Origin of the sequence: Isoptericola sp. b408, from assembly GCF_030588085.1 — a bacterium.
Lineage (GTDB): Bacteria > Actinomycetota > Actinomycetes > Actinomycetales > Cellulomonadaceae > Isoptericola > Isoptericola sediminis.
On record NZ_JAUQYQ010000004.1, the window covers coordinates 183,455 to 240,229 of the forward strand.

The window sequence follows — 56,775 nt, forward strand, 5'->3', positions numbered from 1 at the left end:
CCGGGCGTCACCGGTGACTCCGCCTCCCTCGCCGGTCAGGCGATGGGGCAGACCTACCTGCACTGGGCAACGACGGGGGTCAGGGCAGGACGACGATCTTGCCGGTCTGCTCGCCGGCGGACATCCGGGCCAGGCCGGTCCCGACGTCGGACAGGGCGATCTCCGAGTCGACGACCGGCCGCACCCCGGTCCGTGCGCAGAACCGCAGCAGCGCGGCGAGGTCCTCGCGCGAACCCATCGTCACGCCCTGCACTCGGAGCTCGTTGAAGAAGACGCGGGTCAGCTCGGCCGGCGGGGCGTCCCCGCTGGTCGCGCCGCACACGACGATCGTCCCCCCGGGGCGCAGGGACCGCACCGAGTGCGCCCAGGTGGCCTTGCCGACCGACTCCATGACGGCGTCGACCCGGGCCGGCAGCCGCTCACCCGGCTCGAGAGCGGCGGTCGCCCCGAGCTCGAGGGCGCGGTCGCGCTTCGCGGCGTCCCGCGAGGTGGCGACGACCTCGAGGCCGGCCGCGGCGCCGAGGACGATGGCGGCGGTGGCGACCCCGCCACCGACGCCCTGGACCAGCACGCGGTCGCCGGGGTGCAGGTCCGCCGCGCGGAACAGCATCCGGTAGGCGGTCAGCCACGCGGTCGGCAGGCACGCCGCCTCGGCGAAGGACAGCTCGGCCGGCTTCGGCACCAGGTTCGCCGTGGGGACGGACACCTTCTCGGCCAGGGTCCCGGGGTACTTCTCGCTGAGCAGCGTGCGCCGCTCCCGCGGCCCGACACCGTGGCCGTCGGCGCCGACGACCCCGTGCACGACCACCTCGGTCCCGTCGGGTGCGACACCGGCCGCGTCCGTGCCGAGGATCATCGGCAGCTGCTCCTCGCGCAGCCCGACCCCGCGCAGCGACCACAGGTCGTGGTGGTTCAGGCTCGCGGCGCGGACCTCGACGGTGGTCCAGTGCTCACGGGGTTCGGGGTCCGGACGGTCGGTGACCTCCAGACCGTCGAGCGGGGAGTCCGGGGCGAAGCGGGCGACGGTGGCAGCAAGCATGCCCCCCAACCTACCCACGGGTGTCCAGCGGAGCGCCGGCACGGCCGTCGGCCGGGTCGGGCCCGATCCCCGCGAGTCAGGCCGTGCCGCGACGGGTCAGGGCCGTCCGCCGCGAGTCAGGCCGTGCCGCGACGAGTCAGGGAGCCGGCTGCGGTTCCTCCGCACCGACGTCGAACAACCAGGCGATGCCGTACCGGTCCGTGAGCTGACCGTAGTAGTCGCCCCACGGCGCCATCTCGAACGGCATGACGTCGGTAGCGCCGTCGGAGAGGCCCGACACGACGCCCCGGACGTACGCCAGGTCCTCCGGGCCTCCGGTCAGCGAGACGGTGATGCCGCGGTTCGGTGCGACGTAGGGGGTCGAGGAGGGGGTGTCGGACGCCATGAGCACCAGTCCGCCGGTGGTGGTCACCGAGCCGTGCATGACGAGGTGTCCCTCGGACGGGTCGTCGATCATGCCGGGGATGGAGTCGAAGGTGTTGATCTCGACCTCGCCGCCGAGCACCGCCCCGTAGAACTCGAGGGCGTCGCGCGCCTCGGTGCGAAAGCTGAGGTAAGGGGTGAGCCGTGCCATCGTGACCTCCACGGTCGGGTGCTCCGCCGGCGGCGGCACGTCCACGGTAGGTCGCTGCCGGGACGCTCGCGCGGCCGACCGGGGTCGAGGTGTGCCGGTCCACCCTGACTCGCGGCGTGCGGCCCTGACTCGCGGCGTGCGGCCCTGACTCGCGGCGTGCGGCCCTGACTCGCGGAGCCGCGTCAGGCGGGGGAGTGCCGGTCGACGTCGGCCAGGAAGCCGCGGACCAGCGGTCCCATCTGGTCGAACTCCAGCAGGAAGCCGTCGTGGCCGAAGTCCGACCTGATGAGGTGGGTGCCGGTCGCGTGCCGCAGCCCCGCGGCGATCCGGTCGGACAGCACGGGCGGGAACAGCCGGTCGGAGTCGACGGCGACGACGAGCGCCCGGGCCTCGACCTGGGCCAGCGCGGCGTCGACGCCGCCGCGGTCGCGTCCGACGTCGTGGGTCATCATCGACTCGGTGAGGCGCAGGTAGGAGTTGGCGTCGAAGCGACGGGCGAGCTTGTCGCCGTGGTGGTCCAGGTAGGACTGCACCGCGAAGCGGCCGTCGGTCTGGGGGTCCTCCCCGCCCTGGGGGATGCGGCCGAACCGTTCGTCGAGCTCCCGCGCGGTGCGGTAGGTGGTGTGCGCGATCTGGCGCGCGATGCCGAGCCCGGCGTGCGGACCCTCGCCGTCGGGGGCGTCGTAGTAGTCGCCGCCGTTCCACCGGGGGTCGGAGCGGATGGCCCCGAGCTGCGGGTGCGCCCACGCGATCTGGTCGCCGGTCGACTGGGCGCCCGTGGCGATCGAGACGATCGAGCGCACCTCGATGCCCGCCTCGGGGCCGAGCAGAGCCCACTCCAGCACCCGCATCCCGCCCATCGATCCGCCGATGACGGTCGCCCACGACCGGATGCCGAGCAGCCGGGCGAGCTCGATCTCGACGGCGACCTGGTCGCGGGTCGTGATGCGCGGGAAGCGGCCTCCCCACGGGAGCCCGTCCGGGGCGGTCGAGGCCGGTCCGGTGGTGCCCTGACAGCCACCGAGCACGTTCGGGACCACGACGAAGTACTCGTCGGTGTCGATCGGCGCCCCCGGCCCGATCATCGGCTCCCACCAGCCGGCAGTCGCCTGCCCCGGACCGGCGGGGCCCCGCACGTGCGCGTCCCCCGTCAGAGCGTGCAGCACGAGGACGGCGTTGGAGCCGTCGGGGGCGAGCCGTCCGTGGGTCTCGTAGGCGACCCGGACGTCAGGGAGCCGGGTCCCGCTCTCCAGGTCGAACGTGCCGACGTCGCGGAAGTGCCGGTCACCCGCCGGATGGCCCTCGCGCCAGGCACCCGACGCCGGGGCCGGACCGGCGGGTCCACGTCGGGCGCCGCGCGGTGACCTCCAGACCGTCTCGGTACCGGTGAGGTGGGTGGTCGTGGGGGTCATCGTCTCTCCAGGCGGCGGTGCCGGTGCGGGCGGCGGGGTGCGGGCGGACGAGCAGCGCACGCGGCGGGTGGGGCTGCACGGCGTGGAGACGCAGGCAGGCGAACGTGCGCGGGGTCTACGGGCACATTCGACGTGTCATGCCGTCGACGGTAACCAACGGATCTGCGCGTGCCCAGCCCGATCTCACGATGCGGGACCACATGTCGAGACGGTCGGGGACGGGTGGCGAGACGTGGCGCACCTCACGCGACGTACGCTGGGCAGATGGGGGAGACGCGCCGTCGCGTCGTCGAGATCGTCGGCATCTACCACGCCGAGGGCAGCCTGCTCGGCGAGGTCCGGTACGCACTGGGCAGGATGCGCGGCACGGCGCACTGCGCGCTCTGCGACATCACGCACGGGGCCCTCCGGCGCAAGCGGTCCTGGGACGCGTACGTCGCCGGCCTGGGCGTGCCCGTCCGGCTCCTCCACCTCGACGAGATGCCCGACGACGTCGCGTCGTCCGTCGCCCGCACGGGCAGTCCCGTCGTCCTCGGGCGCACCCCGGACGACGACCTCGTCACCCTGCTGGACGCCGATGCCCTCGAGGTCCTGCAGGGTGACGTGGACGCCTTCGCCGGGGCGCTCGCACGGGCCCTGGAAGCGGTGGCCCGCTGACCGTCGTCAGGGCCGGAGCAGGACCTTGGTGGCCCGTCGCTCGTCCATGGCGGCATAGGCCTCGGCGACGTCGGCCAGGCGCATCTCGGCGTCGAAGACCCGACCGGGTCGGATCGCCCCGGACAGGACGTCGTCGAGCAGCTCGGCCATGTGCGTGCGGGCCGGGGCCATGCCGCCGCCCACGGTGATGTTCCGCCGGAACAGGGTCCCGATCGGCACCTGGGAGCCGCCGTGCGGCACCCCGACGAACCCGACCCGGCCGCCGCCGCGCACCGACCCGAGCGCCTGGTCCATCGACTGCTCCGTGCCGACGCACTCCAGGGCCGCGTCGGCGAGCTCGCCGCCCAGCAGGTCGCGCAGCGCCGCGACACCCTCGTCGCCCCGCTCGGCGACGACGTCGTCCGCACCGAGCTCGCGCGCGAGCGCGGCCCGGTCCTCGTGGCGCGAGAACGCCACGACGCGGGCGGCGCCGAGCCGCTTGGCCGCGATGACGCCGCACAGTCCCACGGCGCCGTCGCCCACGACCGCCACGGTGTCCCCGGGGCCGACCCCCGCCGAGACGGCGGCGTGGTGGCCCGTCGACATGACGTCGGCCAGCGCCAGCAGGTCCGGCACGAGCCCGGCGGCCTCGAGCTCCTCCTCGCTGCGACCGACCGGGAACAGGGAGTGCTGCGCGAGCGGGATGCGCACGCGCTCGCTCTGCGCGCCGTCGACCGGGTGGCCGTCGCGGTCCGTGGACCCGAAGCCGGTGACGTGGTCGCAGGCGGAGGGGAAGCCGGCGCGGCAGGACTGGCACTCCCCGCAGCTCAGCGAGAACGGCACGACGACGAAGTCCCCGGGGGCCGCGGACGTCACCGCGGCGCCCACCTTCTCGACGACCCCGACCAGCTCGTGGCCGATGGGGTGCGGCTCCCGGGTCCGGGTGACGCCGCGGTAGGGCCACAGGTCGGAACCGCACACGCACGCCGCCACCACGCGCAGCACGGCGTCGTGGTCGGTGTGCAGGACGGGGTCGGGGCGGTTCTCGGCGCGGATGTCGCGCGGGGCGTGGATCATGGTGGCGAGCATGGACCCACCGTAGGCCGACGACGGCGGTGGCACCCGCCGTCGTCGGCCGCGGCCGGAGGTGGCTCCGGTCACCGTCGGTCAGCCGGCGAGCGCCGCCTTGGCGGCCGTGAAGCCGAGCTCGAGGTCCGCGAGGATGTCCTCGACGTCCTCGATGCCCACCGCGAGGCGCACCAGGCCGGGGGTGACCCCGGACAGCGCCTGCTCGGCCTCGGTGAGCTGGCTGTGCGTGGTCGAGGCGGGGTGGATCACCAGCGACCGCACGTCGCCGATGTTGGCCACGTGCGAGTGCAGGCGCAGGGCCGAGACGAACGCCTGCCCGGCGTCCGCGCCGCCGTCGAGCTCGAACGCGAGCACGGCGCCCGACCCGCGCGGGGCGTAGCGCTGCTGGACGGCGTGCCACGGGCTGGACTCGAGGCCGGCGTAGTGGACCGTCCGCACGTCGGCGCGGGCCTCCAACCACTCCGCGACCCGCTGGGCGTTGTCCACGTGCCGCTCCATCCGCAGCGACAGCGTCTCGACGCCCTGGGCGATCTGGAAGGCGTTGAAGGGAGAGACGGCCGCGCCGAGGTCGCGCAGGAGCTGGACCCGGGCCTTGAGGATGTAGGCCAGGTTGGCGCCGAGCGCCCCGCCGACGCCGAGGTCGCGGGCGTAGACGAGCCCGTTGTACGAGGGGTCGGGCGTGTTGAACCCGGGGAACCGCTCGGGGTGGCGGGCGTAGTCGAAGTTCCCCGAGTCCACGACGACGCCGGCCACCGTCGTGCCGTGCCCGCCGAGGTACTTGGTCGCCGAGTGCACGACGACGTCGGCCCCGTGCTCGATCGGGCGCACCAGGTACGGCGTCGCCACGGTGTTGTCGACGATGAGCGGCACCTGCGCCGCGTGCGCGACGTCCGCGACGAGGGCGATGTCGAGGACGTCGTTCTTGGGGTTGGGGATGGTCTCGGCGAAGAACGCCTTCGTGTTGTCCTGCACCGCCGCGCGCCAGGCGTCGGCGTCGTGGGCGTCCTCGACGAACGTCGTGGTGATGCCGAACCGCGGCAGCGTGTGCTTGAACAGGTTGTAGGTGCCGCCGTACAGGCTGGCGCTGGCGACGACGTGGTCGCCGGCCTCGGCGACGTTGAGGATCGCGAAGGTCTCCGCGGCCTGACCGGAGGCGAGCAGCAGCGCGCCGACACCGCCCTCGAGGTCGGCGATGCGGTTCTCGACCGTCTCCTGGGTCGGGTTGGTGATGCGCGTGTAGATCGGGCCGAGCTCGGCCAGCGCGAAGCGGTTCGCCGCGGTCTTCGCGTCGTCGAAGACGTACGACGTGGTCTGGTAGATCGGCAGGGCGCGCGCCCCCGTGGCGGGGTCGGGCGTCTGGCCGGCGTGGATCTGGCGGGTCGCGAACGACCAGCGGGGCGTGTCGGTCATGGGTGGCTCCTGGGTTCCGGCGGGTCGGGAGGACGGGTGGCGCGCACGTGCTCCCACGGCCGGGCCGACACGTTCCGGGCCGAGGGCCGGACGTGGGCAGGCGAACGTGCGCTGGGTCAGCGGCACATTCGACGCGTGGTCATGTGACGACGGTAGGCCGGATATCTCGCTGAGCGGAAGGGGGTGTCCATCCAGCGAGACGCCTGGGCGGAATGGGGTCTTTACGGCCTTCTGGCGTTTCGCTAGGTTCGTCGGACGTGGGTCGACAACCGAGGGAGTGGCCGGCGATGGGGCATGGCGACCGGGGTGTGCGGGGCAGGTTCGCGCGGGTGGCGACGGCGGGGGCGGTGACGATGGGCCTGGCGCTGACCTCGGGCGCGGCCGTGGTCCCGGCAGCCGTCGCGGTGGACGGCGTGACGACGATCGAGCTGGACACCGACCATGCGTGGTTCGGACAGATCGCCGACGTGCCGGTCACCGTGACCGAGGGCGGTGCGCCGGCGGAAGGTCACGTCCAGCTCTTCGTGGATGGATCGCGCCAGGTGCCGCTGATCGAGCTCAGCGGGGGCAGGGCCACGCTGCCGCTGTTCACGGATCTCCAGACCGTCGGCGTGCACGAGCTCGAGGTCCGGCACCTCGACCCGGACGCGACGTCGGAGTGCCGCTGCGCCTCCTCCGCGACGACGTCGGTGGAGATCCTCGAGCCGTCGGCACCGCTCCTCACGCCCGCGTCGTGGATCCATGGCGCCCCGACCACGCTCCGGTTCGACGTCACGGGGACGGACCTGCCCACCCTCGGGTCCGTCGAGCTGCAGCTGCACGACTCGGTCGCTGCGCAGCTCGTGGACGGCGTGGCCGATCTCGAGATCGCCGGCGACGAGGTCACCGGCTCGATGATCGTGCTGGTGCAGCGCCGGGCCGACGGGGAGGTCCTGACGCGCTGGCGGCTGCCGGTCGACGTCCTGCCGGCTCCGGTCACCGTGGAGGCCGAGATCCCCGGGACCTGGCGCCGGGGCGAGATCGTGCGGATCCCGGTCGAGGTGACGTCCGCTTACGGGACGCCCACCGGGGCCGTCTCGGTGGCCCTGATGGACGACGGCGCGGGAGTCCCGTTGACGCGGGAGAGCCTCGTCGACGGGCGGGCGGAGCTCGCGGTCGACGTCGCGGACCTCCCGGGCGGGGAGCAGCAGATCGAGGTGAGCGTCGCGACGGGAGACGGGTTCGAGAGCACCCGGAAGCAGTACACGGTCGACGTCCTGCCCGCAGCGACGCGCACCGTGGTCTCCACCGCCTCTCGCTGGACGTATGGCACGGGTCGAACCGTCACCGTCGACGTCACGTCCCCGGCCGGGACGCCCGAGGGGCGGGTCGTGCTCTACCAGGCGGGGACCAGGATCGCCGGGGCGGACCTGGTGCAGGGCCACGCGTCCGCGGACGTCCGCGGCAAGAAGGTCGAGCCGGGCCGGCGCACGATCGTCGCGAAGTTCGTCCCGGCCACGCCCGACCATGCAGCGTCGCGCACCTCGTGGACGCAGCGGGTCCGCAAGGCGCAGCCGACCGTGCGGCTGCGCATGAAGCGCACCGCCTACCTGGCGTACGCCGACCTCACGGGCGGCAAGCCGGGCCGGATCGTCGTCCGGACGACGGGGGTGCCCGAGGTGGGCAAGCTGGTGCTGCAGACCCGTGACCCCGCCGCGAAGAACGACGGCTGGCGCTCACGGAAGTCGTGGTGGCTCAGCCGGAGCGAGGACGGGGTCCAGCGGATCAAGGTCCCCGGGCGCTACCTCGACAAGGTCGGCGGGCGGACGGGACGGGTCTATCTCCGCATCCGCTACATCCCCGCCGACAGCGAGCACGTCGCGAAGCGCCGGTCGCCGCGGGTGACGATCTACCACCTCTGACCCGGGCCGCGACCCGCCCGGGACGACGAAGGCCCCCACCCGCCGCAGCGGGTGGGGGCCTTCGTCAGGGCGCCGCGTGGCAGCGGACGCCGGGGTCAGTGGTGGTAGCCGGAGTCCTTCGCGCGCTGGATCGAGCGGTTGATCTCGTGCTCGGCGTCCTCGCGGCCGACCCAGTGGGCGCCCTCGACGGACTTGCCCGGCTCGAGGTCCTTGTAGACCTCGAAGAAGTGCTGGATCTCCAGGCGGTGGAAGTCGGAGACGTCGTCGATGTCCTGGCGCCAGGCGGCGCGCTGGTCGCCCGTCGGGACGCACAGCACCTTGTCGTCACCGCCCGCCTCGTCGCGCATGCGGAACATCCCCAGCGCGCGGCACTTGATCAGGCAGCCGGGGAAGGTCGGCTCCTCGAGCAGGACCATGGCGTCCAGCGGGTCACCGTCCTCGCCGAGGGTGCCCTCGATGAACCCGTAGTCGTCCGGGTATCGCGTCGAGGTGAAGAGCATGCGGTCCAGACGGATGCGACCGGTCTCGTGATCCACCTCGTACTTGTTCCGCTGACCCTTGGGGATCTCGATGGTGACGTCGAACTCCACAGTTCCTCCGCTCTGAAATGCCTGTGCGCCTCCCCAAGTGTGCCATGCAGGGGCGCGCGACGAGCGCGTGAGCGGCGGCTCGGCGCGCTCGCGGTGCGACCCGGGCGTGCGACAATGCGGGCTGACCGAGCCTGCGTGTGACCAGGTTCACGACACCGGGGGAGGATCGCATGGGGTGGCGCCTGAGGGTCGGTGCCGCCGTGACGTCGGTCCTCACGCTGTTCGGCGGGTACCTCGTGGCCGACGCCTACGACGTCGTGCCCGGGATGGTCACGTTCGACCCGCCCCACGAGTCGCCCGCCCCGTTCCCCTCCGCGCCGGGTGCCACCACCGGACCCAGCCCCCGGGTCGCCGTGCCGCCGCTGTCGTCCGAGGCGCCCGTCCCGGACGCCGACGCCGTCGGCCGGCTCGTGACCGACCTCGCCGACGACGAGCGGCTCGGGAGACGGGTGGGCGTGCTGGTCACCGACGCCGACTCCGGCGAGACGCTCGGCGCCCACCGGGCGGACCGCTTCATGGTGCCCGCCTCCACGCAGAAGATCCTCACCGCCGTGGCCGCCTACGAGGGGCCCGGCGGTGACGTCACCCTCCCCACCCGCGCCGTGCTGCAGGGGACCTCCCACGTCGTGCTCGTCGGCGGCGGGGACATGATGCTCGCCCCCGACGCCGGGGACCCCGACGCCGTCAACGGGCGGGCGGGCCTCGGCGACCTGGCCGACCAGGTCGTGGCGGAGCTCGGGCTGACCGGCCCGGACGCCGTCACCGTGTCGGTCGACGACACGCTGTTCCGCGGGCCGGCCGTCGCCCCCTCGGTCCGGGAGAGCGACGCCGACGCCGGGTACGTGGCCCCCGTCGCGGCGCTCGCCGTCGACGTCGCACGGCTGGACGACGACAAGTACGCCCCGCGACAGTCCGACCCGGCGATGGCCGCCGCCGAGACGTTCGCGGACGCACTCTCGGAGCGGGGGCTCCGGGTGGACGGCCGCGTCGACCGGCAGAAGGCGCCCTCCTCGGCCCGGGAGATCGGGCGGGTCGAGTCCGCGCCGCTGGGGGAGGTCGTCGACTACTTCCTCGTCGAGTCGGACAACACCCTCACCGAGGTGGTCGGCCGGATCGTGGCCGTCGACGCCGGACTGCCCGGCACGGGCTCGGCCGCGGTCAGCGAGGTGATGGCGGTCGTCGAGCGTCTCGGGGTCGACCTGTCGGGTGCCGAGCTGGCGGACCTGTCCGGCCTCGGCACCGGGTCCCGGATGACGTCCCGCCAGCTCGTCGACACCCTGGACCTCGCCGCCCGGGACCCCGCGCTGCGCGAGACCCTCGTCGGGCTGCCGATCGCGGGGATGCAGGGAACGCTCGCGGACCGGTTCGGGACGGGCAACCCCGGGCGCGGGTACACGCAGGCGAAGACCGGCAGCCTGCCCGACACCCGGGCGCTGTCCGGCACCGTGGTCACCTCCGACGACCGGCTGCTGCTGTTCACCGTGATGGCCGACCGGATCCCGGACGGGCAGTCCTGGGGCGCCAACCTCATCATCGACCGCTTCGTCGGCGAGCTCGCCGCCTGCGGGTGCCGTCCCGGGCGCTGACGGGCCCACGTCCGGCGCACGCCCGGCGGCCCGCCGTTACGGTGGTCCCGTGACCTCCACCAGCACCCTCGTCGACTGGCAGACCGCGGCCCAGATCGCACGGCGCGTCGGGCGCCCCGGCCCGGTGGCGTCCCGCGCGGAGCTGGACGACCTCGTCGAGGGGCTGCGCACCGCCGCGCAGGACGCCGTGCCGCACGTGCTGCGGGTGACGCGCATGCGGCCCGCCGACGCCGACGTGGAGCGCGAGCGGGACTCCTCCGGGCGGTTCACCCGGCGCGTCCGGGTCGAGCACGCCGACCTCGGCGACGTCCGCGTCGTCGACCGCGCCACCTGGGCCCGGGCGAACACGACGTCGATGGCCGCGCTCACCGACCCGGTGCTCGCCGGGCTGGACCTGGCCGCCCGTCCCGTCGAGTCCTCCACCGCCCGCCTGGCCGCCGCCGCCGAGGTCGGCGGGCTGCTCGCCCTGCTGTCCTCCAAGGTGCTCGGTCAGTTCGACCCGTACGGTCCCGGGCGACCGACCCTGCTGCTCGTGGCGCCCAACGTGCTGGCCGCGGAACGGGCCATGCAGCTCGACCCGCAGGACTTCCGCCTCTGGGTCTGCCTGCACGAGCAGACCCACGCCCTGCAGTTCGCCGCCGCGCCCTGGCTCGCCGGGCACCTCGCCGACCGCATGGGTGCGCTGCTGCGGGACGTCACCGCCTCGTCGGTCGCGCTCAGCCACGCGCCGCTGCGCGACAAGGTCGCCCTCGTGGGGCGCACGCTGCTCGACGCGGTCCGGGGCGACCTCACCACGCCCGTCGACCAGGTGCTGGGACCGGACCAGAAGGAGCAGCTCGCCGAGATCACCGCCGTCATGGCCCTGCTCGAGGGGCACGCCGACGTCATGATGGACGCCGTCGGACGGCGTGTGGTGCCGAGCGTGCGCACCATCCGGTCGCGGTTCGAGAAGCGTCGTGACGGCGAGGGTGCGCCGCGGGTCGACGTCGTGCTGCGCCGGGTGCTCGGCATGGACGCCAAGATCGCCCAGTACCGCGACGGGGCCGCGTTCGTGCGGGCCGTCGAGGAGAAGGTCGGCCGGGACGGGTTGAACGCCGTCTGGGCCGAGCCCGGGAACCTCCCGAGCGCGCGCGAGATCTCCGACCCCCGCGCCTGGGTGCGTCGCGTGCACTCCTGAGAGTCCCGTGCCCCGCATCGACCCGGCGCTCGCCGCCGCCCGCACCGCCGTCCGCGCCGACCTCGCCGACCTGGGCCCGGACGACCTGCTGCTGGTCGCCTGCTCGGGCGGCCCCGACTCCCTGGCGCTCGCCGCCGCCGTCGCGCACGAGGCGCGCCGCGTGGGCCGGTCGGTGCGCTCGCGCGGGTACGCCGTGCGAGCGGGCGCCGTCGTCGTCGACCACGGTCTGCAGCCCGGGTCGGACGCCGTCGCCGAACGCGCCGCGCAGCAGTGCCGCGCCCTGGGGCTGGACCCGGTCGTGGTGCGGGAGGCCGCGGTCGTCGGGACGCGCGACGGCGCCGAGGGTGCGGCCCGCGCGGCGCGGTACGCCGCGCTGGAGGCCGTTGCGCAGGAGACGGGCGCGACCGCGGTGCTCCTCGGGCACACCCTCGACGACCAGGCGGAGCAGGTCCTGCTCGGGCTCGCGCGCGGCAGCGGCGCGCGGTCGCTCGGCGGCATGCCGGCGCGCCGGGGACGGTACCGCCGTCCGCTGCTCGGGCTGCGGCGCGCGCAGACCGCCGCGGCGTGCGTCGCGAGCGGTCTCGAGCCGTGGCACGACCCGACGAACGACCCGGACGCCGTCCACGGCGGACCCGTGCCGCTGCGGTCGGCGGTGCGCGGACGGCTGCTGCCGGTCCTGACCGACGTGCTCGGCCCCGGCGCGGTGGAGGCGCTCGCCCGCAGCGCCGACCAGCTCCGGGACGACGCGGCCGTGCTCGACGCCCAGGCCGCCGATCTCCTCACCCGTGCCCTGCCCGACCCCGGCACGGCCGTGGCCGACGAAGGGCCCGACGGTGACGGGGCCGCCCTCGTGCTCGACGTCGCACCGCTGGCCGCCGCACCGGCCGCCCTGCGGCGGCGGGCGCTGCGGGAGGCGGCGCTCCGGGTCGGGTGCCCGCCCGGGACGACGACGGCCCGGCACGTGGACGCGCTCGACGCGTTGGTGGTGCGCTGGCGCGGCCAGGGGGAGGTGCACCTGCCCGCGGACGTCCGGGCCACGCGGGACTGTGGCAGGCTGTTCCTGCGGCCGTCGGTGACGGGACCGCGTCACCATGCCCCGCACCCCGAGGAGTAGCCCCGTGGACAAGTCGGACGTCGCCGGCGACCTCGCCGACATCCTGATCACCGAGGAGCAGATCGGCACCCGCCTGGACGAGATGGCGGCGCAGATCGACGCCGACTACGCCGGCAAGGACGTGCTCCTCGTCGGCGTGCTCAAGGGCGCGGTCATGGTCATGGCCGACCTGTCCCGCCGGCTCCACCACCCGCTGGAGATGGACTGGATGGCGGTGTCGTCCTACGGCTCGGGCACCAAGTCCTCCGGCGTGGTCCGCATCCTCAAGGACCTCGACACGGACCTGACCGGCCGTGACGTCCTCATCGCCGAGGACATCATCGACTCCGGTCTGACCCTGTCGTGGCTCGTGCAGAACCTGCGGTCCCGCGGTCCGGCGTCCGTGGAGATCGCGACGCTGCTGCGCAAGCCCGACGCGGCCAAGGTCGACGTCGACGTCCGCTACGTGGGCTTCGACATCCCCAACGAGTTCGTCGTCGGCTACGGCCTCGACTACGCCGAGAAGTACCGGAACCTGCCGTTCATCGGGACCCTGGCGCCGCACGTCTACTCGTGACGCCTGACGCCCTGGGCGAACAGGCGCGGGAACTTTCCGCGGTCCCGTGTAGTTTCGTAGGTCGAACCATCGCCCGACCGAAGGGAAGCGGGGCACGCCCCCGTCACGGATGAACTTCAAGAAGATCTTCAGCGGACCGCTCATCTGGATCGCGCTCGGCCTCATCCTGGTCGCGCTCGCGTTCTCGGCCTTCTCCGGTGAGCGGATCGAGCGTGTCGAGACGTCGCAGGGCCTGGAGCTGCTGTCCGGCGACACGGTCGACCACGCGCTCATCGTGGACGGCGACCAGCGCGTCGAGCTCGAGCTCAGCGAGCCCTACGTCGTCGACGAGGGGACCGAGGACGAGCGGGACCTGGGCGAGAAGGTCGACTTCTTCTGGGTGGCGCCGCAGGGCGAGGACGTCGTCGCCGCCGTCGAGTCCGCGGATCTGTCCGAGGGCTACGACACCTACGTGCCGCAGCCGTCGTTCCTCGGCTCGATGCTCTCCTTCCTCGTGCCGTTCCTCATCATCCTCGTCGTCTTCTGGTTCGTCCTGTCGCGCATGCAGGGCGGCGGGCGCAACGGTGTCATGGGCTTCGGCAAGTCCCGGGCGAAGATGATCACCAAGGACACCCCGCAGGTGACGTTCGCCGACGTCGCGGGCGTGGACGAGGCCGTCGAGGAGCTGCACGAGATCAAGGAGTTCCTCTCCGAGCCGGAGAAGTTCCAGGCCGTCGGGGCGAAGATCCCCAAGGGTGTGCTGCTGTACGGCCCGCCCGGCACGGGCAAGACGCTCATCGCCCGCGCCGTCGCGGGAGAGGCCGGGGTGCCGTTCTACTCGATCTCCGGCTCGGACTTCGTCGAGATGTTCGTCGGCGTGGGCGCATCGCGCGTGCGGGACCTGTTCGAGCAGGCGAAGAACAACTCGCCCGCGATCATCTTCGTCGACGAGATCGACGCCGTCGGCCGGCACCGCGGCGCCGGCATGGGCGGCGGGCACGACGAGCGCGAGCAGACGCTGAACCAGATGCTCGTCGAGATGGACGGGTTCGACGTCAAGACGAACGTCATCCTCATCGCCGCGACGAACCGCCCCGACATCCTCGACCCCGCGCTGCTGCGCCCGGGCCGCTTCGACCGGCAGGTCGCCGTCGAGGCGCCGGACCTCAAGGGGCGCGAGCACATCCTGCAGGTGCACGCCAAGGGCAAGCCGATGGTCGAGTCCGTCGACCTGGCGGCCGTGGCGCGCCGCACGCCCGGCTTCACCGGCGCCGACCTGGCCAACGTGCTCAACGAGGCCGCGCTGCTCACCGCCCGCTCCGGGGCGCAGCTCATCGACGACCGGGCGCTCGACGAGGCGATCGACCGTGTGCTCGCCGGCCCCCAGAAGCGCACCCGGGTCATGAAGATCAAGGAGCAGAAGATCACGGCGTACCACGAGGGCGGCCACGCCCTGGTGGCGGCCGCGATGCGGTACACCGACCCGGTGACGAAGGTGACGATCCTGCCCCGTGGACGTGCTCTCGGGTACACGATGGTCATGCCCACCGAGGACAAGTACTCGACCACCCGCAACGAGCTCCTGGACCAGCTCGCCTACGCCATGGGTGGGCGCGTGGCCGAGGAGATCGTGTTCCACGACCCCACCACGGGTGCGAGCAACGACATCGAGAAGGCCACCGCCATCGCCCGCAAGATGGTGATGGAGTACGGCATGAGCGAGAAGGTCGGCGCGCTCAAGCTCGGCTCCGCCTCGTCCGAGCCCTTCCTGGGCAAGGACATGGGCCACCAGCGCGACTACTCGGAGGCCGTCGCGGGGACCGTGGACCACGAGGTCCGCAAGCTCGTCGAGGCGGCGCACGACGAGGCGTGGGAGGTGCTGACCCAGTACCGCGACGTCCTGGACGACCTCGTGCTGCAGCTGCTGGAGAGCGAGACCCTGAACCAGGCCGAGCTGGCCGAGGTCTTCGCCCCGGTGAGCAAGCGCCCGGCCCGCGACGTGTGGCTGTCCAGCACCGAGCGCACCGTGCACACCCGCGGTCCGGTGATGACCGAGGGCGAGAAGGCCGCCTACGCCACCAACGGCCACGCCGGCGGGCTGCCGCAGGACGAGGCCGCCGTCGTCGGCAACGTCGAGGCCGAGGCCGCGGCGTCGCGCACCGTCGACGAGCGTGTCGCGCGGCCCTCGGGCGACGACGGCACGACCGCGGAGCGGTCCGACGGCGAGGAGGCCTGAGTGGCCGAGCCGGATCTCCCGCTGTCGCCGGTCTCCCTCGGGATGCGGTCGGCGTCGGAGGTGCCGCCCTACGACCCCGAGCGGGTGGAGGCGGCGATCCGTGAGCTGCTGATCGCCGTCGGGGAGGACCCCGACCGCGAGGGCCTGCGCGACACGCCCGCACGGGTGGCGCGCTCCTACCGGGAGATCTTCGCCGGGCTGCACCGCGAGCCGGAGGACGTGCTGACCACCACCTTCGACCTCGGTCACGAGGAGCTGGTGCTGGTCAAGGACATCGAGGTGTACTCCACCTGCGAGCACCACCTGGTGCCGTTCCACGGCGTCGCCCACATCGGCTACATCCCCAGCGCCGACGGGCGGATCACCGGGTTGTCGAAGCTGGCGCGGCTCGTCGACGTCTACGCCAAGCGTCCCCAGGTCCAGGAGCGCCTGACCACGCAGGTCGCGGACGCGCTGGTGAGCATCCTCGACCCGCGGGGCGTCATCGTCGTCGTCGAGTGCGAGCACCTGTGCATGTCGATGCGGGGCGTCCGCAAGCCCGGCGCCCGGACGGTGACGTCCGCCGTGCGGGGGCAGCTGCAGGCCACCGCGACGCGTGCCGAGGCGATGAGTCTGATCCTGGGGCGCTGACGCATGAGGACGCGCGACGTCGCCGTCGCCGGGCTGCCGGAGCTGTCGGGGACAGGACGCTGCCTGGTGATGGGTGTGGTCAACATCACGCCGGACTCCTTCTCCGACGGCGGGGAATGGTTCGAGCCGGAGGCCGGCGTGCAGCACGGGCTCGACCTGCTCGCCGAGGGCGCCGACGTCCTGGACGTCGGCGGGGAGTCGACCCGTCCCGGGGCGGACCGGGTGACCGAGGCGGAGGAGCTGCGTCGCGTCATCCCGGTGATCGGGCGCCTCACCGCCGCCGGTGCCGTGGTGTCGGTCGACACGACGCGGGCCGCCGTCGCCGAGCGTGCGGTCGCCGCCGGCGCGCGCCTGGTCAACGACGTCTCCGGCGGCCTCGCCGACCCCGAGATGGCCACGGTCGTGGCCGAGACCGGGGTGCCGTACGTGGCGATGCACTGGCGGGGGCACAGCGACGTCATGGACTCGCTGCAGGACTACGACGACGTCGTGGCCGACGTCCGTGACGAGCTCGCCGCGCGCGTCGCCGCGCTGCACGACGCCGGGGTGGCCCCCGAGCAGGTCGTGCTCGACCCGGGCCTGGGTTTCGCCAAGTCCGGTGCGCTGAACTGGCCGCTGCTCGCCCACCTGGACGCGTTGGAGTCGCTGGGGCGACCGCTGCTCGTGGGTGCGTCCCGCAAGCGGTTCCTCGGGCACCTGCTGGCGGGTGTGCACGGCACGGCGGACGACCAGCCGGTACCGCCCGGCGCCCGGGACGACGCCACGGCCGCGATCTCGGCGTTGGCTGCACACGCCGGGGCGTGGTGCGTGCGCGTCCACGCCGCGCGTGCGAGCGTTGACGCCGTACGAGTGGCGGCCGCCTGGAGGCAGGCCGAGACGATGGAGGGCACCGCGTGACATTCGCCGACGCCGTGACGGGGTCGGACGGCCGACCCCTCGACCAGATCAGACTGACGGGCGTGACCGCCACCGGCCACCACGGCGTGCTGCCGGAGGAACGCGCCGAGGGGCAGACGTTCCGCGCCGACGTGGTGCTGCACCTGGACGTGCGGGCCGCTGCCGGTGCCGACGACCTCGCGGCGACGGTCAGCTACGCCGAGGTCGCCGAGGACGTGCACGACGTGCTCTGCGGTCCGCCGGTCGATCTCGTCGAGACGCTGGCCGAACGGGTCGCCGCCGTCGTGCTGGAGCACCCGGCGGTCCAGGCCGTCGACGTGCGGGTGCACAAGCCGGAGGCGCCGATCGCCGTCCCGTTCGACGACGTCGAGATCGTGGTGCGCCGCGACCGGGAGCACCGGCCGTCGGTGCCGGCGCTCCGTGCCGGGTCGCCGGTGCAGGTCTCGTCGTCCGGCCCCGCCCCGGAGCCGGCGGCTCCCGCGGTGCCACCGCCTCCGGCCCCGCCGCAGCCGGTCGCGGGGACACCCGCGTCCGCGCCGGTGCCGGTGCCGTCGGCGGCCGTGCCCGCCCCGGCCCCGTCGCCGTCCGCCGGTTCGGTGCCGTCCGCCTCGTCGGTGCCGACGCCCGCCGTGTCCGTGCCACCGGCGCCCGAGCGTCCCGTCGCGGAAGCACCCGTTCCCGCACCGCGCGCCCCCGAGCCCGCCGTGCCGGAGTCGTCGGCCGCCGAGTCCTCGCCCGTGGCGGAGGTCGCGATCGTGGAACCGGAGCACGTGCCCGCCCCGGCCGTCGACCCCCTGGACGCGGTGCCGGAGGCCCCCGTCGAGGCGGTGATCGCCCTCGGAGCGAACCTGGGTGACGCCCAGGGCACGCTGCGCGAGGCGGTGACCGACATCGACCGGGTCTCGGGGGTGCAGGTGATGGAGGTCTCGCCGCTCGCCCGCACGGTCGCTGTCGGCCCCGAGCAGCCGGACTACCTCAACGCCGTGCTGCTGGTTCGGACCACGCTGCCGGCCCGCGGCCTGCTGGGCGTCTGCCAGGACGTCGAGATGCTGCACGGCCGGGTCCGCGAGGAGCGCTGGGGTCCGCGGACCCTGGACGTCGACCTCATCCAGTACGACGACCTGACGTCGACCGCCGAGGACCTGGAGCTGCCGCACCCCCGCGCGCACGAGCGGGCGTTCGTGCTGGTGCCGTGGGCGGAGGTCGACCCGCAGGCCGTGCTGGGCGGGCTCGGCGGCGGTTCGGTCGCCCAGCTGGCCGCGACGGCCCCCGACCGAACGGGCATCCGGTGGCTCGCGCTGGACTGGTTGACCGGACCGGCCGCCACCGGGACGGTGCCCGCGCAGCCGGAGCCGGAGCCGGAGCCGGAGGCGGACCCGCCTCCGGCCGGGGAGCAGTCCTCGACCTCGGCGCCGGCCACCAGCGCGTTCCCGGCGCAGGCCGCGCCCTCGGCACCGGTCCCGTCCGCGGACCCCTCCGCCGAACCGTGGCGCGAGCCGTCGGGCGAGCTGCCCCGGCGGGAGCCGTCGCCCCGGCTGCCGCAGCGGGACACTCCCGCCGAGCTGCCGCGGCGGGAGCCGTCGACCGAGCTGCCGCAGCGGAGGGAGACCTCCGGCCAGGTGCCGCAGGTCCAGGAGCCACGCGGCTTCGTGGCGGCCGCCGGGATCCACGCCCCGATCCCGCCCGCCCCCGACGCCGAGCACCCGGAGCGCTCCTGACGTGCGGCGTACCCGTGTCCGGACCCTCGCGGCCGTCGCGGTCGGCGTCGCCGCCGTCGGGCTGCTGCTGCTGAGACTGCTCGAGTCCCGGGGGATCTTCGTCCCCGGCGCCGCCTGGGTGGAGGTGGCGGCTCTCGTCCTGCTCGCCGGTCTCGTGCTGTGGGCCGGCTGGGCGGTCCGGTCCTACCTGCGCGGTGACCGCCCCGACCTGGACCCGCTGCGCGCGGCGCGCACGTTCGCCATGGCCAAGGCCGCGGCGTACACGGGGGCCTTGCTGGCCGGCCGGTACGTCGCCTCCGTGCTGCTGGTGCTGCCGCAGCTGGACGTGGAGCCGCGCCGGGAGGTCGCCGTCACGTCGGGGGTGGCCGCGCTGGCCGCCGTGGGGCTCGCGGTCGTGGGGCTCGTCGTCGAGAAGTTCTGCGAGGCGCCGCCTCCCGAGGAGGACGACGGGACCGAGGCGGTCCCGTCCTGAGACGGCGCGGGCCGTCCCGTGCCGCTGTTCTGCGAAGATGGGGACATGACACACCCCGCACCGGGTCCGGCCGACCCGTTCGACCCGCCGGGCGTGACGTGGGACCGGGTGTCGCCCCGGCTGATCCCCGCGCGTCTGGTCGTCGTGGGCATCTGGCTCGGACTGCCGCTCGTCGCCACGGTCCTCCTCGCCGTGCTGGTCACCCCGTGGCTGTGGATCGCGACCGCCGCGCTCGTCGTGCTGCTCGCCTGGGTCGGGGTGCTGGTGCCCCGGCAGGTCCGTGCCATCGGGTACGCCGAGCGTGACGACGACCTGCTGATCCGCAGCGGGATCCTGTTCCGCGAGCTGGTCGTGGTGCCCTACGGACGGATGCAGTTCGTGGACGTCACGGCCGGCCCCCTGGACCGTCGGCTGAACATCGCCAAGGTCCAGCTCCACACGGCCTCGGCCAGCACGGACGCCGAGATCCCGGGGCTGACGCCGGACGAGGCCGAACGTCTGCGTGATCGTCTGACGGCGCGCGGCGAGGCGAGGCTGGCCGGCCTGTGAGCGCTGCGGAACCGACGCCGGACGTCCCCCGGACGGCACCGGCGCGCGAGTGGCGACGGGTGCACCCCATCACGCCGGTCGTGCGCGGCTGGGCCGTCATCGCGGTGCTGCTGTTCGTCGTGGGGCAGCAGCTCGCCGAGGGTGTCGAGTACGCCGACGCCGTGGTCGACGGCGTGGCCCAGGTGTGGTGGATCGTGGTCGTCCTCGTGGTGGTCCTGCTGGCGGTCATCTTCGGCGTCTCGGCGCTGGCCTGGCGCATGACCTCCTACGCGGTGGACGACGACGCCGCGCACCTGCGGCGGGGCATCCTCTTCCGGCAGCAACGCCACGCGCGCCTCGACCGCCTGCAGGCCGTCGACGTCCGCCAGCCGCTGCTGGCGCGGCTGTTCGGGCTGGCGGAGCTGACCCTCGAGGTCGCCGGCGGGTCGGACTCCGGGGTGGTGATCGGGTTCCTGCGGCTCGACGACGCCAAGCAGCTGCGGGCCGAGCTGCTGGCGCGCGCGGCCGGCGTCAAGGCGCGTCGCACCGACGGGCAGACGGTCGGTGCCGGCGACGGCGCGGGAGGGGCGGCGTCGCCCACCGCCTCGTCCCACGACTCGCCACCGGCCGAGGTCGCCGAACCGGCGCAGGAGGCACCCGAGAACCTGGTCTACGAGGTGCCCCCGGGCCGGCTGGTCGTCTCGCTGCTGCGCCTGCCCGCCGTGTGGATCGCGCTGGCCGTGCTGATCGGCCTCGTCGTGTTCGTCGCCGCCACGCAGGCCGTCGGGGTGCTGTTCTCGATGCTGCCGGTCGCCCTCGGCGTCGGGACGTTCCTGTTCAACCGCTTCGCCGGCGAGTTCGGGTTCCGGGCGGCGATCTCCCCGGACGGGATCAGGCTGCGGCACGGGCTGCTGGAGACGCGGGCGCAGACGATCCCTCCCGGGCGGGTCCAGGCGCTGGAGCTCACCCAGGGGCTGTGGTGGCGGGGCAAGGACTGGTGGCGGATCACGGTCAACGTGGCCGGCTACGGCAGCGAGGACCAGAACGGTACGCAGAACGTGCTGCTGCCGGTGGGTCCTCGCTCCGAGGCACTGGCGGCCCTGTGGCTGGTGCTGCCCGACCTCGGGGCCGACGAGCTGACCGAGCTGCTGGACGAGGGCCTGGCGGGCGACAGCCGGACCGACCGGTTCTTCACGACGAGCCCGCGGAGGGCCCGGTTGCTGGACCCGCTCAGCTGGCGGCGCAACGGGTTCGCGGTCGCCGACCGTGCGCTGCTGCTGCGTGGCGGACGCCTGACGCGGCGACTCTCCGTGGTGCCGCACGAGCGGACCCAGTCCCTGGGCCTCGAGCAGGGGCCGTGGCAGCGCGGCCGGGGCCTGGCGACCTTCGCGGTGCACTCCACGCCGGGACCGGTGACGACCCGGTCCCACCACCTCGACGCCCCCGACGCGGTGCACCTGCTGAGCGAGCAGGCGGTCCGCGCGCGCTCGGCCCGGGCGCACCAGGTGCCGGAGCGGTGGATGGAGCGGGTGGCGCCCCTGGCGAGGTCGCGGCCCACCGACGGCGACGCGGAGGAGACCCCGTGACGGCGCCGGAGACGACCCGCCCGGGTCGGCTCGGGGTCGGCGTCGTCGGCGCCGGCCGGGTCGGGGCCGTGCTGGGCAGCGCGCTGCGGTCGGCCGGGCACGCCGTCGTCGGCGCCTCCGGGGTCTCGGACGTCTCGCACGAGCGGATCGAGACGATGCTGCCCGGCGTGCCGCACCTGGAGGTGCCGGAGATCGTCGAGCGGTCCGAGCTGGTGCTGCTGGCGGTGCCCGACGACGCGCTCGCCGACCTCGTGTCCGGTCTGGCCGACGTCGGCGCCTGGCAGCCGGGCCAGATCGTCGTGCACACCTCGGGCCGCTACGGCACGGGGGTGCTGGGGCCCGCGCAGCGGGCGGGTGCGATCCCGCTGGCGATCCATCCCGCGATGACGTTCACCGGGACCTCGCTGGACCTGGCCCGGCTGTCGGGCTGCACCTTCGCCGTCACCGGACCCGGGGCGGTGCTGCCCATCGGGCAGGCGCTCGTGGTCGAGATCGGGGGCGAGCCCGTCGTCGTCGACGAGGCGTCCCGGGGGCTGTACCACGCCGCGCTGGCGCACGGGGCGAACCATCTGGTGGTCCTCGTGGCCCAGGCGGCGCAGGCGCTGGAGGCCGCCGGGATCGAGCACCCGGGCCGGGTGCTGGCCCCGCTGCTGGGCGCCGCGCTCGACGGGGCGACCCGCGCGGCGGACGTGCGCGACGGCGAGGGCCCCGGGGCGATCGCGGCGCTGACCGGCCCGGTCGCCCGGGGGGACGCCGGCACGGTGACCACCCACCTGGAGGTCCTCGGGGACCTCGCGGCCGACACGGGGGCGACGGACGTCCCCGACAGCTACACGGAGCTCGCCCGCGGGGCCGCGCGGCGCGCGCTCGCGAGCCACCGCATCGACGACGCGGCAGCACGGGCGCTGCTGGACGTCCTCGGCGAACCGCCCAAGGGGGACTCATGACCGCACCTGCCGACCGGGCGACGTCGTCGTCCGCCGACACCGACGGGGTCGTCGCACGGACCCGTACCGAGCTGCGGGACGCGCTCGCCGCGTGGACGCTGAGCGGGGCCGACCCGACCGACCGCCGTGCCGTGGTGATGACGATGGGGGCGCTGCACGCGGGGCACCTGGAGCTGGTCCGGCGTGCACGGGCCGAGGTCGGCCCCGGCGGGCAGGTGGTGGTGACGATCTTCGTCAACCCGCTGCAGTTCGGCGAGGGCGAGGATCTGGACGCCTACCCCCGGGACCTGGACGGCGACCTGGAACGGCTCGCCGAGGTGGGGGCGGACGTCGTCTTCGCGCCGACGCCGGACGTCGTCTACCCCGACGGCGACCCGATCGTGCGGGTGTCCGCCGGTCGGATCGGCGAGGTGCTCGAGGGGGCCTTCCGCCCCGGGCACCTCGACGGCGTGCTGACCGTGGTGCTGAAGCTGATCCAGCTCACCCGCCCGGACGTCGCGCTGTTCGGCCAGAAGGACGCCCAGCAGCTCCTCGCCGTCCGCCGCATGGTGCGTGACCTGGACCTGCCGGTCGAGATCGTCGGCGTGCCCACCGTGCGTGACGAGGACGGCCTGGCGCTGTCGTCCCGCAACACGTACCTGTCCGCGGGGGAGCGGGACGCGGCCCTGGCGCTGTCGCGCGCGCTGCGGGGCGGTGCGGTGGAGGCCGAGGCCGGGCACGGCGCCGCGGCGGTGCTCGCGACGGCGTCGGGAATCCTCAACGCGGTCCCCGACGTTGTGGTGGACTACCTGGCACTCGTCGACCCGGATACTGTGGAGGAGGTAGCCGGTGACCACACCGGTCCCGCCCTGCTGCTCGTCGCCGCGCGCGTGGGCACCACACGACTGATCGACAACCAGGCCGTGGATGTCGTCGCGTCCTCCGCGGAGGACGAAACCGCAGGCCAGGAGGCAACCCCGTGACTGACCAGACTGCATCGTCCGTGGGCACGACCCCGGCGGACCGCCGGACCGGTACGCGCCGCCCGGCGTCCCTGCAGCGCCCGATGATGATCGGCAAGATCCACCGCGCGACGGTGACCCAGGCCGACCTGCACTATGTGGGATCCATCACGGTCGACACCGACCTGCTGGACGCCGCGGACCTGATCCCCGGCCAGCAGGTCGACGTCGTGGACGTCGACAACGGCGCCCGCCTGACGACGTACGTCATCCCCGGTGAGCCGGGGTCCGGCCAGATCAGCATCAACGGCGCCGCGGCGCACCTCGTGCACCCCGGCGACAAGGTCATCATCATCGCCTACGGCATGCTCTCGGACGCCGACGCCCGCTCGTTCCTGCCGAACGTCGTGTTCGTCGACGGCGAGAACCGGATCGTGGACGTGGACGACGACCCCGGGCAGGTCCCGGACGGCTACGGGCTCGTCAGCTCGGGTATCCCTCTCGGCGCGCGGTGAGTCCGGACCGGCTCGCCCGTTCCCTCGTCGCGCCCGCCCCGGGCTGGACGACGCGCGCGGACGCGGTCGTCGTCGGCTCGGGGATCGCCGGACTCACGGCGGCGCTCGAGCTGCGGGCCCGGGTGCCGCACGTCCTGCTGGTCACCAAGGGCGCGCTGTCCTCGGGGTCGACCGTGTGGGCGCAGGGCGGGATCGCCGCCGTCCTGCACCCGGACGACACCCCGGAGGCGCACCTGCACGACACGCTCGAGGCCGGCGGTGGCCTGAGCGACCCGGAGGCCGCCGAGGTCCTGGTCACCGAGGGCCCGCAGCGGGTGCACGAGCTGGTGGCTCGTGGGGCCAGCTTCGACCGCGCCGACGACGGCGGGATCGCGCTCACCCGGGAGGGCGGCCACCGGGCCGACCGGATCGCGCACGCGGGCGGTGACGCCACCGGGGCCGAGATCTCGCGCGCGCTGGTGGCGCAGATCGAGGCCGTGCGGCACGACCCGGGGATCGAGGTGATCTCCAACGCACTGGTCCTCGACGTGCTCACCGGGGCGCCGGACGCCGCGGGGGAGCGCCCGGTGGCCGGTGTGACGTTGCACGTGCGCGGCGAGGGGTCGCGCGACGGGGTCGGTGCCGCCCTGGCCCCGGTCGTGGTGCTGGCGACCGGGGGCGTGGGGCAGGTGTTCCGCTCCACGACCAACCCGCCCGGGGCGACCGCGGACGGCATCGCGGCGGCGTTGCGTGCCGGTGCCGTGCTCGGCGACCTGGAGTTCGTGCAGTTCCACCCCACGGTGCTGTGGCTGGGTGCCGGAGCCCGGGGCCAGCTCCCGCTGATCAGCGAGGCGGTGCGTGGCGAGGGTGCGCTGCTGCTCGACGTGAACGGGCACCGTTTCATGCCGGACGTGCACCCCATGGCCGAGCTCGCGCCCCGGGACGTCGTGGCGCACGCCATCGTGCGGCAGATGGCGGCGACCTCCGCCGACCACGTGCTGCTGGACGCCCGCGCTCTGGGGGCCGACTTCCTGCGTCGCCGGTTCCCGGGGATCACCGCCCGGCTGGCCGACCACGGCATCGACTGGACGGAGGAGCCGGTGCCGGTGGCGCCGGCCCAGCACTACCACTCCGGGGGTGTCGTCACCGATCTGCACGGCAGGTCGTCCGTCCCGGGGCTGTACGCGGTGGGGGAGGTCGCGTGCACCGGCGTGCACGGCGCCAACCGACTGGCGTCGAACTCGCTGCTCGAGGGACTCGTGTTCGCCCACCGGGCGGCGGCCGACGTGGTGGCGCGGTTCGAGACCGGGGAGCTGTCCACGGCCCCGGACCCCGTGGAACGGCCCGGCGGCTCGGCGCTCGTCGCCGCGGCCGCACGGTCCCGCATCCAGCGCATGACGTCCGAGGGGGCGGGGCCGATCCGCACGGCGGAGTCCCTGGCCCGCGCGGACACCGCCCTGGCGGGCGTGACGACCTCGGCCCACGGGGACGTCGGCGTGGTGGCGGCCCCGCAGGTGGCCGAGTGGGAGACGACGAACATCCACCAGGTGGCACGCGCCCTGGTCCGGGCCGCCGCGGTGCGGACCGAGAGCCGGGGCGGTCACTTCCGCGCGGACTTCCCCGACCGCGACCCCGCCTGGGAGCGGCGCGTGACGGTGGCGCTGGAGGACGACGGCACCCTCACCGCCGGCTGACCCGCGAGTCAGGCCTGACTCGCGCGGGTCAGGCCTGACTCGCGCCGGGTCAGTGCAGGTCGAGGGCCAGGTCGAGGATCGGCGCCGAGTGCGTCAGGGCCCCCACCGACAGGTAGTCCACCCCGGTGAACGCGACCTCGCGAGCCCGCTCGACCGTGAGGTTGCCCGTCGCCTCGAGCTCGACGTGCGCCGGTACGCCGTCGTGGCCCTGGCGGTCCCGGACCGCCGCGACGGTGTCCGCCAGCACCTCGGTCGGCATGTTGTCGAGCAGCAGGAAGTCCGCACCCGCGTCCAGCGCCTCCAGGGCCTGCGCGGTCGTGTCCGCCTCGACCTGCACCAGCACGTCGGGGAACGCCGTGCGCACCGCGGTGACCGCCGCGCTCACCGATCCCGCCGCGACGACGTGGTTGTCCTTGACCATCGCGACGTCGTACAGACCCATCCGCTTGTTCGTGCCGCCCCCGGCGCGGACCGCGTACTTGTCCAGGGCGCGCAGGCCCGGCGTCGTCTTGCGGGTGTCGAGCACCTGCGCCCCGGTGCCGGCCAGCTCCCGGGCGAACGCCGCCGTGGCGGTCGCCACACCGGAGGCGCGCGAGGCGAGGTTGAGCAGGGTGCGCTCGGCCACCAGCAGCACCTGGGTCCGCCCGGTGAGGCGGGCCAGCACCTGCCCCGGCACGACGGCGTCCCCGTCCTGGGTGTGGAACGTCACGTCCGGGGTCGGCAGACCGAGCCGCGAGGCGGTCTGCCGCAGCGTCTCGGCGACGACGACGAGCCCGGCGACGGTTCCCGCCGCACGGGCCACGAGGTCGGCGGTCCCCGTGGCCGACGGCGGGATCGTGGCCTGCGTGGTCACGTCACGACCAGGGGCGGGACCGAGGTCCTCGTCCAGCGCGGTCTCCACCGTGCGGCGGATCCAGTCGGGATCGAGGCCCGGGTCGACAGCGGACGGCGTGGTGCGGACCGGGAGGGCGTCGGGCGTGCTCACGGCGACACGGTACTGCCCGGGTGTCCGAGGCACGGTGGAAAGGCGTGGGGCGGCTTGGCGGCGGACCGTAGAATCGGACGGTGACCACCCCCGAGAATGCCGACTCCGCCGTGTCCGACGACCTGCCCGAGCAGCTCCGGGTCCGCCGTGAGAAGCGCGACCGGATCATTGCCGAGGGCGGTGAGGCGTACCCGGTCGGCCTGCCGATCACGCACACGATCGCGCAGGTCCGTGGTGCGTACGACCACCTGGAGGCGGGGCAGGAGACCGACGACGTCGTCGGTGTCGCGGGCCGCGTGGTGTTCCTGCGCAACACCGGCAAGCTCTGCTTCGTCGCGCTGCAGGACGGCGAGGGCAACCGCCTGCAGGCGATGCTCAGCCAGAAGGTCGTCGGCGCCGAGTCGCTGAGCGCCTTCAAGGCCGACGTCGACCTCGGCGACCACCTGTTCGTCCACGGCCGGGTGGGTTCCTCGCGCCGGGGGGAGCTGAGCATCTTCGCGGACTCGTGGCAGATGGCCTCCAAGGCGCTGCGGCCGCTGCCGGTGCTGCACAAGGAGCTCTCGGAGGAGGCGCGGGTCCGGCAGCGGTACGTCGACCTCATCGCCCGCCCGGCCGCGCGGGACATGGTCCGGCTGCGCGCCGCCGTCGTGCGCTCGCTGCGCGAGAACTTCCACGCCCGGGACTTCCTCGAGGTCGAGACGCCGATGCTGCAGGTCGTCGCCTCGGGTGCGTCGGCGCGGCCTTTCGCCACGCACATGAATGCCTATGACATGGAGCTGTTCCTGCGTATCGCGCCGGAGCTGTTCCTCAAGGAAGCCGTCGTGGGCGGCGTGGAACGCGTCTTCGAGATCAATCGCAACTTCCGCAACGAAGGTGCGGACTCCTCGCACTCGCCGGAGTTCGCGATGCTCGAGGCCTACGAGGCGTACGGCGACTACGACACGATGGCGGCTCTCACGCAGGATCTCGTGCAGACCGCTGCGCGAGAGGCGCTGGGGACGACCGTGGTGACGCTGCCCGACGGCGAGGAGTACGACCTCGGTGGGGAATGGGCGCACATCACGATGTACGGGTCGCTTTCCGAGGCGATCGGTGAGGAGATCACGCCGGAGACGTCGGTCGAGCATCTCAACGAGCTCGCCGAGAAGGTGGAGATCTCGATCGACCCGAAGCAGATGATCCACGGCAAGCTGGTCGAGGAGCTGTGGGAGCACCATGTCGGCAACGACCTGTACGCGCCGACGTTCGTGCGGGACTTCCCCGTCGAGACCTCCCCGCTGACGCGTGCCCACCGCACCATCCCGGGTGTCGTCGAGAAGTGGGACCTCTACGTGCGCGGCTTCGAGCTCGCCACGGCCTACTCCGAGCTCGTCGACCCGGTCGTGCAGCGCGAGCGTTTCGCCGAGCAGGCACGCCTCGCGGCGGCCGGCGACGACGAGGCGATGGCGCTCGACGAGGACTTCCTCACGGCGATGGAGTACGCCATGCCGCCGGCCGGCGGCATGGGCATGGGGATCGACCGACTTCTCATGGCGCTCACGGGTGCGGGAATTCGCGAGACGATCCTCTTCCCCCTGGTCAAGCCCACGCACTGAGGACGACGATCATGGATACTTTCTGGGCCGTCGTGGCCGGTCTCATCCCTTCGATCGGGGTCGGCCTGCTGTTCTGGTTCGCCATGCGCAAGATCGTGCGTGCGGACCGCAATGAGCGGGCCGCGCAGGAGCGCTACGAGGCGGAAGCGCGTCGCGATGAATCGTCGCCGTTGAATGGTTGACCCGGGTTGCTATTGCATTCCCCTCGTGGCGAGTTGACATTCCATTCTTGATCGGTGCATCCTGAAAAGGTCATTGCATTTCGGTTCCTGAGAAGGGTGGCAACGTGGTCCAGAAGACCCAGGTCGTGCTGTTGGATGACATCGACGGCACCGAAGGTGACGAGACCGTCACTTTTTCGCTGGACGGCGTCTCCTATGAGATCGACCTCACATCGGCACATGCGTCGGAGCTGCGTGAGTCCTTCTCGAAGTGGATCGGGCACGGCCGCAAGGCCGGCCCGAAGGCAGCGGGACGCGCCGCCGGCCCCCGTCGTGGCCGGACCGACCGTGCCCAGCTGCAGAAGATCCGCGAGTGGGCGCGCGAGAACGGCCACGAGGTGAACGACCGCGGCCGCATCCCGGCACGCATCCTGGAAGCGTACGAAGCGGCTCACTGAGCCCGGCATCGGCTGCCCTCGCCCCGATCGGTTCGTTCCGGTCGGGGCGCGGTGCTGTCCGGGGAAGACCGCGCCCGCTCCTGAGGTGCGCGGTGAGCACCGGCCGCGGACGCCTACCCTGGACCCATGACCACTCCGAGCGCCTCCGTGCCGCTGTGGGTCGGCACCTACCCGTCGGCCGGGACGGCGGCAGGCAGCGGAGAAGCGGTGTGGCGCGTCGACCTCGACCGGTCCGACGGCTCGCTCGGTGCGCCGCGCGTCGCCGCCGAGGTCCCGTCGCCGTCGTTCCTGGCCCGGCACCCCTCCGCCCCGGTCGTCTACGCGGTGACCGAGACCCCTCCCGGGAGGCTGACGGCACTGCGCGACGTCGGTGACGGCACGCTCGAGGTCCTCTCGTCCGTCGGCTCCGGCGGGGACGACCCCTGCCACGTCGCCGCCGCGGACCGGACGGCCTGGGTCGCGAACTACGGGGACGCCGTCGCCGCCGCGGTGGGCCTCGCCGAGGACGGCACCCCCGTCGCGGACCACCGCTCCCTGCACGCCGGGTCCGGCACCGGCCCGGTGACGGACCGGCAGGACGGCCCGCACGCGCACCAGGTGACCGTGCTCGACGGCGAGGTGCTCGTCACGGACCTCGGCGCCGACGTGGTCCGGCGCTACCCCCTCGACCCCGCACCGGGCGACGGCGGCGTGCTCGCGGACGACGGCGGCTCCGTCGCCGCGTGGTTGCCCGCCGGGACCGGGCCTCGCCACCTCGTCGTCCTGCCCGGAGGGGCGCTGGTCGTCGCCGGGGAGCTCGACGCCCGGCTCCACGTGCTGCTCCCCGCCGACGGTGCCTGGCACCACGCCGGGAGCGTGCCCGTCTCGCCACGGGCGATCGCGGGGGACGCCTTCCCCGGGCACGTCACGCTCAGCGCCGACGGCCGTCGCCTGCACGTCGGGGTGCGCGGACCGGACCTGCTGGCCGTGCACTCGGTGTCCGGCGACCGCACCCCGGAGATCGCGCACCTGGCCGACGTCCCGCTCGGCGAGGGCTCCTGGCCGCGTCACCACGAGGTCTTCGCCGCGACGGACGGTGCCGAGCTCGCGGTGGTCGCGCTGCAGGGCACGAGCGAGCTGGCCACGGTGCGTCTCGACCCCGCGACCGGGGCGGGTGCGGTCGTCGACCGCGTCGCGTGGGCCACCCCGCCCTCGTGCGTGCTGGAGGCCCGGTGAGCGCGGACCGCGGGGGGCCGCGGGTCGCGATGATCTCCGTGCACACCTCGCCGCTGGACCAGCCCGGCACCGGGGACGCCGGCGGGATGAACGTGTACGTCCTGGAGCTGTCCCGTGCCCTGGCGCGCCGGGGGGCCGAGGTGGAGATCTACACCCGGGCGACGTCGTCGGCCCAGCCCAAGGTGGTCCAGGCGGAACCGGGTATCCGGGTCGTGCACATCGCCGCGGGTCCGTACGAAGGGCTCGACAAGAAGGACCTGCCGGCCCAGCTCTGCTTCTTCAGCGCCGGGGTGCTCCGGGCCGAGGCGCACCGACCGCCCGGCTGGTACGACGTCGTGCACTCCCACTACTGGCTGTCCGGTCAGGTCGGCTGGCTCGCCGCCGACCGGTGGGACGTGCCGCTGGTGCACACCATGCACACGATGGCGCGGGTGAAGAACGCCGCCCTCGCCCCCGGGGACACCCCGGAGCCGCACAGCCGGGTCATCGGCGAGGAGCAGGTCGTCGCGGAGTCCGACGCGCTGGTGGCGTCCACCACGGAGGAGGCCGAGGACCTGGTCCGCCACTACGGCGCCGACCCGGACCGCCTGCACGTGGTGGCGCCGGGCGTCGACCTGGACGCCTTCGCGCCGCTGGAGCCGGCACCGGGGGAGACGGCGGCGCAGGCGCGGCGTGCGCTGCGGGCGCGGCTCGGGCTGCCCGTCGACCGCCCGCTGGTGCTCTTCGCGGGGCGCGTGCAGCTGCTCAAGGGCCCGGACGTGCTGGTGCGCGCCCTCGGGGTCATGGCCGACCACGCGGCGACGGTCGCCGATCCGGACGCCCTGCGGGACGGCGGCGGGTCGCGGGTGCCGACCCTCGCGGTGCTCGGTGGCGCGAGCGGGCGTCCGACGGCGGTGCGCGAGCTCGAGGCGCTGGCGTACCAGATGGGGGTGACCGACCACGTGGTGGTGCGCCCCCCGGTGTCCCGCGAGGAGCTGGCCGACTGGTACCGGGCGGCGGACGTCGTCGCGGTGCCGTCGCACAACGAGTCGTTCGGACTCGTGGCGGCCGAGGCGCAGGCCTGCGGCACGCCGGTCGTCGCGGCGGCCGTGGGCGGGCTGCGGACCGTGGTGGTCGACGACGTCTCCGGGGTGCTCGTGGACGACCACAGCCCGTGGACGTGGGCGGCCGAGCTCGGCGCGCTGCTGGGCGATGACGAACGGCGGGAGCGCCTGGCGGCCGGGGCGCGGCGCGCGAGCGAGCGGTTCTCCTGGGACCGTGCGGCGGCGGCGATGCTGGACGTGTACTCCCAGGCCGCGAAGGTCCGCCGCACCCGCTGAGCCTGGACCGATCTGCGCGGGTCAGGACCCGATCCCGCGAGTCAGGACGGAACTTCGCGGGTCAGGACCCGATCCCGCGAGGCAGAAGAGGTAGCGCTCACGTGCTGACCTGCGCAAGGATCACCGGCACGACGCTCGATGCGGTGGCCGCTCCGGCCCTGACGCGACGACGCGGTGGTCGGCTCACCGTCGTCGTCCTGCTCGTCGTCCTGGTTCTCGGGGTCGCGGGCGGTCGGTGGGGCTCGTCGACGACGCAGTGGGCCGAGGGCCGGGTCCAGCTCGTCGGCGTCGACCCGCCGCGGGACCACCACGTCGTGGTGCTGCACGACGACTGGACCTACGCGTTCGCCCGGGGCACGGTCCGGTGGATCGATCCCCGGGGACCTGGCACGAGGACGGCGACCCGACGTGCGTCGTCCGGCCGGACGGCGGTGGGGTGCGGTTCGCCTGGGAACGTGCCGACGTGGAGGACGTGTCCTGGCGCGTCGTGGTCCTGGTCGACTGCCGCTCCTGACCGCGCCGTCGCACCCGGCGGGAATGCCCACGGACCGCGGGAACGTTGCCGCGGGCATGGCGATCACCGGAGAGTACGTCCCCAGCCCGTCCGAGTTCGTGGCCAACCACGTCGAGACCTACGAGTCCTCGGGCGGCACCGAGGGCACCACGATGCGCGACAAGCCGGTCATCATCCTGACGACCGTCGGCGCGAGGTCCGGCAAGCTGCGCAAGATCCCGCTGATGCGCGTCGAGCACGACGGCGACTACGCCGTCGTCGCCTCGATGGGCGGCGCCCCCCAGCACCCCGTGTGGTTCCACAACATCGTGGCGAACCCGCGCGTGGAGCTGCAGGACGGGCCGGAGAAGCACGCGTACACGGCCCGCGAGGTCACCGGCGAGGAGAAGGCTGTCTGGTGGGAGCGCGCGGTCGAGGCGTGGCCGGACTACGCCGAGTACCAGAAGAAGACCGACCGCGAGATCCCCGTCTTCGTGCTCGAGCGGGACTGACCCGTCGTCCTGCCGAGCCGTCAGCACATCCTGGTCCCCCGGTGTCCGAGATCCGGCCCGGGCTGCAGGCGGACGGCTCGGCAGGGCAGGATGGGGCCATGACCTACACCCTCGTGCTGCTCCGCCACGGCGAGAGCGAGTGGAACGCGAAGAACCTCTTCACCGGCTGGGTCGACGTCCCGCTGTCGGAGAAGGGCACCGAGGAGGCGAAGCGCGGCGGCGAGCTCCTCCAGGAGGCCGGCCTGACGCCCGACGTCCTGCACACCTCGCTGCTGCGCCGTGCGATCTCGACGGCGAACCTCGCCCTCGACGTCGCCGACCGGCACTGGATCCCGGTCAAGCGCAGCTGGCGCCTCAATGAGCGCCACTACGGCGCCCTGCAGGGCAAGGACAAGAAGCAGGTCCGTGACCAGTACGGCGAGGAGCAGTTCATGCTCTGGCGTCGTTCCTACGACGTGCCGCCGCCCGAGATCGAGCTGGGCTCGGAGTACTCCCAGGACGCCGACCCGCGCTACGCCGGCGAGCCGATCCCGCGGACCGAGGCGCTCAAGCAGGTGCTCGACCGGTTCCTGCCGTACTGGGAGTCGGCCATCGTGCCGGACCTCCAGGAGGGCAAGACCGTCCTGGTGGCCGCGCACGGCAACTCCCTGCGCGCGCTGGTCAAGCACCTCGACGGCATCGACGACGAGACGATCGCCGGGCTGAACATCCCGACGGGCATCCCGCTGGTCTACGAGCTGGACGAGGAGACGCTGAAGCCGACCAACCCGGGCGGCACCTACCTCGACCCGGAGGCGGCCAAGGACGCCATCGCGGCCGTGGCCAGCCAGGGCAAGTAACGGCGCCCGACACGACGACGGAGGGGCCCTTCCCGCAGCGGGAAGGGCCCCTCCGTCGTCGGTGCGGCGACGTGTCAGACGTCGGCGGGCGCGTGGATCTCGGCCTCGAAGTCGCCCGTCACCAGGTAGGTGATGCGACGCGCCACCGACACCCCGTGGTCGCCGAACCGCTCGTAGTAGCGGGCCAGCAGGGTGACGTCGATCGTCTCCTGCGCGGTGCCGGTCCAGTCCGGCGACAGCGTCGCGGCGAACGTGTCCTGGTGCAGCCGGTCGATGACGTCGTCGCCGGCCTCGATCTCCGCGGCGAGCGCGACGTCCCGCGTGGAGAGCAGCTCGGAGGTGCGCCGCGCCACGAGTCCGGCGGCCTCGTTGATCGCGACGAACGTCTCGCGGGCGGCGTCCGGCACGGCCAGCGCGGGGTAGCGTCCGCGGGCGACCTCGGCGACGTGCCGGGCGAGGTCACCCATCCGCTCCAGCGTGGAGCTGATGCGCAGCGCGGTGATGACCACGCGCAGGTCGGTGGCGACCGGAGCCTGCTGGGCGAGCACGTGGACGCACCGCTCGTCCAGCTCCCGCTCCAGCCGGTCGATCTCGTGGTCGGAGGCGATCACGTCCTGGGCGAGCTGGTGCTCGCCGTCGAGCAGCGCCGTACCGGCTCGCGTGATCGCCGACTCGACCAGTCGGCTCATCTCGACCAGACCGTCGCCGATGTGCTTCAGCTCGGCATCGAAGATCTCTCGCATGGGTGTCCTCTCGAAGATCGGTGCTGATCAACCCTCACAGGTGCCTCGGACGGCGAAGTGAACGTGACGCGGGCTCCAGGTGAACAGTGGGCGACGCGTCAGGGAGCAATTGCTGCCGTGGCACGGCAACGACCCCTCCGAGACCTAGGCTGGCACTTGTGGAAGGAATCATCCAGGGTGTCACGGCGGTCATCGCCGGTGGTCTCGGCGTCGTCGTCGGGCTCGTCGCTGCCCTCGCCTTCCGCCTCTCCGACCGTGCGCAGCAGCGGGAGGCCGAGTCGGAACCCGGTGCGCTCGACGAGGGCCTGGTCCGCGTGCTGTCGGTGCTGCGCTCCGCCGCGGTCGTGATCGACGACGACGACGACGTCGTCCGGGCCTCCCCGCCGGCGTACGCGCTCGGCGTGGTGCGCAACGACGCCCTCGCCCACGAGACCGTCGTCGAGCTGGTCCACGAGGTGCGGCGCGACGGCGTGATCCGTGAGCGTGAGCTGGAGCTGCCGCGCGGTCCCATCGGCTCCGGCACCGTGCTGCTGCAGGTGCGGGCCGCGCCGCTCGGGATGGACAACATCCTCGTGCTGGCCGAGGACCGCACGGAGGCCCGCCGGGTCGAGGCGATCCGGCGCGACTTCGTCGTCAACGTGTCGCACGAGCTCAAGACGCCGGTCGGTGCGCTCGCGCTGCTGGCCGAGACCGTCCAGGACGCTGCCGACGACCCCGAGGCCGTCCGGCGGTTCACCGAGCGGATGCAGTCCGAGGCGCACCGGCTGTCCGAGCTGGTGCACGAGATCATCGAGCTCTCCCGGCTGCAGGTGGCGGGTGCCCTGCAGCAGATCGAACCCGTCTCGGTGGTCGACGTCGTCGACGAGGCCGTCGACCGCGCCCGGACGAAGGCGCAGGGCAAGAACATCGCGATCACCGTGGGCGGGACGTCGGAGAGCATCGTGTTCGGCGACCGCAACCTGCTGGTCACCGCGGTCCGCAACCTGCTGGACAACGCGGTCTCCTACTCCGGGGAGAACACCCGCGTGGGGGTCGGCGTGCACGAGCGCGACGGCCTGGTGGAGATCGACGTCGTCGACCAGGGCGTCGGGATCTCCACCGAGGAGCAGCAGCGCGTCTTCGAGCGCTTCTACCGCGTGGACCCGGCCAGGTCCCGGGACACCGGCGGGACGGGACTCGGACTGAGCATCGTCAAGCACGTGGCCGCCGACCACGGCGGTGACGTGCGGGTCTGGTCGGAGCCGGGCAAGGGCTCCACCTTCACCTTGCGCATCCCGGCCGCGGACCTCGCGGCGGGTGCGCTGGACGCGTCGGCCGCCACACCGGACGGCGGGCCGTCCGACGACGGTCCGGCCGGAGCCCCGCCCGACGGCGGGGCGTCCGGCGGCAGCACGGACGGGTCCGACAGCGGCCCGTCGACCGCCCCGGGCAGCTCCGCGGGCGGACCCCATCGGCACGGTGCCGGAGACGGCCCGAGGAACGAGGAGGTAAGCGCGTGATGCGCATCCTGGTGGTCGAGGACGAGGAGTCGTACCGCGACCCGCTGACGTACCAGCTGACCCGCGAGGGCTACGACGTGGTCGCGACGGCTGACGGCAACGACGCGCTCGAGAGGTTCGACGACGGCGGGGCCGACCTGGTGCTGCTCGACCTCATGCTGCCGGGCCTCAGCGGCACCGAGGTCTGCCGTGAGCTCCGGCAGCGCGGCGACGTGCCGATCATCATGCTCACGGCGAAGGACTCCGAGATCGACAAGGTCGTGGGGCTCGAGCTCGGGGCCGACGACTACGTCACGAAGCCGTACTCGTTCCGCGAGCTCCTCGCGCGCATGCGGGCGGTGATGCGGCGGCGCGGCCCGGGGGGCGACGCCGGCGCCACGCCCGACGACGACGGGGAGTCCGTGCTCGAGATGGGTCCGGTGCGCATGGACGTGGAACGGCACACGGTGGCGGTGCGCGGCGAGGCGGTCTCCCTGCCGCTCAAGGAGTTCGACCTGCTGGAGCTGCTGCTGCGCAACGCCGGCCGGGTGCTGACCCGCGGCCAGCTCATCGATCGTGTCTGGGGCGCCGACTACGTGGGCGACACCAAGACCCTCGACGTCCACGTCAAGCGCATCCGGTCCAAGATCGAGATCGACCCGAGCGCGCCGTCCCTGCTCCTCACGGTGCGCGGTCTCGGCTACAAGTTCGCCGACGCCGAGGGCTGAGGCGGAGCGAGCTCGCGAGTGCAGCCGCCGCCCGACCCTCGAGCCCGAGGGCTGAGGCGGAGCGAGCTCGCGAGTGCAGCCGCCGCCCGACCCTCGAGCCCGAGGGCTGAGGCGGAGCCCCGGACGCCCGGTGTCCCAGGGTCCGACGGCTGTTCATCGTTCGTTCATCTGCTCCTGGCCGGCGAGCCACCTCGCCTGCCTAACGTTCCCAACGAACGCCGGCGGCCGCCGGTGCCACCACCGTGTGAACAGGATGGAACGACTCGTGAACCTCAGCCGATTCACCCGTGCCGGATCTGCCGTCGCCGTCGGCGCGCTGGCTCTCAGCCTCGCGGCCTGCGGCTCGGACCCCGAGCCCGCGGGCTCCGCCGGCGACGAGAGCACCGAGACGACGGAAGACTCCGGCGACATGGAGGGCGGCCTGTCCGGCACGCTCTCCGGCGGCGGCGCCTCGTCGCAGGAGGCCGCCATGAACGCCTGGCGCGCCGGGTTCCAGCAGGCGAACCCTGACGCGACGGTGAACTACGACCCCGTCGGTTCCGGCGGCGGCCGCACCGGTTTCGGCGACGGCTCCTACAAGTTCGCCGGCTCGGACGCCGCGCTGGACGACGAGGAGCTCGCCGCCGCCGAGGCGCAGTGCGGTGAGGGTGGCGTCATCGAGTTCCCCGGCTACGTCAGCCCGGTCGCGGTGGCCTTCAACCTCGAGGGCGTCGACTCGCTCAACATGGGCCCGGAGACGATCGCGAACATCTTCCTCGGTGAGATCACCTCCTGGGACGACGAGGCGATCGCCGCGGACAACCCGGACGCCGACCTGCCCAGCACGCCGATCACCGTCGTGCACCGCTCCGACGAGTCGGGCACCACGGAGAACTTCGAGGAGTACCTCTACACGGTGGCCCCCGACATCTGGACGGCCGAGCCCTCCGGCGTGTGGCCGGTCGACGGCCAGGAGTCGGCGCAGGGCACCTCGGGCGTCGTGGGCGCCGCCCAGGCCGGCGAGGGCACCATCACCTACGCCGACGCCTCCCAGGTCGGCGACCTCGGCACCGTCGCGGTCGGTGTCGGTGGTGACTTCGTCGAGTACTCGGCCGAGGCCGCCGCGGAGGTCGTGGCTCAGTCGCCGCGGACCGAGGGCACCAGCGAGTACGTCTACACGATCGACCTCGACCGCGACATCGCGGGCACCTACCCGATCGTCCTGGTGTCGTACAGCCTCGCCTGCACGACCTACGATGACGAGGAGACCGCCGAGCTGGTCAAGGGCTTCCTCGGCTACGTCGCCAGCGAGGAGGGCCAGCAGGCCGCCTCGGACGCCGCCGGGTCCGCCCCGCTGTCCGACACGATCCGCCAGGCCATCATGCCGGGCATCGAGTCGATCTCCGCGGGCTGACCAGGTTCATCGCCTGAACGGCCGCCGGCGGCCGGGTCGGACGCTCGCAGCGTCCCGCCCGGCCGCCGTTCCGGCCGTCCGGCACCCGAGCACGTGACGAGACCAGTGCCCAAGCACCAACGAGGGGTCCCTGTGACGACCACAGTCAGTCCACCGGCCAAGAGCTCCCGGCGCCGCCGCAGCGGCAACACCGACCGGGGCTTCAACCGCGTCTTCCGATGGATCGCCGTCGGAGCCGGCGCCACGATCCTGGCGGTCCTCGCGGCGGTCGCGCTCTTCCTGATCTCCGAGGCCTGGCCCGCGATCACCGCGAGCCCCGAGGAGCTCGCCGCGGGGGTCCCGCGCTACCCGGAGGACACCTCCCTGCTGGCGTACCTCGGACCGCTCGTGTTCGGCACGGTCCTCGCCGCCGTGCTGGCCCTGGTGCTGGCGGTGCCCGTCGCGATGGGGATCGCGCTGTTCATCTCGCACTACGCGCCGCGCCGGCTGTCCCAGGTCCTCGGAGCCCTGGTCGACCTCCTGGCTGCGATCCCCTCGGTCATCTACGGCCTCTGGGGCTTCTTCGTGCTGGCCCCGGTGCTCACGCCGTTCTGGACGTGGCTCAACGAGAACCTCGGCTGGTTCCCCCTGTGGGGCGGCCAGGTCTCGCCGACGGGCCGTTCGATGGCCACGGTCGGGGTCGTCCTGGCGATCATGATCCTGCCGATCATCACGGCGGTGTCGCGGGAGGTCTTCCTGCAGACCCCGAAGCTGCACGAGGAGGCGGCGCTCGCGCTCGGGGCGACCCGGTGGGAGGTCATCCGGACCGCGGTGCTGCCTTTCGGCCGCTCGGGCGTCATCTCCGCGTCGATGCTGGGCCTGGGCCGGGCGCTCGGGGAGACGATGGCCGTGCTGATGATCCTCTCGCCCGGGTTCACGTACACCCTCGACATCCTGGCCGCCGGCCAGCACCAGACCATCGCGGCCTACATCGCCGCCGACTTCCCGGAGTCGACCGGTCTCGGTGTCAACACGCTGATCGCCGCGGGACTCGCCCTGTTCGTGATCACGCTGGCCGTGAACATGACGGCGCGCTGGGTCGTGGCGCGCCGCAAGGACTTCTCGGGAGCCAACTGATGAGCGTCACCACGCAGAACCCCGGACGAGGCAGCTCGGAGACCGCCCGACTGCTCTCCACGGTGGACCCCGGTCGTCGCCGGACCGACCGCGTCATGCAGGTCCTGATCTACACCGCCTTCGGCCTGGCGATGATCCCGCTGGGCTGGCTGATCTTCACCGTCGTGGCCCAGGGCGCCGACCGGATCAGCCTCGACTTCCTGTTCCAGTCGATGCGCAACATCTTCGGCGGGGACCCGCGCGGCGGGATCTACCACGCGATCCTCGGCACGGTCGTGATCACGGCCCTGGCGACCGTGATCTCGGTGCCGATCGGCATCCTGACCGCGATCTACCTGGTCGAGTACGGCAAGGGCTGGCTGGCCCGCTCGGTCACCTTCTTCGTCGACGTCATGACGGGCATCCCCTCGATCGTGGCCGGCCTGTTCGCGTTCTCGCTCTTCGCGCTGATCTTCGGCCCGGCCGTCCGCATCGGCGTCATGGGGGCCGTGGCCCTGTCGGTGCTGATGATCCCGGTCGTGGTGCGCTCCTGCGAGGAGATGCTCAAGCTCGTGCCGAACGAGCTGCGGGAGGCCTCGTACGCGCTCGGCGTCCCGAAGTGGCTGACGATCGTCAAGGTCGTGCTGCGCACCTCCGTCGCCGGGCTGACCACCGGCGTGCTGCTCGCGATCGCCCGGGTCATCGGCGAGACGGCGCCGCTGCTCGTGACCGTCGGCGTCACCGACTCGATCAACGCCAACGCGTTCGACGGGCGCATGATGACCTTGCCGGTGTTCGCCTACCGGCAGTACTCGCAGGGCAACGCCCCGTGCCCCGGTGGGGACACGGCGACGTGCGTCTCGGACATCGCCTCCCAGAACGCCTGGGGCGCGGCACTCGTGCTGATCGCCATGGTCCTGGCACTCAACCTCATCGGCCGCCTGATCACTCGCTGGTTCGCCCCGAAGCTGGGCTGACGCGCAGCCGACGATCAGCCACACTCACGAAGGAAGCTCACGATGGCACAGCGCATCGACACCAAGGACCTGAACATCTACTACGGCGACTTCCGCGCCGTCGAAGACGTCAACATGACGATCGAGCCCAAGTCGGTCACCGCCCTCATCGGGCCGTCCGGCTGCGGGAAGTCGACGTTCCTGCGGACGCTCAACCGGATGCACGAGGTGGTCCCCGGGGCCCGCGTGGAGGGCACCGTCGAGATGGAGGGCGTGGACCTGTACGGCCCGGACGTCGACCCGGTCGCCGTCCGCAAGAACGTCGGCATGGTCTTCCAGCGGCCGAACCCGTTCCCGACGATGTCCATCCGCGACAACGTCCTGGCCGGGGTGAAGCTCAACAACAAGCGCATCTCGAAGTCCGACGCCGACAACCTCGTCGAGTCCTCGCTGCACGGGGCGAACCTGTGGAACGAGGTCAAGGACCGCCTGGACCGGCCGGGCTCCGGACTCTCGGGCGGTCAGCAGCAGCGGCTGTGCATCGCCCGGGCGATCGCGATCAAGCCGCAGGTGCTGCTGATGGACGAGCCCTGCTCGGCTCTCGACCCGATCTCGACGATCGCCATCGAGGACCTCATCGGCGAGCTGAAGCAGGAGTACACGATCGTCATCGTGACGCACAACATGCAGCAGGCGGCTCGCGTGAGCGACCGGACCGGCTTCTTCAACATCGCCGGGACGGGCAAGCCGGGCCGGCTCATCGAGATGGACGACACCGCGACGATCTTCTCCTCCCCGGCCGAGAAGGCGACCGAGGACTACGTCTCGGGCCGCTTCGGCTGATCCGACCCGCCGTGCCGGCCTCGTCGGTACGCACGAAGGCCCCTGCGCTCCCGGAGCGCAGGGGCCTTCGTGCTGCGACGGGGAGCCCGTCGCCGGGGGATCAGGGCAGGTAGTCGGCGTACTCCGGCAGGGTGCCGTCGAAGACCGGCAGGTAGAACGTCTCGCTCTGCCCGGCGACCTCGAGCGTGGCCTCGAGGGTCCCGCCCGGGATGGTGTCGACCGGGCCGAGCAGGGTCTCCTCGCCGTCGGTGCCGAGGTAGACCGTCTCCTCCGCGGGCACCGGCACCGTGACGGGTGCGGCGCCGCTGGCGGTCAGGGTGAACTCGACGTCCTCGTCGCTGTTGTTCGCCAGCGCGCCCAGCAGGTTGCCGTCGCCGCCCTCCTCGGTGGCGATGACCAGCAGGTTGAGGCCGCGGACCTGTGTGTCCTCGAAGTCGACGCGCGTCCCGTCCGACGGCGCGTAGCCCATCTGGGTGGTGATGGGTGCGCAGGCGCCGAGCGCCAGCGCGCCGACGGCGACCCCGGCGGCGAGGGCGGAACGGGCGGTACGGGCGGAGCGGGCCACGTGCTCTCCTTCTGCTGGAGCGGTGCGGCGGGCTCGGGGCCCGCGCACGGGATGTCACTGGGGTGAGGGACGCGACGCGCCCCGCACCATCCTAGTGGGGCGGCGGGGTGGTCACCCACCCGCCCGCTGGCAGCGCCCTGACCTGCGGAAACAGTGGTCCTGTGGATCCTCCGCGCACCCCCCGCGCCACGGGCGCAGGTGCCCACCGTGATAGACTCGGTCACTGGGAAAGGGGACATCTGAAGATGACGTTCACAGTAGGCGAGACGGTTGTCTACCCTCATCACGGCGCCGCGCTGATCGAAGAGGTCAAGACCCGGAAGATCCGTGGCGAAGAGAAGATGTACCTCAAGCTCAAGGTCGCTCAGGGCGACCTGACGATCGAGGTCCCGGCGGACAACGTCGACCTCGTCGGGGTGCGTGACGTGGTGGACCAGGAGGGCCTGGACAAGGTGTTCGACGTGCTGCGCGCGCCGTACACCGAGGAGCCGACCAACTGGTCGCGCCGGTACAAGGCGAACCTGGAGAAGCTGGCGTCCGGCGACGTCATCAAGGTCGGGGAGGTCGTCCGCGACCTGTCCCGCCGCGACTCCGACCGCGGCCTGAGCGCCGGGGAGAAGCGCATGCTGGCCAAGGCGCGCCAGATCCTCGAGTCCGAGGTCGCCCTCGCGGAGGGTGTCGACGAGGAGAAGGCCGGCGCCATCATCGACGAGGTGCTCGCCTCCTGACGACCCTCGCTGTCCTCACCGCGGCCGGTTCCGGCACGCGGCTCGGACGGGAGATCCCCAAGGCGTTCGTGCCGGTCGGTGGCGTGCCGATGATCGCCCTGGCGGCGCGCGGACTCGCCGACTCCGGCGCGGTCGACGCCGTGGTGGTGACCTCCCCGCCGGGTCGTGCGGCCGACATGGTCGCCGCGCTCGGCGCGCTCCCGATCCCGGTCGAGGTCGTCGACGGGGGATCCACCCGGCAGGCCTCGGTCGCCGCCGGGCTCCGCCGTGCCGACGCGAGCACCGACGTCGTCCTCGTGCACGACGCCGCCCGTCCGCTCGCCCCGCCCGCCCTGGTCGCCCGCGTGGTGGCGGCCGTGCGCAGCGGACACCCCGCCGTCGTCCCCGGGCTGCCGGTGACGGACACGATCAAGCGCGTCGCGCCCGACGGCGGCGCCCCGGCCGCACCCGGGGACGACACCGGCCCCGCGGTGGAGCGGGTCGTGGACACGCTCGACCGGACCGTGCTGCGGGCGGTCCAGACGCCGCAGGGTTTCGACCGGGAGCTCCTGCAGCGTGCGCACGCCGAGGGGGCGGCCCGGGCCGCCGCCGAGCACCTGGCCGCGACCGACGACGCCGGGCTGGTCGAGGCGCTCGGCGTCCCGGTGCACCTGGTGCGCGGCGACTCCGCCGCGCTGAAGATCACCACGCCGTACGACCTGGCCGTGGCCGAGCTGTTGCTGGAGGGCCGATGAACCTGCCGCGCACCGGGATCGGCGTGGACGTCCACGCCTTCGCCCCGGAGGGCTCGGACCGTGAGCTCTGGGTCGGCGGGCTGCACTGGCCCGGCGAGCGGGGTCTGGACGGCCACTCGGACGCGGACGTCGCCGCGCACGCCGCCGCGGACGCGCTGTTCTCCGCGGCCGGCATCGGCGGTCTGGGCACGCACTTCGGCACCAGCGAGCCCGAGTGGGCCGGGGCGAGCGGCGTCGTGCTGCTGGCCGAGGCCGCCCGCCGGGTCCGGGCCGCCGGGTTCGAGATCGGGAACGTCGCCGTCCAGGTGGTCGGCAACCGGCCCAAGGTCGAGCCCCGCCGTACCGAGGCCGAGGCCGCGCTGACCGAGGCCGTCGGCGCGCCCGTCTCCGTCAGCGCGACCACGACCGACGGGCTCGGCCTGACCGGCCGCGGCGAGGGCGTCGCCGCGATCGCCACCGCGCTCGTCGCCGCCCGCTGACGGCTCCCCGCCCGCCCCGTCGTTGTGGGCATGAAATCTGCAGCCTTCGACGGGGTCGCGGCGGCAGATTTCATGCCCACAACGACAAGGGGTCGCGGCGGAGGTCAGGCGGGGAGGCCGAGCACCCGGTCGGTGTAGTCGTTGCGCAGCACGCCGTCCGGGTCGACGGCGGCCCGCACCCGCGCGACGTCGTCCAGCGGGTAGTGTGCCGCCAGGTCCGCGGCCGTGCGGGTGTGCAGCTTGCCCCAGTGCGGGCGGCCGCCCGCCGCCACGAAGATCTCCTCCGCCGCGGCGAAGTACCGCTCGCGCGGCATCCGGTGGTACTGGTGCACCGCCACGTAGGCGGTGTCCCGGCGGCGTGCCGTCGACAGCCACACGTCGTCGGCCGCCGCGCAGCGCACCTCGACCGGGAACGGCACCGGCTCGCCGGACGATCGCAACCAGCCCTCCAGCTCGCGCAGCACGTCGGCCAGCCCCGCCCTCGGCAGCGCGTACTCCATCTCGGCGAAGCGCACCCGCCGCCGGCTCACCATCACCCGGTCGGACGGCGCCACGTGGGTCCGGTCCCCGAGCGCGGCGGCGCACACCGCGTTCAGGCGCGGCACGGTCCGCGGAGCGGCGGTCGCCACCTGCATCACACCCCCCAGGACACCGTTGGCCAGCACCTCCTCGTCCAGGACGGACCGGGCGGCGTCACCCAGGGTCCGGGCCGCGCCCAGGACCCCGCGGCGGGACGCGCGGTGGCGGGCCGCCTCGGCCGCCGGGACGCGGTCGTGGCTCCAGGTGAGCATCCGGTCCGTGCCGGGGAACCAGTAGGCGTCGAACCGGTCGTGACCGTCGAACAGGGCGTCGATGCCCTCGACCACCGCGTCCCAGGGGCGGACCTGCTCGGTCGAGCGCAGCAGGTAGGCCGGCGCGACCTCGAGCGTGACGGCGGACAGCACGCCCACGGTGCCCAGCCCGAGGCGGGCGACCTCGAACAGCTCGCGGTCCGGGGAACCGGGGGCGTCGTCGCCCGACACCGACCGCACGGAGCCGTCCGGCAGCACGACGCGCAGCGCGCGCACCTGCGTGGCCAGGCCGCCCAGCAGCGCCCCCGTGCCGTGGGTCCCGGTGGAGATCGCCCCCGCGACCGACTGCCGGTCGATGTCGCCGAGGTTGCGCATCGCCAGTCCCCGCGTCGCGAGCAGCCGGTTGAGCTCGTGCAGGCGGGTGCCGGCACCGATGGTGACCAGGGCGGAGCCGTCGGGCAGCCGCCGCAGCGACTCCAGCCCGCTCAGCCGGTCCAGGCCGATCAGGAGGCCGTCGGTCACGGCGACGTCGGTGAACGAGTGGCCGGCCCCCACCGCACGGATCCGCAGACCGTCGGCCGCGGCACGGGCCACGACGGCACGCAGCTCGGCCTCGTCCCGCGGCTGCGACCACCGCGCCGGGGAGGCCCGGTAGGTGCGGCCCCAGGTGGTGAAGTTCACGTCGCACACTCTGTCACGGGCCTGCGGTGCCATGCCGCGGTGTAGCGTGCCGACATGTCCGCGACCGACCGGCTGAGCAGGGCGACCGCCGGGTCACCCGCGCCGCTCGCCGTCGTCGACCTGGACGTGTTCGACACCAACGCGGCCGACCTGCTCCGGCGGGCCGCCGGCACCCCCGTGCGCGTCGCCACCAAGTCCGTGCGCGTGCGTTCGCTCGTCGGACGGGCTCTGCGGGCCGGGTTCACCGGCGTGATGGCCTACTCCCTCGACGAGGCGCTGTGGCTCGTCGGCACCGGGGTCCGCGACGTCCTGGTCGGCTACCCGACCGTCGACCGCGACGCCCTCGCGCGCTGGGCCGCCGACCCGGCCTCGCGCCGGGAGATCACCCTCATGGTCGACGACGTCGCCCAGGTCGACCGGGTGCGTGCGGCGCTGGATGCCGCGCCGGCGGACGGCGCCGACGGTGCGCTCTGCCTGGACGTGGACAGCTCGCTGCGCCTCGGCCTCGGGCCGTGGCGCGCCCACCTCGGCACCCGCCGCTCCCCGCTGCGCACCCCTGCCCAGGTGGCCGACCTCGCCGCCGCCGTCGAGGCCGTCGACGGGCTGCACGTGCGCGGCCTGATGTTCTACGAGGCCCAGGTCGCGGGCCTGCCCGACACGAGCCCGGCGGTGCGGACCGTGAAGCGGCTGTCCATCCGCGACGTCGAGCGTCGCCGCCGCGCCGTGCTCGCCGCGGTCCGGTCCGCCGTCGGACGGGACGTCGAGCTCGTCAACGCCGGCGGCACGGGTTCGCTGGAGTCCTCCGCCGCCGGCACCGGTGTCACCGAGGTGACCGCCGGGTCGGGGCTGTTCGTCCCCGCGACCTTCGACCGCTACCGGTCCTTCGAGGCCCGGCCGGCGGCGTACTTCGGGCTCGACGTCGTCCGCTCGCCCGGGCCGGGCTGGGCCACCGCGTTCGGGGGCGGGTACGTCGCCTCCGGGCCGGCCGGTCCGTCGCGGCTGCCGCGCCTCGTCACCCCCGGCTGGGCGCTGACGCGACGTGAAGGGGCCGGGGAGGTGCAGACGCCGATGCGTCGCCGGCGCGGTGGGCGCGACCTGCGCGTCGGGGACAGGGTCTGGTTCCGGCACGCCAAGGCCGGTGAGCTGATGGAACGCTTCGCCACCGTGCACCTCGTGCGCGGGGACGAGGTCGTCGAGGAGGTGCCCACCTACCGGGGCGAGGGCCGGGCGTTCGGCTGAGGGCGCGCAGACCGCAGGGTCGCGTACCCGACCGGTACCCTGGACCGGTGACCTTGCAGCTCTTCGACACCGCCACGCGCTCCGTGCGCGAGCTCGTCCCCCGGACACCCGGCAAGGTCGGCATCTACCTGTGCGGCGCCACCGTCCAGTCGGCCCCGCACGTGGGTCACCTGCGTCCCGCGGTCGCCTTCGACGTGCTGCGCCGCTGGCTGACCCGCTCCGGGCTCGACGTGACGCTCATCCGCAACGTCACCGACATCGACGACAAGATCCTCGCCAAGGCCGAGGCGGCGGGCGTCGAGTGGTGGGCGCACGCCGCCACCTACGAGCGGACGTTCACCGCCGCCTACGACGCGCTCGGTGTGCTGCCGCCCACCTACGAGCCGCGGGCCACCGGGCACGTGCCGCAGATGGTCGCGCTCATGCAGCGCCTCGTCGAGCGCGGGCACGCCTACTCCACCGGACCGGGCAACGTCTGGTTCGACGTGCGTTCCTGGCCGCAGTACGGCGAGCTCACCGCGCAGCGCCTCGAGGACCTCAACCCCGAGGGCGGGGACGACGCCGTCACCTCGGAGAAGCGCGACCCGCACGACTTCGCGCTGTGGAAGACGCCGCGGCCGGGCGAGCCCGAGACCGCCGCGTGGGACACGCCGTTCGGGCGCGGCCGACCCGGCTGGCACCTGGAGTGCTCGGCCATGGCGCAGCGCTACCTGGGCGACGCGTTCGACATCCACGGCGGTGGCCTCGACCTGCGGTTCCCGCACCACGAGAACGAGCAGGCGCAGTCGCGCGCCGCCGGGTACCCGTTCGCGGACCGCTGGATGCACTCGGCCTGGGTCACCCAGCAGGGCGTCAAGATGAGCAAGTCGCTCGGGAACGGGCTGCTCATGAGCGAGCTGCTCGCCCAGGTGCCGGCCCCTGTCGTGCGCTACGCCCTGGCCTCCGTCCAGTACCGGTCCATGCTCGAGTGGGGCCCGGACACCCTCGACGAGGCCCGGACCACCTGGGACCGGCTCACCGGGTTCGTCGACCGGGCGACCGAACGTGTCGGCGAGGTCCCGCGCGACGAGGTCCGCACGGCCGGGCTGCCCGCCGGGTTCGTCGCCGCGATGGACGACGACCTCAACGTGCCCGCGGCGCTCGCCGTCGTGCACGAGACGCTCCGGGCCGGGAACACCGCGCTCGCGTCGTCCGACGACGACGGTGCGCGGGCGGCGCTCGTGGCGCTGCGGGGGATGCTCGACGTGCTGGGGCTCGACCCGGCCGACCCGCAGTGGGCCAGCGCCGCGGACACGCGCGTGGCCGACGCGCTGGACTCCGTCGTGCAGGCCGAGCTGGACGCACGGGCCGCGGCGCGAGCCGCGAAGGACTATGCCACGAGCGACGCGATCCGGGACCGCCTGGCCGCGGCCGGCGTCGTCGTGCAGGACTCTCCGGACGGCGCCCGCTGGACGCTGTCCGACGCGAAGGGGGAATGATGGCGGGAAACTCGCAGCGACCCGGTGCCAAGCGCAAGGCGGGCACCAAGAAGGGCGCGCAGGTCGGCAGCGGCGGTCAGCGCCGCAAGGGCCTCCAGGGGAAGGGTCCGACGCCGAAGGCCGAGGAGCGCACCTACCACCCGGCCTACAAGAAGAAGGTCGCCGCCGAGAAGCGGGCGGCCGCGCAGGCGCCCACCGGGGCACGCAAGGGCGTGGCCCGGGGCACCCGCAAGGCGACCGGCGGTGCCGAGGTCGTGGCCGGCCGCAACGCCGTCCTGGAGGCGCTGCGCACGGACGTGCCGGTCACCGCCGTGCACCTGGCCGAGCGCATCGACCACGACGACCGCACCCGGGAGATCCTCGAGCTCGCCTCGATGCACGGCGCCCGCGTGCTGGAGAGCTCGCGCGGGGCGCTGGACCAGCTCACCGAGGGGTCCGTGCACCAGGGGGTCGCCCTGGAGGTGCCGCCGTACGAGTACGCGTCGGTGGACGACCTGTTGGACGCGGCCGCCGAGGCGGGGGAGCCGCCGCTCATCGTCGCGCTCGACTCGGTCACCGACCCGCGCAACCTCGGGGCGGTGCTGCGGTCCGCGGGCGCGTTCGGCGCCCACGGCGTGCTGGTGCCGTCGCGGCGCACGGCGTCGGTCACCGCTTCTGCGTGGAAGGTCTCCGCCGGGGCGGCCGCGCGGGTGCCGGTCGCCAAGGAGACCAACCTGTCGCGGACGCTGACCGACCTGAAGAAGTCGGGGCTGTTCGTCGTCGGGCTCGACGCCGGCGGGGACGTCTCGGTGCGCGACCTGGCGTTCGCCACGGACCCGCTGGTGATCGTCGTCGGCTCCGAGGGCAAGGGCCTCTCGCGACTCGTGCGGGAGACCTGCGACGCCGTGGCCTCGATCCCGATCTCCTCGGACGTCGAGTCGCTGAACGCGGGTGTGGCCGCCGGCATCACGCTTTACGAGGTCGCGCAGGCCCGCTCGGCCTCCTGAGCCGACCGCTCACGCCCGGCCCGCGGGTCAGGGCGGTGCCCGGCGGGTCAGGACGAGGTCCCGCGGGTCAGGGCGGAAGGCGACGGGTCAGGACGAGGTCCCGCGGGTCAGGGCGCGCCCGGCGACCCAGGGTGAGGTCGTGCCGGTCGAGCGATCCTGACTCGCGCACGAGAGTCCTGACTCGCGCAAGAGGGGCCCTGACTCGAGCGGGAGCGTTCTGACTCGCGGGCCGCGCGGATCGTCGGGCAGCGTCAGTCGACGTCGCCCGGCTCGGACGCGGCGTAGTGGAAGTAGTCCGCCTCGGGCCCCTGGGGCTCCTCCTCGGGAGCCATGCCGAGGATCGCCTTCTCGTCCGGCCGGTACCGCAGCACGTTCGTCACGTAGGACTGCACGGCCTCCGGCATCGGCACGTCGTGCCCGGCCTGCTCGGAGATGTACCACCGGTGCTCGAGGACCTCGTGGTACAGCTGCGCGGGCTCGAGCTTGCGGCGCAGCTCGCGCGGGACGGCCCGGACGGTCGGCTGGAAGACGTTCTGCAGCCAGTCGTGGGCGACGAGCTGGGAGTCGTCCTCCTGGCGGTCCGTCGCGGCCTGGTACGAGTCCAGGTCGTTGAGCAGTCGCCGGGCCTGGTTGTCCTGCACGTCCAGGCCGGTGAGCTTGGCCAGACGGCGCGAGTGGTGCCCGGCGTCGACCACCTGGGGCTGGATCCGGACCGTCGTGCCGTCGATGTCGGTGGTGATGTCGAGCTCGCCGACGTCGAACCCGAGGGCGTTGAGCCGTTCGATGCGGGCGGCCACGCGCCAGCGCTCGTCGGAGGCGAACGCCTCCACACCGGTCAGCGCCTCCCACAGCTCGTGGTAGCGGTCCACGAGCGAGTTGCCGAACGCGACCTCGTCGATCTCGCTGTCCAGCAGCTCGCCGGCGGCGAGGTCCATGAGCTCGCCGATGATGTTGACGCGGGCGATCTCCAGGTCGTGCTCCCGCTGGCCACGGGTCAGCTCGCGGTGCAGGGCACCGGTCTCGGCGTCGACCAGGTAGGCGGCGAAGAGCTCGGCGTCACGCCGGAACAACGTGTTGGACAGCGAGACGTCGCCCCAGAAGAACCCGGCGAGGTGCAGCCGGACGATGAGGACGACGAGCGCGTCGATGAGCCGGTTCGCCGTCTCGTCGCGCAGCCACTGGCTGAACACGGACCGGTAGGGCAGGGAGAACGCCAGGTGCTCGGTGACGAGCGCCGCCTCGAGGGGCGTCCCGTCCTCGGCCGTGCGTCCGGTGACGACGCCGATCGGCCGGACCGCGGGGATCTCGAGCTTGCGCAGCTGGCGCAGCATGCCGTACTCGCGGAAGGCGACGTCCTCGCTGATCTCCTTGACGGCCAGGACCCGGCCGTCCAGGCGGACGAAGCGCACGACGTGCCGCGAGATGCCGCGGGGGAGTGCCGCGAGGACCTCGGCGGGCCACTCGATGAGGGGGCGGCGCCAGGGCAGGTCCAGCAGGGCCGAGTTCGGGGTCGCCGAGGTGATCTTCAGCTGCTCCACGGCATCTCCAGGTCTGTTGTGGGCATGAGATCTGCAGGGGCACCCTGCGGCGGACCTGCAGATTTCCTGCCCACAGCGATGGGGGGCAGGTTCAGCGTAGACGACGACGGGGCGGACCCGGCGCCCGGCCGGATCCGCCCCGTCGTCGTCGGGGATGCTCAGTGGCTCAGACGAGCACCCGTGGACGGGGAGAAGACGTGCTCCTGGCCCTGCTTGATGGTGACGTGGATGGTGTCACCCTTCATCGGGACCTCACGCGGGTCGATGCGGACGATGACCTGGTCCGAGGAACCGGAGTGCAGGTCGCCGGCCGAGCCGTCCGCCTGCAGCTCGCCGTAGACGAAGGCGTCGGAGCCGAGCTCCTCGACGAGGTTGACCTTCACCTGGAAGGCGTCCTGCGAGTCGTCGTGCGCGATGTCGAGGGACTCCGGACGGAAGCCCACGACGACCTGGCCGTTGTCGGCGTCGGTGAGCTGGTCGAGCACGTGGCGCTCCAGCGGCACCGCGGCGTGCCCGACGATGGCCTTGCCGTCGCGGACCTCGAACGTGCCGATGTTCATCGCGGGCGAGCCGATGAAGCCGGCCACGAAGGTGTTCGCCGGGGTGTCGTACATCTCGCGCGGCGTGCCGACCTGCTGGAGCAGGCCGTCCTTGAGCACGGCGATGCGGTCACCCATGGTGAGGGCCTCGGTCTGGTCGTGCGTCACGTAGACGGTCGTGACGCCGAGGCGGCGCTGCAGGGAGGCGATCTGCGTACGGGTCTGGACACGCAGCTTGGCGTCGAGGTTCGACAGCGGCTCGTCCATGAGGAACACCTGGGGCTGACGCACGATGGCGCGGCCCATGGCGACACGCTGGCGCTGACCGCCGGAGAGCGCCTTCGGCTTGCGGTCCAGGTACTCGGTGAGGTCGAGGATCTTGGCGGCCTCCTCGACCCGCTGGCGGATCTCCGCCTTCGGGGTGCCGGCGATCTTCAGCGCGAAGCCCATGTTGTCGGCCACGGACATGTGCGGGTACAGCGCGTAGTTCTGGAAGACCATCGCGATGTCGCGGTCCTTGGGCTGCACGTCGGTGACGTCGCGGTCCCCGATGTAGATGTGCCCGCCGTTGACGTCCTCGAGGCCTGCCAGCATGCGCAGCGAGGTGGACTTGCCGCAGCCCGAGGGGCCGACGAGGACGAGGAACTCGCCGTCCTCCACCTGCAGGTTGAGCTGGTCCACGGCCGGGCGCTCGGTGCCCGGGTAGATACGCGTCGCGTGGTCGTAGGTGACCGAAGCCATGATGGTGTCCCTCCACCGGCAGGTACGTGCCGGACGATCCGTTGTGGTCGGGTGTGCTGCGTTCACGACTGGCGTGTCGGCGGCGACACATTCTGTTGTCCGCGCGGCTTCACCGGACCGTTCCGGCGGCGTCGCGCGGATCGATCCTACACGGCCGTGACTCCGATCACCCCCTCGGGCGCAGCCGTCCCGGCACGCCGCACGGGGCAGGTCGGGACGGGTCAGGAGGGCCGCAACGCGGCGCGCAGCCGGTCCAGCACCCCGGCGACGTCGTCCGCACCGGCGACCCGGTGCGCCGCGAGGGTCTCGCCGTGGCCGACCTTCAGTGCCAGGTCGCCGCTGGTCAGCACGGCGAAGGCCTTCTCGTCGGTCGTGTCGTCCCCGGCGTACAGCACCCGCACGCGCTCGGTGCCGACGTCGCGTCCGACGACGGTGCGCAGGCGCCGCAGCGCCTCGCCCTTGGACGTGGGCAGCACCGCGATCTCGACGACGTCCTTGCCGTGCATCGGCTCGAGCCCGAGCCGGTCGGCGGCGGCGTCGGCCGCCTCGACGGCCGCGGCGGAGTCCTCGGGACCGGCGAGCCGGGTGTGCAGGACGGCGGCGCTCGGCTTGTGCTGCACCCAGGCGCCCTCGCGGCCGGCCACCGCCGCCTCGAGGGCGGAGCGCAGCGCTTCCAGGTCCTCACGCTGGGAGTCGCTGAGCTCGAGCGGGACCGTCTCGACCCCGTCCGCCGTGACGTGCCCCGTCTCGGCGCCGTGGCTGCCGACCAGGTACGACCCGACCGGGGGCGCGGCCCGCGTCGCGAGGTCGTCGAGGTCGCGCCCCGAGACGAGCGCCAGCCGCACCCGCGACGCCGGCGCGTCGCCGTCACCGGGCACCGTCAGGGCCCCCAGCTCGTCCACGGCCGTGCGGGCCGCCGGGGTCATGCGCGACGCCGTCGGGTCGTCCACCAGCGGGGCGAGCGTGCCGTCGAAGTCCAGGGCCACCAGCAGCGCGGCGCCGTCGTCGGCGGTGAACTCGTGCAGGGCACCGTCCAGCGCGGGGTCGAGCTGCTCAGACATAGGTGTCGCGGCCGGGCACGGCGGTGAGCACCCCGAGGAACGACTTCGACCACTTGGCGACGTCGTCGCCCATGACCTTGCGCCGCAGGTTGCGCATGCGACGACGCTTCTCCTTGGGGGACATCTCCGCCGCGGCGACGATGATGTCCTTCATGCCGTCGATGTCGTGCGGGTTGCACAGCAGCGGTCCCGGGGCCAGCTGGTCCGCGGCGCCGGTGAACTCGCTGAGCACCAGCACGCCGCCGAGGTCCGAGCGGGCCGCGATGTACTCCTTGGCCACCAGGTTCATCCCGTCCCGCAGCGAGGTGACGAGCATGACGTCCGCCGCCAGGTACAGGGCCGCCATCTCCTCGGGCGGGTAGGAGTGGTGCAGGTAGTGGATCGCCGAGTGGCCGAGCTCGCCGAACTCGCCGTTGACGCGGCCGACGAGGATCTCCACGTGCTGGCGCAGCTCCTGGTAGGCGCCGACGTTCTCCCGGGACGGGCTGGCGACCTGCACGAGCGTGGTGTTCGCGGCGTCGATCCGGCCGTCCTGCAGGATCTCGCCGTAGGCCTTGATCCGGTGCCGGATGCCCTTGGTGTAGTCGAGGCGGTCGACGCCGAGCATCACGACCTCGGGGTCGCCCAGGTCCGTGCGGATCTCCTTGGCGCGGGCCTGGACCTCGGGACGGCGGGCGAGCTCGTCGAAGTACTGGGTGTCGATGGAGATGGGGAACGAGGCCGCACGGACCCGACGGCCCGGCGTCGCGTCGTCGGACCCCATGGAGATGATCGAGCCGCGCGTGGGGTGGTCCGTGAGCCGGCGCACCGCGCGCACGAAGTTCGAGGCGTCGCCGCCGCGCTGGAACCCGATGAGGTCGGCGCCCAGGAGCTCCTCGACGATGGCCTTGCGCCAGGGCAGCTGCTGGAACAGCTCGACGGCGGGGAAGGGGATGTGGTCGAAGAAGCCGATGCGCAGGTCGGGACGCAGCTCGCGCAGCATCTTCGGCACGAGCTGGAGCTGGTAGTCGTGCACCCAGACCACGCCGCCGTGGGCCGCCTGGGCGGCCGCCGCCTCGGCGAACCGTTGGTTGACCTTGCGGTAGGCGTCCCACCACTGCCGGTGGTACGTCGGCGGGGCGATCACGTCGTGGTACAGCGGCCAGAGCGTGTCGTTGGAGAAGCCCTCGTAGTACTTGCTGATCTCGCTGGCGGACAGCGTCACGGGGACCAGCAGCATGCCGTCGGCCTCGAACGGCTCGTGCGCGAGGTCGGGCGCGCCGGACCAGCCGACCCAGGCGCCGTCGTTCTCGCGCATCACCGGCTCGAGGGCGGTGACCAGCCCGCCCGGCGACCGCTTCCAGTCGAGGTTGCCCTCGTCGTCCACCGCGAAGTCGACGGGAAGCCGGTTGGCGACGACGACGAGGTCGTAACCGGTCGACCCGTCGCCGCCGGTCGTGGTGCTGGACGATCCCTGACCTGTCAACGCTGTTCTCTCCCAAGGTTGGTGGACGCCGACCCGATGCACTGGGTAGTGCGGAGTCCTGCGCGCACCATATCGGCGCAGCCCTTCCCCCGCGCGGGGTGAACCCTGGCGAGCCGGGGCGCGCCGTGGAGGGCGCGACGCTACGGTGTGCCCCATGGGTGTGGGTGACGACGCGGAGGTGCTGACGCACGAGACGTCGGCCTCGGGGCCCGAGGGCGGGCTCGAGCCGGGGACCGACGTCGGGGGCTACACCGTGGTCTCCACCCTCGGGCGTGGTGCCATGGGGGCGGTCTACGAGGCACGTGACGGTGCGGGCGAACGGGTCGCGCTCAAGGTGCTGCACGCCCACCTGGACGCCGACCCCGCGGGTCGCCAGCGGTTGCGCCGTGAGGTCGCGGCCCTGCAGCGGCTGCGGCACCCGGCCGTCGCGCAGGTGCTCGACGCGGAGTTCGAGGGTCCGTACGCCTTCGTCGTCACCGAGCTCGTCGAGGGGCTCACCCTCGAGGAGGAGATCGACGCCCGCGGCGCCCTGGACGTGGCCGACCTGTTCTCGCTGGCCGACCAGCTCGCCGACGCCCTGGAGTCCGTCCACGCGGCCGGCGTCGTGCACCGGGACCTCAAGCCCTCGAACGTGATGGTCACCGCCGACGGGCCCAGCCTCATCGACTTCGGGATCTCCCAGAGCACCGGGGACACGCGGACCACGATGACCGGGTTCGTCATGGGGACGCCGGGGTACATCGCCCCCGAGCTGCTCGACGGCGGGGACCCGGTCCCGGAGACGGACTGGTGGAGCTGGGCGGCCCTGCTCGCCTTCGCCGCCACGGGCCGGTCGCCCTTCGGCGTGCGGCCCACCGACGTCGTGCTGCGGCGCTCGCGGCAGGGCCGGGCCGACCTCTACGGCGTCCCCGCCCGCACGGCACGGGCGCTCGCCGGGGCCCTGCAGCCCGACCCGACCCGGCGCTGGGGACCCACGGACGTGGTCCGCGCGATCCGCCGCGACCTGGCCGACGGCGAGAGCACGGCCGCGGAGCAGTCCGAGGACCCGCAGGCCACGCAGCGCATCGTCGTGGCGGCCGGTGCCGCCACCGCGGCCACGGCGGCGGGTCTGGCGGGGAGCGCCGGGACGTCGCCGGACGGCTCGCCCGACGCCGGGTCGCCGGACTCGCCGGCGGGGAGCGCCACGCCCGCGCTCGCCGACACCGCCGTCGTCGGTCCGCCCGCGGTGTCGCCCGAGCCGCCCGGCGGGACGGCGAGCACGATGACCTCCGAGGAGCGGGCGCGGGCCGGTGCGCAGGACGGCGCGACGCGGGCCATCCCCCTCGGGGACGTGCGGTACCGGACGTACGACGAGCTCGCCGACGGCGCGGACGACGTGGAGGAGGAGGCGGCCGGACCCTACGTGCCGCCGGTCCACCCGCGGCGCTGGGGCACGGCGCTCGCGGTCGGGCTGCCGTTCGTGGTGCTCGCGGCCTTCTACCCGCTCGTGGCGTTCGGGGCCTTCGTCGGCCTGACGGTGCTGTGCCGGATCGTCGGGACTTCCGGCCAGCGGTTCCACGAACGCCGCCAGCGCAAGGGGGTGCGGTCCTCGGACGGCTGGGTCGCCGGTCTGCTGCTGCCCTATCACGCGGTGCTCGGCGCGCTCGGTGTCATCCCGGCGGCCGTGGTCGGCGGCTGCGTCGGACTCCTGGCGACGATGGGCGGGTACTGGTTGTTCGGCGACGGCAACCTGATCGTCGCGCCGTTGGGGGACGTCGAGTCCCGGTCGGTGGGCGGTCGGAACGCGCCCTTCGTGTTCTCGGTGGTGCTGGCCGGAGCGATGCTCGTCGCGCTGCTGGCCACCTGGTTCGGCCCGGCCGGTCGCACCGCACGTGACGGGGCCCGGCGGATCCTCAACAACCTCGCCCCCGGGCTGACGGGGGCGGCGATCGTCGTGGCGATCTGCCTGGTGGGGTCCTGGGTGCTGTACTCCCAGCTCGTCACCGACCCCGTCGAGATCGTGTGGTGGCCCATGAACAGCGCGCCGTCATTGTTCTGAGACCGGATTCCCAGGATCTCCCCAGGTTCGCTCCCTAGCGTCGGGGCGCGGGGACGCCCCGCCCTCCGCTCCGGGTGGACCGGCCCACGGGTAGGCTGGCCGCCGGATCGCCCCGCCCGACTCGACCCGAAGGATCCGCACCGAGATGTCCAACAAGCAGAACAAGTCGCAGCGCCGGGACGAAGCCCGTGCCGAGGCGCTCGCCGTCCAGCAGCAGCAGGCCCAGCGCGACCGCCGCAACCGGATGATCGTCTTCGCGGCACTCGGCGTGGCGATCGCGGCACTCGTCGCCGTCGCGGTCTTCATCCTCATGGGCGAGGCGGACAAGAAGAGCGTCGAGGACATCCCGCTGGCCGAGGTGGCGGACGTCCCGTCGACGGCGCTGGAGGGTGGCGGCATCCCGGTCGGGTCCGACCTCGTGGCCGGCGGTGAGAACGAGGGAGCGCCCGTCGTCGACGAGTACCTCGACTACATGTGCCCCGTCTGCGGCCAGTTCGAGGAGATCAACGCCGCCGACGTCGAGACGATGCTGACCGAGGGCGACGCGACCGTCGTCTTCCACCCCGTCTCGATCCTGGACCGCATGTCCCAGGGCACCGACTTCTCGACGCGCTCGGCCTCGGCCGCCTACTGGGTGGCCGACCGCGCGCCGGAGTCCTTCTTCGCCTTCAACGAGGCCCTGTTCGTCAACCAGCCCGCCGAGAACACGGAGGGCCTGAGCGACGAGGAGATGGCGTCGATCGCCGAGGAGGCCGGCGTCCCGGCCGACGTCGCTGCCGGCATCGCCGACGGGACCGCCCGCGGCACGTTCGGCCAGTACGTGTACTCGCTGACCAGCGAGGCGTCCGCGAACCCGGACCTGGCGAACGCCAACGGCGGCTTCGGCACGCCGACCATCCTGGTCGACGGCGAGCGCTTCGAGACCTGGAACCAGCCGGGCGCCCTGCTGAGCGCCGTCCAGGGCGACGGTGCCGCCGGCGCCGACGCCGAGGGCGAGTCCGCCGACGAGTGACCTCGCCGTGGGCGTGAGGCCCGTCGCACCGGCACCGGCGCGGCGGGCCTCACGCCTTCGACGTCCCGGCCGGGTCGTCGTCATCGGTACGATGGTCCCCGCCCGCCGCCTTAGCTCAGCTGGTAGAGCTCCCGTCTTGTAAACGGAAGGTCGTCGGTTCGAACCCGACAGGCGGCTCCACCCGACGGCCCGTCGGTCTGCGACGACGCGGACCGACGGGCCGTCGTCCCGGCGAGCTCATTCCCAGTAGAGCCAGAGCACCCGCCAGCGCACCGGTTCGCCCGTGTCGGGGTCGGTGCCCTCGACGACGTCCCACTTCTCGGGATAGCCGAGCCCCGTGCGGATGGCCTCCCACGCCGCCGTGAAGATCTCGCGCTGCTCGTCGAGCGTGGTTCCCCGCTCGTCGTAGAAGATCACCAGTTCGTCCGACCCATCCCTGCGGGACAGCTTGGCGACGGCACCCGGAGGGGGCGGGTCCCATCCGCCGATGGTCCCGATGATGACGGCGCCGGCTCGGCACAGGTCGTCCATCTGCACCCGGACGTCTTCCTCGGTGGCCTCGGGCAACTTCATGGTCGGTCCAATCCGGGCGCTGCGGCCGTCTGCAGCGCCCTGTCGACGGTGGTGGCCGTCTCTTCACCGTGGACCCCGCCACCGATACTCGCGCGCCGGGAGCTGCCT

The 56,775-nt window shown here is 73.4% G+C and carries 54 protein-coding genes and 1 tRNA gene; 40 read left to right on the forward strand and 15 right to left on the reverse strand.

All coding sequences use genetic code 11. The features are described 5' to 3' along the window. Positions 1-79: 79 nt before the first annotated feature. The 3 genes from Q6347_RS12385 to Q6347_RS12395 all read right to left on the reverse strand — a co-directional run bounded on the left by Q6347_RS12385 (position 80) and on the right by Q6347_RS12395 (position 3,025). Positions 80-1,039 carry a zinc-binding dehydrogenase gene (locus tag Q6347_RS12385; protein ID WP_304607505.1) on the reverse strand — a complete coding sequence of 320 codons (960 nt, stop codon included), beginning with the start codon at positions 1,037-1,039 and terminating at the stop codon, positions 80-82. Positions 1,040-1,175: 136 nt separating this feature from the next. Next, on the reverse strand, positions 1,176-1,658 hold the full coding sequence (locus tag Q6347_RS12390) for a VOC family protein (protein WP_304607506.1): 483 nt from the start codon (positions 1,656-1,658) through the stop codon (positions 1,176-1,178). A gap of 137 nt (positions 1,659-1,795) precedes the next feature. Then, a complete protein-coding gene (locus Q6347_RS12395; RefSeq protein ID WP_304607507.1) occupies positions 1,796-3,025 on the reverse strand; it encodes a homoserine O-acetyltransferase in 1,230 nt (409 codons plus the stop codon). Positions 3,026-3,289: 264 nt separating this feature from the next. Here Q6347_RS12395 and Q6347_RS12400 point away from each other — a divergent pair, with 264 nt between their 5' ends. After that, the gene (locus Q6347_RS12400) at positions 3,290-3,682 is read left to right on the forward strand and encodes a hypothetical protein (protein WP_304603099.1); all 393 of its coding nucleotides are present in this window, start codon (positions 3,290-3,292) and stop codon (positions 3,680-3,682) included. Between the two features lie 6 nt (positions 3,683-3,688). On the opposite strand, the gene Q6347_RS12405 is transcribed toward Q6347_RS12400, so the two are convergent. Together Q6347_RS12405 and Q6347_RS12410 are read right to left on the reverse strand one after the other, a co-directional pair. Next, on the reverse strand, positions 3,689-4,750 hold the full coding sequence (locus tag Q6347_RS12405) for a zinc-dependent alcohol dehydrogenase family protein (protein WP_304607508.1): 1,062 nt from the start codon (positions 4,748-4,750) through the stop codon (positions 3,689-3,691). A gap of 78 nt (positions 4,751-4,828) precedes the next feature. Beyond that, positions 4,829-6,160 (reverse strand): bifunctional o-acetylhomoserine/o-acetylserine sulfhydrylase, encoded by a 1,332-nt coding sequence (locus Q6347_RS12410; protein ID WP_304607509.1) that lies wholly within the window; start codon positions 6,158-6,160, stop codon positions 4,829-4,831. A gap of 287 nt (positions 6,161-6,447) precedes the next feature. On the opposite strand from Q6347_RS12410, the gene Q6347_RS12415 reads away from it, so the two are divergent. Then, positions 6,448-8,061 (forward strand): hypothetical protein, encoded by a 1,614-nt coding sequence (locus Q6347_RS12415; protein WP_304607510.1) that lies wholly within the window; start codon positions 6,448-6,450, stop codon positions 8,059-8,061. Between the two features lie 95 nt (positions 8,062-8,156). Here Q6347_RS12415 and Q6347_RS12420 read toward each other — a convergent pair whose 3' ends face one another. Next, entirely contained in the window at positions 8,157-8,651 is a 495-nt protein-coding gene (locus Q6347_RS12420) for an inorganic diphosphatase (protein WP_171245588.1), read from the reverse strand. A gap of 170 nt (positions 8,652-8,821) precedes the next feature. On the opposite strand from Q6347_RS12420, the gene Q6347_RS12425 reads away from it, so the two are divergent. The 15 genes from Q6347_RS12425 to Q6347_RS12495 all read left to right on the forward strand — a co-directional run bounded on the left by Q6347_RS12425 (position 8,822) and on the right by Q6347_RS12495 (position 25,206). Further along, entirely contained in the window at positions 8,822-10,237 is a 1,416-nt protein-coding gene (locus tag Q6347_RS12425) for a D-alanyl-D-alanine carboxypeptidase/D-alanyl-D-alanine-endopeptidase (RefSeq protein WP_304603102.1), read from the forward strand. A gap of 49 nt (positions 10,238-10,286) precedes the next feature. Then, entirely contained in the window at positions 10,287-11,414 is a 1,128-nt protein-coding gene (locus Q6347_RS12430; RefSeq protein ID WP_304607511.1) for a zinc-dependent metalloprotease, read from the forward strand. A gap of 7 nt (positions 11,415-11,421) precedes the next feature. Further along, a complete protein-coding gene (gene tilS / locus Q6347_RS12435; protein WP_304607512.1) occupies positions 11,422-12,528 on the forward strand; it encodes a tRNA lysidine(34) synthetase TilS in 1,107 nt (368 codons plus the stop codon). After that, positions 12,506-13,084, forward strand: a complete 579-nt coding sequence (hpt, locus tag Q6347_RS12440) for a hypoxanthine phosphoribosyltransferase (protein WP_369810852.1) — start codon at positions 12,506-12,508, stop codon at positions 13,082-13,084. The genes tilS and hpt overlap by 23 nt, the downstream gene beginning before the upstream one ends. Before the next feature lie 109 nt (positions 13,085-13,193). Continuing rightward, entirely contained in the window at positions 13,194-15,299 is a 2,106-nt protein-coding gene (gene ftsH / locus Q6347_RS12445) for an ATP-dependent zinc metalloprotease FtsH (RefSeq protein ID WP_304607513.1), read from the forward strand. 42 nt (positions 15,300-15,341) lie between these two features. Beyond that, on the forward strand, positions 15,342-15,929 hold the full coding sequence (gene folE, locus Q6347_RS12450) for a GTP cyclohydrolase I FolE (RefSeq protein ID WP_171245932.1): 588 nt from the start codon (positions 15,342-15,344) through the stop codon (positions 15,927-15,929). A 3-nt stretch (positions 15,930-15,932) separates the two neighbouring features. Continuing rightward, the gene (gene folP, locus Q6347_RS12455) at positions 15,933-16,826 is read left to right on the forward strand and encodes a dihydropteroate synthase (RefSeq protein WP_171245582.1); all 894 of its coding nucleotides are present in this window, start codon (positions 15,933-15,935) and stop codon (positions 16,824-16,826) included. Between the two features lie 14 nt (positions 16,827-16,840). After that, a complete protein-coding gene (gene folK / locus Q6347_RS12460) occupies positions 16,841-18,544 on the forward strand; it encodes a 2-amino-4-hydroxy-6-hydroxymethyldihydropteridine diphosphokinase (RefSeq protein ID WP_304607626.1) in 1,704 nt (567 codons plus the stop codon). A gap of 1 nt (position 18,545) precedes the next feature. Further along, positions 18,546-19,016 (forward strand): DUF3180 domain-containing protein, encoded by a 471-nt coding sequence (locus tag Q6347_RS12465; protein ID WP_171245580.1) that lies wholly within the window; start codon positions 18,546-18,548, stop codon positions 19,014-19,016. A gap of 45 nt (positions 19,017-19,061) precedes the next feature. After that, positions 19,062-19,565, forward strand: a complete 504-nt coding sequence (locus tag Q6347_RS12470) for a PH domain-containing protein (RefSeq protein WP_304603108.1) — start codon at positions 19,062-19,064, stop codon at positions 19,563-19,565. Then, positions 19,562-21,130: a PH domain-containing protein gene (locus Q6347_RS12475; protein WP_304603109.1), complete on the forward strand. Its 1,569-nt coding sequence runs from the start codon at positions 19,562-19,564 to the stop codon at positions 21,128-21,130. Before Q6347_RS12470 ends, Q6347_RS12475 begins: the two co-directional genes overlap by 4 nt. Beyond that, on the forward strand, positions 21,127-22,077 hold the full coding sequence (locus Q6347_RS12480) for a Rossmann-like and DUF2520 domain-containing protein (protein WP_304607514.1): 951 nt from the start codon (positions 21,127-21,129) through the stop codon (positions 22,075-22,077). Before Q6347_RS12475 ends, Q6347_RS12480 begins: the two co-directional genes overlap by 4 nt. Then, positions 22,074-23,039 carry a pantoate--beta-alanine ligase gene (panC, locus tag Q6347_RS12485; RefSeq protein ID WP_304607515.1) on the forward strand — a complete coding sequence of 322 codons (966 nt, stop codon included), beginning with the start codon at positions 22,074-22,076 and terminating at the stop codon, positions 23,037-23,039. Before Q6347_RS12480 ends, panC begins: the two co-directional genes overlap by 4 nt. A gap of 83 nt (positions 23,040-23,122) precedes the next feature. After that, positions 23,123-23,533: an aspartate 1-decarboxylase gene (gene panD / locus Q6347_RS12490; RefSeq protein ID WP_246246266.1), complete on the forward strand. Its 411-nt coding sequence runs from the start codon at positions 23,123-23,125 to the stop codon at positions 23,531-23,533. Next, positions 23,530-25,206: an L-aspartate oxidase gene (locus tag Q6347_RS12495; protein WP_304603112.1), complete on the forward strand. Its 1,677-nt coding sequence runs from the start codon at positions 23,530-23,532 to the stop codon at positions 25,204-25,206. The genes panD and Q6347_RS12495 overlap by 4 nt, the downstream gene beginning before the upstream one ends. Before the next feature lie 49 nt (positions 25,207-25,255). On the opposite strand, the gene nadC is transcribed toward Q6347_RS12495, so the two are convergent. Continuing rightward, complete coding sequence (gene nadC, locus Q6347_RS12500; protein WP_304603113.1) at positions 25,256-26,191, reverse strand: carboxylating nicotinate-nucleotide diphosphorylase; 936 nt, start codon at positions 26,189-26,191, stop codon at positions 25,256-25,258. A gap of 80 nt (positions 26,192-26,271) precedes the next feature. Here nadC and lysS point away from each other — a divergent pair, with 80 nt between their 5' ends. The 8 genes from lysS to Q6347_RS12540 all read left to right on the forward strand — a co-directional run bounded on the left by lysS (position 26,272) and on the right by Q6347_RS12540 (position 32,783). Beyond that, on the forward strand, positions 26,272-27,786 hold the full coding sequence (gene lysS / locus Q6347_RS12505; protein WP_304607516.1) for a lysine--tRNA ligase: 1,515 nt from the start codon (positions 26,272-26,274) through the stop codon (positions 27,784-27,786). Positions 27,787-27,797: 11 nt separating this feature from the next. Then, positions 27,798-27,968, forward strand: a complete 171-nt coding sequence (locus tag Q6347_RS12510; protein ID WP_171248414.1) for a hypothetical protein — start codon at positions 27,798-27,800, stop codon at positions 27,966-27,968. Positions 27,969-28,072: 104 nt separating this feature from the next. Further along, the gene (locus Q6347_RS12515; RefSeq protein ID WP_304603115.1) at positions 28,073-28,405 is read left to right on the forward strand and encodes an Lsr2 family protein; all 333 of its coding nucleotides are present in this window, start codon (positions 28,073-28,075) and stop codon (positions 28,403-28,405) included. Positions 28,406-28,531: 126 nt separating this feature from the next. Then, on the forward strand, positions 28,532-29,620 hold the full coding sequence (locus tag Q6347_RS12520) for a beta-propeller fold lactonase family protein (protein WP_304607517.1): 1,089 nt from the start codon (positions 28,532-28,534) through the stop codon (positions 29,618-29,620). 29 nt (positions 29,621-29,649) lie between these two features. Continuing rightward, positions 29,650-30,939 (forward strand): D-inositol-3-phosphate glycosyltransferase, encoded by a 1,290-nt coding sequence (mshA, locus tag Q6347_RS12525; protein ID WP_304603772.1) that lies wholly within the window; start codon positions 29,650-29,652, stop codon positions 30,937-30,939. Positions 30,940-31,303: 364 nt separating this feature from the next. Next, a complete protein-coding gene (locus Q6347_RS12530) occupies positions 31,304-31,453 on the forward strand; it encodes a hypothetical protein (RefSeq protein WP_304603117.1) in 150 nt (49 codons plus the stop codon). A gap of 56 nt (positions 31,454-31,509) precedes the next feature. Then, entirely contained in the window at positions 31,510-31,944 is a 435-nt protein-coding gene (locus tag Q6347_RS12535; protein ID WP_171248418.1) for a nitroreductase family deazaflavin-dependent oxidoreductase, read from the forward strand. Positions 31,945-32,042: 98 nt separating this feature from the next. After that, the gene (locus Q6347_RS12540; RefSeq protein WP_171248419.1) at positions 32,043-32,783 is read left to right on the forward strand and encodes a phosphoglyceromutase; all 741 of its coding nucleotides are present in this window, start codon (positions 32,043-32,045) and stop codon (positions 32,781-32,783) included. A 74-nt stretch (positions 32,784-32,857) separates the two neighbouring features. On the opposite strand, the gene phoU is transcribed toward Q6347_RS12540, so the two are convergent. Then, complete coding sequence (phoU, locus tag Q6347_RS12545) at positions 32,858-33,526, reverse strand: phosphate signaling complex protein PhoU (RefSeq protein WP_304603118.1); 669 nt, start codon at positions 33,524-33,526, stop codon at positions 32,858-32,860. Between the two features lie 158 nt (positions 33,527-33,684). Between phoU and Q6347_RS12550 the strand changes: the two genes are divergently transcribed. The 6 genes from Q6347_RS12550 to pstB all read left to right on the forward strand — a co-directional run bounded on the left by Q6347_RS12550 (position 33,685) and on the right by pstB (position 40,019). Next, entirely contained in the window at positions 33,685-35,025 is a 1,341-nt protein-coding gene (locus Q6347_RS12550; protein ID WP_304607518.1) for a cell wall metabolism sensor histidine kinase WalK, read from the forward strand. After that, positions 35,022-35,732, forward strand: a complete 711-nt coding sequence (locus Q6347_RS12555; protein ID WP_304607519.1) for a response regulator transcription factor — start codon at positions 35,022-35,024, stop codon at positions 35,730-35,732. Before Q6347_RS12550 ends, Q6347_RS12555 begins: the two co-directional genes overlap by 4 nt. Before the next feature lie 265 nt (positions 35,733-35,997). Next, complete coding sequence (gene pstS, locus Q6347_RS12560; RefSeq protein ID WP_369810853.1) at positions 35,998-37,125, forward strand: phosphate ABC transporter substrate-binding protein PstS; 1,128 nt, start codon at positions 35,998-36,000, stop codon at positions 37,123-37,125. 132 nt (positions 37,126-37,257) lie between these two features. Continuing rightward, complete coding sequence (gene pstC, locus Q6347_RS12565; protein WP_171247020.1) at positions 37,258-38,241, forward strand: phosphate ABC transporter permease subunit PstC; 984 nt, start codon at positions 37,258-37,260, stop codon at positions 38,239-38,241. Then, complete coding sequence (gene pstA / locus Q6347_RS12570; protein WP_304603121.1) at positions 38,241-39,197, forward strand: phosphate ABC transporter permease PstA; 957 nt, start codon at positions 38,241-38,243, stop codon at positions 39,195-39,197. The genes pstC and pstA overlap by 1 nt, the downstream gene beginning before the upstream one ends. 42 nt (positions 39,198-39,239) lie before the next feature. Then, positions 39,240-40,019, forward strand: a complete 780-nt coding sequence (gene pstB / locus Q6347_RS12575; RefSeq protein WP_304607520.1) for a phosphate ABC transporter ATP-binding protein PstB — start codon at positions 39,240-39,242, stop codon at positions 40,017-40,019. A 100-nt stretch (positions 40,020-40,119) separates the two neighbouring features. Here pstB and Q6347_RS12580 read toward each other — a convergent pair whose 3' ends face one another. Then, positions 40,120-40,584, reverse strand: coding sequence for a hypothetical protein (locus Q6347_RS12580; protein ID WP_304603122.1), 465 nt, complete (start codon positions 40,582-40,584; stop codon positions 40,120-40,122). Between the two features lie 245 nt (positions 40,585-40,829). Here Q6347_RS12580 and Q6347_RS12585 point away from each other — a divergent pair, with 245 nt between their 5' ends. From Q6347_RS12585 to ispF, 3 genes are read left to right on the forward strand one after another with little or no spacing between them, the layout of a single operon-like run. Continuing rightward, positions 40,830-41,312, forward strand: a complete 483-nt coding sequence (locus Q6347_RS12585; RefSeq protein WP_171247024.1) for a CarD family transcriptional regulator — start codon at positions 40,830-40,832, stop codon at positions 41,310-41,312. Continuing rightward, positions 41,309-42,046 carry a 2-C-methyl-D-erythritol 4-phosphate cytidylyltransferase gene (gene ispD / locus Q6347_RS12590; RefSeq protein ID WP_304603773.1) on the forward strand — a complete coding sequence of 246 codons (738 nt, stop codon included), beginning with the start codon at positions 41,309-41,311 and terminating at the stop codon, positions 42,044-42,046. The genes Q6347_RS12585 and ispD overlap by 4 nt, the downstream gene beginning before the upstream one ends. Continuing rightward, on the forward strand, positions 42,043-42,525 hold the full coding sequence (ispF, locus tag Q6347_RS12595) for a 2-C-methyl-D-erythritol 2,4-cyclodiphosphate synthase (RefSeq protein WP_171247025.1): 483 nt from the start codon (positions 42,043-42,045) through the stop codon (positions 42,523-42,525). Before ispD ends, ispF begins: the two co-directional genes overlap by 4 nt. Before the next feature lie 104 nt (positions 42,526-42,629). Here ispF and Q6347_RS12600 read toward each other — a convergent pair whose 3' ends face one another. Further along, positions 42,630-43,997: a D-arabinono-1,4-lactone oxidase gene (locus tag Q6347_RS12600; RefSeq protein ID WP_304607521.1), complete on the reverse strand. Its 1,368-nt coding sequence runs from the start codon at positions 43,995-43,997 to the stop codon at positions 42,630-42,632. Positions 43,998-44,051: 54 nt separating this feature from the next. Here Q6347_RS12600 and Q6347_RS12605 point away from each other — a divergent pair, with 54 nt between their 5' ends. From Q6347_RS12605 to rlmB, 3 genes are read left to right on the forward strand one after another with little or no spacing between them, the layout of a single operon-like run. After that, positions 44,052-45,236, forward strand: coding sequence for an alanine racemase (locus Q6347_RS12605; protein WP_304607522.1), 1,185 nt, complete (start codon positions 44,052-44,054; stop codon positions 45,234-45,236). 47 nt (positions 45,237-45,283) lie between these two features. Further along, the gene (gene cysS / locus Q6347_RS12610; RefSeq protein WP_304607523.1) at positions 45,284-46,714 is read left to right on the forward strand and encodes a cysteine--tRNA ligase; all 1,431 of its coding nucleotides are present in this window, start codon (positions 45,284-45,286) and stop codon (positions 46,712-46,714) included. Further along, the gene (gene rlmB / locus Q6347_RS12615) at positions 46,714-47,700 is read left to right on the forward strand and encodes a 23S rRNA (guanosine(2251)-2'-O)-methyltransferase RlmB (protein WP_171247029.1); all 987 of its coding nucleotides are present in this window, start codon (positions 46,714-46,716) and stop codon (positions 47,698-47,700) included. The genes cysS and rlmB overlap by 1 nt, the downstream gene beginning before the upstream one ends. Before the next feature lie 251 nt (positions 47,701-47,951). On the opposite strand, the gene Q6347_RS12620 is transcribed toward rlmB, so the two are convergent. The 4 genes from Q6347_RS12620 to Q6347_RS12635 form a co-directional block, all read right to left on the reverse strand. Then, positions 47,952-49,238 carry a DUF4032 domain-containing protein gene (locus Q6347_RS12620; protein WP_304603126.1) on the reverse strand — a complete coding sequence of 429 codons (1,287 nt, stop codon included), beginning with the start codon at positions 49,236-49,238 and terminating at the stop codon, positions 47,952-47,954. A 158-nt stretch (positions 49,239-49,396) separates the two neighbouring features. Beyond that, positions 49,397-50,518 (reverse strand): ABC transporter ATP-binding protein, encoded by a 1,122-nt coding sequence (locus Q6347_RS12625; protein ID WP_171247031.1) that lies wholly within the window; start codon positions 50,516-50,518, stop codon positions 49,397-49,399. 221 nt (positions 50,519-50,739) lie between these two features. Further along, positions 50,740-51,579 carry a trehalose-phosphatase gene (otsB, locus tag Q6347_RS12630; protein ID WP_304607524.1) on the reverse strand — a complete coding sequence of 280 codons (840 nt, stop codon included), beginning with the start codon at positions 51,577-51,579 and terminating at the stop codon, positions 50,740-50,742. Next, positions 51,572-53,044: a trehalose-6-phosphate synthase gene (locus Q6347_RS12635; RefSeq protein WP_304607525.1), complete on the reverse strand. Its 1,473-nt coding sequence runs from the start codon at positions 53,042-53,044 to the stop codon at positions 51,572-51,574. Before Q6347_RS12635 ends, otsB begins: the two co-directional genes overlap by 8 nt. 154 nt (positions 53,045-53,198) lie before the next feature. Here Q6347_RS12635 and Q6347_RS12640 point away from each other — a divergent pair, with 154 nt between their 5' ends. The 3 genes from Q6347_RS12640 (at position 53,199) to Q6347_RS12650 (ending at position 56,274) form a co-directional block, all read left to right on the forward strand. Next, entirely contained in the window at positions 53,199-55,082 is a 1,884-nt protein-coding gene (locus Q6347_RS12640; protein ID WP_304607526.1) for a serine/threonine-protein kinase, read from the forward strand. A gap of 145 nt (positions 55,083-55,227) precedes the next feature. Next, positions 55,228-56,094, forward strand: a complete 867-nt coding sequence (locus Q6347_RS12645) for a thioredoxin domain-containing protein (RefSeq protein ID WP_304603129.1) — start codon at positions 55,228-55,230, stop codon at positions 56,092-56,094. 104 nt (positions 56,095-56,198) lie between these two features. Beyond that, positions 56,199-56,274: transfer RNA gene (locus tag Q6347_RS12650), tRNA-Thr, on the forward strand. Positions 56,275-56,331: 57 nt separating this feature from the next. Here the strand turns inward: Q6347_RS12650 and Q6347_RS12655 are convergent. Continuing rightward, on the reverse strand, positions 56,332-56,667 hold the full coding sequence (locus Q6347_RS12655) for a hypothetical protein (RefSeq protein WP_171247036.1): 336 nt from the start codon (positions 56,665-56,667) through the stop codon (positions 56,332-56,334). Between the last annotated feature and the right edge of the window lie 108 nt (positions 56,668-56,775).

Bases quoted from the DNA above. Each gene is read 5' to 3' on its own strand.
- Q6347_RS12385 (WP_304607505.1), bottom strand. From the start codon at position 1,039: ATGCTTGCTGCCACCGTCGCCCGCTTCGCCCCGGACTCCCCGCTCGAC.
- Q6347_RS12395 (WP_304607507.1), bottom strand. From the start codon at position 3,025: ATGACCCCCACGACCACCCACCTCACCGGTACCGAGACGGTCTGGAGG.
- Q6347_RS12400 (WP_304603099.1), top strand. From the start codon at position 3,290: ATGGGGGAGACGCGCCGTCGCGTCGTCGAGATCGTCGGCATCTACCAC.
- Q6347_RS12405 (WP_304607508.1), bottom strand. From the start codon at position 4,750: ATGCTCGCCACCATGATCCACGCCCCGCGCGACATCCGCGCCGAGAAC.
- Q6347_RS12410 (WP_304607509.1), bottom strand. From the start codon at position 6,160: ATGACCGACACGCCCCGCTGGTCGTTCGCGACCCGCCAGATCCACGCC.
- Q6347_RS12415 (WP_304607510.1), top strand. From the start codon at position 6,448: ATGGGGCATGGCGACCGGGGTGTGCGGGGCAGGTTCGCGCGGGTGGCG.
- Q6347_RS12425 (WP_304603102.1), top strand. From the start codon at position 8,822: ATGGGGTGGCGCCTGAGGGTCGGTGCCGCCGTGACGTCGGTCCTCACG.
- hpt (WP_369810852.1), top strand. From the start codon at position 12,506: ATGCCCCGCACCCCGAGGAGTAGCCCCGTGGACAAGTCGGACGTCGCC.
- ftsH (WP_304607513.1), top strand. From the start codon at position 13,194: ATGAACTTCAAGAAGATCTTCAGCGGACCGCTCATCTGGATCGCGCTC.
- folE (WP_171245932.1), top strand. From the start codon at position 15,342: ATGCGGTCGGCGTCGGAGGTGCCGCCCTACGACCCCGAGCGGGTGGAG.
- folP (WP_171245582.1), top strand. From the start codon at position 15,933: ATGAGGACGCGCGACGTCGCCGTCGCCGGGCTGCCGGAGCTGTCGGGG.
- Q6347_RS12470 (WP_304603108.1), top strand. From the start codon at position 19,062: ATGACACACCCCGCACCGGGTCCGGCCGACCCGTTCGACCCGCCGGGC.
- panC (WP_304607515.1), top strand. From the start codon at position 22,074: ATGACCGCACCTGCCGACCGGGCGACGTCGTCGTCCGCCGACACCGAC.
- panD (WP_246246266.1), top strand. From the start codon at position 23,123: ATGATGATCGGCAAGATCCACCGCGCGACGGTGACCCAGGCCGACCTG.
- Q6347_RS12510 (WP_171248414.1), top strand. From the start codon at position 27,798: ATGGATACTTTCTGGGCCGTCGTGGCCGGTCTCATCCCTTCGATCGGG.
- Q6347_RS12520 (WP_304607517.1), top strand. From the start codon at position 28,532: ATGACCACTCCGAGCGCCTCCGTGCCGCTGTGGGTCGGCACCTACCCG.
- mshA (WP_304603772.1), top strand. From the start codon at position 29,650: ATGATCTCCGTGCACACCTCGCCGCTGGACCAGCCCGGCACCGGGGAC.
- Q6347_RS12535 (WP_171248418.1), top strand. From the start codon at position 31,510: ATGGCGATCACCGGAGAGTACGTCCCCAGCCCGTCCGAGTTCGTGGCC.
- Q6347_RS12540 (WP_171248419.1), top strand. From the start codon at position 32,043: ATGACCTACACCCTCGTGCTGCTCCGCCACGGCGAGAGCGAGTGGAAC.
- phoU (WP_304603118.1), bottom strand. From the start codon at position 33,526: ATGCGAGAGATCTTCGATGCCGAGCTGAAGCACATCGGCGACGGTCTG.
- pstA (WP_304603121.1), top strand. From the start codon at position 38,241: ATGAGCGTCACCACGCAGAACCCCGGACGAGGCAGCTCGGAGACCGCC.
- pstB (WP_304607520.1), top strand. From the start codon at position 39,240: ATGGCACAGCGCATCGACACCAAGGACCTGAACATCTACTACGGCGAC.
- Q6347_RS12585 (WP_171247024.1), top strand. From the start codon at position 40,830: ATGACGTTCACAGTAGGCGAGACGGTTGTCTACCCTCATCACGGCGCC.
- ispF (WP_171247025.1), top strand. From the start codon at position 42,043: ATGAACCTGCCGCGCACCGGGATCGGCGTGGACGTCCACGCCTTCGCC.
- Q6347_RS12605 (WP_304607522.1), top strand. From the start codon at position 44,052: ATGTCCGCGACCGACCGGCTGAGCAGGGCGACCGCCGGGTCACCCGCG.
- rlmB (WP_171247029.1), top strand. From the start codon at position 46,714: ATGGCGGGAAACTCGCAGCGACCCGGTGCCAAGCGCAAGGCGGGCACC.
- Q6347_RS12625 (WP_171247031.1), bottom strand. From the start codon at position 50,518: ATGGCTTCGGTCACCTACGACCACGCGACGCGTATCTACCCGGGCACC.
- otsB (WP_304607524.1), bottom strand. From the start codon at position 51,579: ATGTCTGAGCAGCTCGACCCCGCGCTGGACGGTGCCCTGCACGAGTTC.
- Q6347_RS12640 (WP_304607526.1), top strand. From the start codon at position 53,199: ATGGGTGTGGGTGACGACGCGGAGGTGCTGACGCACGAGACGTCGGCC.
- Q6347_RS12645 (WP_304603129.1), top strand. From the start codon at position 55,228: ATGTCCAACAAGCAGAACAAGTCGCAGCGCCGGGACGAAGCCCGTGCC.
- Q6347_RS12655 (WP_171247036.1), bottom strand. From the start codon at position 56,667: ATGAAGTTGCCCGAGGCCACCGAGGAAGACGTCCGGGTGCAGATGGAC.